Origin of the sequence: Streptomyces sp. NPDC093109 (genome assembly GCF_040701725.1) — a bacterium.
GTDB lineage: Bacteria > Actinomycetota > Actinomycetes > Streptomycetales > Streptomycetaceae > Streptomyces.
Map to the genome: position 1 here is coordinate 57,278 of NZ_JBFBEZ010000003.1, position 55,347 is coordinate 112,624.

The following is a 55,347-nucleotide window of genomic DNA, read 5'->3' on the forward strand; positions in this document are numbered from 1 at the left end:
TCGACGCGGCTGCGGGAGCCGAGGCCGTGGGCGACGATGCGGTCGAGCCACTGCCCGGCGGTGGTGGAGCCGTGGTAGCGGCCGACGAGTACGGGGAGCCTCGCCTCGCCGGTGGGCAGGGCCTGCCCACCGGTGGTCAGGGCCTGCCCACCGGTGGGCAGGGCCTCCCCACCGGTGGTCCGCGGCGCGGTGGGCAGCTCGGGCAGGCCGGACTGGAGGGAGCCGCGCCACTTCCAGCCCTGCCGCATCAGCCAGTACACCAGCGTGATGAAGAGCAGCAGCCCGACGACCCAGCCGAGCCGGGCGGCCCAGTCGGTCACGTCCGCCGATTTCTGCTCGGCGGCCAGGGGCAGGAGGTGCTTCGCGCTGGCCACGCGTGTGATGTCCGTCATGCCTGTCACGTCAGATTCCCGTCGACGACCGTGGCGCGGCCCCGCAGGAAGGTGTGGGTGACACGTCCCGGCAGCTCGCGGCCCTCGTACGGGGTGTTGCGGCTGCGGGAGGCGAAGCCCGTGGGGTCCACGGCACCACGGTATGCCGGATCGACCAGGGTGAGGTTGGCGGGCTCGCCTGCCGAGACGGGGCGGCCGTGGCCGGCCAGCCGGCCGATGCGCGCCGGACGGACCGACATGCGGTCGGCGACGCCGGCCCAGTCGAGCAGTCCGGTCTCGACCATCGTCTGCTGGACCACCGACAGGGCGGTCTCCAGGCCCACCATGCCCATGGCGGCGGCGGCCCACTCGCAGTCCTTGTCCTCGTGCGGGTGCGGGGCGTGGTCGGTGGCGACGCAGTCGATGGTGCCGTCGGCGAGGGCCGTGCGCAGGGCGAGGACGTCGGCCTCGGTGCGCAGCGGCGGGTTCACCTTGTAGACGGGGTTGTACGTCCGGACGAGTTCGTCGGTGAGCAGCAGGTGGTGCGGGGTGACCTCGGCGGTGACGTTCCAGCCCTTGGACTTCGCCCAGCGCACCAGCTCGACCGAGCCTGCGGTGGAGAGGTGGCAGATGTGGACGCGGGAGCCGACGTGGGCGGCGAGCAGGACATCGCGGGCGATGATCGACTCCTCGGCCACGGCGGGCCAGCCGCCGAGCCCCAGCTCGGCGGAGACGACGCCCTCGTTCATCTGCGCGCCCTCGGTGAGCCGGGGCTCCTGGGCGTGCTGGGCGATGACGCCGTCGAACGCCTTCACGTACTCCAGCGCCCTGCGCATGATCACCGCGTCGTCGACGCACTTGCCGTCGTCGGAGAAGACGCGCACGTTGGCGGCGGAGTCGTGCATGGCGCCCAGCTCGGCGAGGTGCTTGCCCTCCAGGCCTACGGTGACGGCGCCGACCGGCTGGACGTCGCAGTAGCCGGACTCGCGGCCGAGCCGCCAGACCTGCTCGACGACGCCGGCGGTGTCGGCCACGGGGAAGGTGTTGGCCATGGCGTGCACGGCGGTGAAGCCGCCCACGGCGGCGGCCTTGGTGCCGGTCAGCACGGTCTCGGAGTCCTCGCGGCCCGGCTCGCGCAGATGCGTGTGGAGGTCGACCAGACCGGGCAGCAGGACCAGGCCGGCCGCGTCGACGACGGTGGCGTCGCCGGCGTCCAGTCCGGTGCCCACGGCCGCGATGGTCTCGCCGTCGATCAGTACGTCCCGCACCTCGCCGCCGAGGATCCGCGCGCCCCTGACAAGAGTCTTGCTCATGATTACTTGGTCTCCTCGGTGCGGGCTTCGGTGCGGATGTCGGTACGGGATTCGGTACGGGACGCGGTGACGGCGGGCTCGTTGCCGCCCAGCAGCAGGTAGAGCACGGCCATCCGGATCGAGACGCCGTTGGCGACCTGCTCGACGGCGGTGCAGCGGTCGGAGTCGGCGACCTCGGCGGTGATCTCCATGCCGCGGTTCATCGGTCCGGGGTGCATGACGACGGAGTGCCCGGGCATCCGGCCCATCCGGTCGCCGTTCAGGCCGTAGCGGCGCGCGTACTCGCGCTCGGTCGGGAAGAACGCCGCGTTCATCCGCTCGCGCTGGACGCGCAGCATCATCACGGCGTCGGACGCGGGCAGCACCCGGTCCAGATCGTACGAGACCTCGCACGGCCAGTGCTCGACGCCGATCGGTACGAGGGTGGGCGGGGCGACCAGCGTGACGTGGGCGCCCAGCGTGTGCAGCAGCAGGACGTTCGAGCGGGCGACCCGGCTGTGCAGTACGTCGCCGACGATCGTGACCCGGCGCCCTTCGAGGTCGCGTCCGATGCCGGTGTCCGCGCCGACCAGCCGGCGGCGCAGGGTGAAGGCGTCCAGCAGCGCCTGGGTGGGGTGCTCGTGGGTGCCGTCGCCCGCGTTGACGACCGCGCCGTCGATCCAGCCGGAGGTGGCGAGCCGGTACGGGGCGCCCGAGGCGGGGTGCCGGATGACGACGGAGTCGGCGCCCATCGCCTCCAGGGTGAGGGCGGTGTCCTTGAGGGATTCGCCCTTCGAGACGGACGAGCCCTTGGCCGAGAAGTTGATCACATCGGCGGAGAGCCGCTTGGCGGCGGCCTCGAAGGAGATCCGGGTGCGGGTCGAGTCCTCGAAGAAGAGATTGACGACGGTACGGCCGCGCAGGGTCGGCAGCTTCTTGATGGGCCGGTCGGCGACCCGGGCCATCTCCTCGGCGGTGTCGAGGATCGATACGGCCTCGTCACGGCTGAGGTCGCCGGCGGAGATGAGATGGCCGGGCGTGCGGGGGCTTGCCCCGGGGAGACGCAGCATCGGGAGAGTGCTCCGGTTGTCTGGGGTGTACGGGCGTACGGGCGCGCTGACGGCGTCCCGTACCGGAGGCGCGCGGAGACGTCCGTACGTAGTACGGACGCGCGCTGGTGACGGTCGGGCGCGCCGCTACTGCTCGCCGGACGCGGCGGGCTGCTGGAGGCCGAGCAGCACGGTGTCCCGGCCGTCCTCCTCGGCGAGCTGGACCTTGACCGTCTCCCGCAGGGACGTGGGGAGGTTCTTGCCGACGTAGTCGGCGCGGATCGGCAGCTCGCGATGGCCCCGGTCGACCAGGACGGCGAGCTGTACGGCCCGGGGGCGTCCGATGTCGCCGAGCGCGTCGAGGGCGGCGCGGATCGTACGGCCGGAGAAGAGCACGTCGTCGACCAGGACGACGAGCCGTCCGTCGACGCCGTCGCCCGGGATGTCGGTACGGGCCAGCGCGCGGGCAGGCCGCAGCCGCAGGTCGTCGCGGTACATGGTGATGTCGAGGGAGCCGACCGGGATCGAGCGGCCGGTGATCTCGGCCAGTTTTTCGGCCAGTCTCCGGGCCAGGAAAACGCCTCGGGTCGGGATGCCGAGCAGCACGACGTCGTCGGCGCCCTTGGCGCGTTCGACGATCTCGTGGGCGATCCGGGTCAGCACCCGAGCGATGTCGGGGGCTTCCAGGACGGCGCGCGCGCCGCTCTCACCGGTGATGTGGGTGTCCATCGGAAACGGACCTCCTTCTCCGCCTCACGGGACGGCTCTTAAAGGACGTCGGAATTACGCCACCCAGGCTAGCAGGACGTCCGCGCGCCATCGGGCCGCACCCCCGCCCCCGAGGCGGGCGGGGAGGGCGGCGCGGACCTGGTGCGGACCTTGTCACGCCTCCTTCGGCTTGACGCATCCAAGTAACGCTGCGTAACCTCACAGTGAGTTACCAACCACGCGGCGGAGCCGCACAATGTTCCAGCGTCCGGGGAGCTACATGTCCAGCGAATACGCAAAGCAGCTCGGGGCCAAGCTCCGCGCCATCCGCACCCAGCAGGGCCTCTCGCTCCATGGCGTGGAGGAGAAGTCCCAGGGCCGCTGGAAGGCAGTGGTGGTCGGTTCGTACGAGCGCGGCGACCGTGCGGTCACGGTGCAGCGCCTCGCCGAGCTGGCGGATTTCTACGGGGTCCCGGTGCAGGAGCTGCTTCCCGGCACCACCCCCGGTGGAGCCGCAGAGCCGCCGCCGAAGCTCGTTCTCGACCTTGAGCGGCTGGCCCACGTGCCGCAGGAGAAGGCGGGCCCGCTCCAGCGCTACGCTGCCACGATCCAGAGCCAGCGCGGGGATTACAACGGCAAGGTCCTGTCGATCCGCCAGGACGACCTGCGCACGCTTGCCGTGATCTACGACCAGTCGCCGTCGGTCCTGACCGAACAGCTCATCAGCTGGGGTGTCCTGGACGCGGACGCGCGTCGCGCGGTCGCCCACGACGAGGGCTGACCGGGCAGAAACGTCACCTCCGGAGGGTGGATCCGTCTCGTACGGATCCACCCTCCGGTGCGTGGAGCGCCGGCCGGGGTGCGTGGACGGCCGGCGGGCCCCCGCGCGGCGGGGGCCCGACAGGCTCTCGGGCGCGGCGTCTCAGGCGCGGCGGAGATTCTGCTTGAGTCCCTTGAAGCGGCCGAGCAGTCCATTGACGAACGCCGGGGAGTCGTCGTTGCTGAACTCCTTGGCGAGCTGGACGGCCTCGTCGATCGCCACCGCGTCCGGGGTCTCGTCCTCCCAGATCAGCTCGTACGCGCCGAGCCGCACGATGTTCCGGTCCGCGACCGGCATCCGGTCGATCTCCCAGTCCACCGCGTAGGTCGAGATCAGTTCGTCGATACGGGCGACATGCTCCGCGTACCCCTCGACGAGCTGCATGGTGTACTCGTTGACCGGCGGCTGGCGGTCGTCGCTCCGGGAGTGCCGTACCCAGTCCGCGAGGACCGTCTGTACGGTTTCCCCGCGCTGGTCCGCCTCGAAGAGAATCTGGAAGGCGCGCTTTCGGGCCTTGCTCCGGGCAGCCACGGTTAGCTGTTCACCCGGCCGAGGTAATCGCCCGAACGGGTGTCGACCTTGATCTTCTCACCGGTGGTGATGAAGAGCGGAACACCGATCTCGTAGCCGGTCTCCAGCGTCGCCGGCTTGGTGCCACCGGTGGAACGGTCGCCCTGGACGCCCGGGTCGGTGTGCTGGATCGTGAGCTCGACGGCGGCGGGCAGCTCGACGTAGAGCACCTCGCCCTCGTGCGTGGCGACGCTGGCCTTGAAGCCCTCGATGAGGAAGTTCGCGGCGTCACCGACCGACTTGCGGTCGATCATCAGCTGGTCGTACGTCTCCATGTCCATGAAGACGAAGTACTCGCCGTCCATGTAGGAGAACTCCATGTCGCGGCGGTCGACGGTGGCCGTCTCGACCTTCACGCCGGCGTTGAAGGTCTTGTCGACGACCTTGCCGGAGAGCACGTTCTTCAGCTTGGTGCGCACGAAGGCCGGGCCCTTGCCGGGCTTGACGTGCTGAAACTCGACGACGGACCAGAGCTGGCCCCCGTCGAGCTTGAGCACCAGGCCGTTCTTGAGGTCGTTCGTGGAAGCCACGGTTGCGGAATCTCCTGGACTGGTGGACGACCGAGGGGCCCGCGCGGACACGTGTCCTAGAGCGCGAGCAGTTCCTTGGTCGTGATGGTGAGTAGCTCGGGTCCGCCGTCCGCCTCGGGGCGGACGACGAGCGTGTCATCGATCCGGACACCGCCCCGGCCCGGGAGGTGGACCCCCGGTCCGACGGTGACCGGCACACAAGCCTCTAGTTTACCCATGGCGCCGACGGCGAGCTGCGGGTCCTCGTCGATTTCCAGTCCGACCCCGTGTCCCATCCGGGGCGCGAGCCCCTCCCCGTACCCGGCCGACGCCAGCGGCTGCCGGGTCGCGCGGTCCACCGCGCGGCAGGCGGCGCCGGGCAAGAGCCCCTCCCGACCTGCGCGTTGGGCCGCGAAGACCAGTTCGTAGAGGTCGATCTGCCAGTCGGCGGGCGAGGTCCCGATCACGAACGTACGGCCGATGAGGCACCGGTATCCGCGGTACTCGGCGCCGAGGCCGACGAAGAGGAAATCGCCCTCCTCGACCCGTCGGTCCGACGGCCGGTGGGCGGTCCGCCCGGAGTGGGGTCCGGTGGCGACGGTGGTCGGGAAGGCCGGGCCGTCGGCGCCGTGGTCGATGAGGCGCCGCTCCAGCTCCAGCGCGAGATGCCGTTCGGTGCGGCCCACGAGGATCGACTCCAGGAGTTCGCCGAGCGCCTGGTCGGCGATCTCGGCCGCGATCCGCAGGGAGGCGATCTCCGTCTCGTCCTTGACGATCCGCTGCTGCTCGACGGCGGCGGCCAGATCCACCAGCCGCAGCCCGGGCGCGACCGAGGCGATCGCCCGGTGCCTGGCCACGGTCAGATGGTGCTCCTCGACGGCGAGCGTCCCGGCGGCCGACGGGACGAGCAGCCCGGCGGCGGCCACCGCCGGATCGCCGGTGTCGGTCGGCAGTACGGAGACGCGCAGCGCCTCGTCGGCCCGCCCCTCGGTGCCGTCGGCGGCGCCCCGGGGGCAGACCAGCGTGTCCGCGTCCGCGTCGGGACCGAGCAGCAGCACGGCCCCCGGCGGCGCCACGCCCGCCAGATAGCGGACGTTGGCGGGGCGCGAGACCAGGGCCGCCGCGCTGCCCCCCGCGGCGTACCGGTCGCGCAGCCGCGCGCGGCGGGCCGCATACACGTCAGACATGACCCGATCGTATGAGCGGAGCCGTCACCCGGCCGGTTCAGCGCGTCCGGACGGGGGGCGCGGGCAGCGGGGGCGTCCGGTCACCAGCTCGGCGGGCTGGCCAGCGCGCGGGCGAGGACATCGTCCAGGGCCCGGGCCGTGGTCTCCACGTCGTAGGTGGAGTTGTCGATGATCGGCAGCCCCGATCCGTACCAGCCCGCCATCCGGCCGTGGATGCCGGCCACCTCCTCGTCGGCGAGCCGGCGGTTGCCGCTGCGCTCGGCGTTGCGCTCCAGCACGATCTCCAGACCGGGGAGCAGGACGACGGGCAGCAGTCCTGGCCCCACATGGCGCTTCCAGCCGCCGAGCCCGACGACCGGCCGGTCGGGAAAGACCGCGTCGTCGAGGATGCAGGAGATGCCGTTGGCGAGGAAGTTGCGCGCGGCGAAGCCGCAGGTGCGGCGGGCCAGCCGGTACTGCGCCTCGGAGTGCTCGTTCCACCCGCTCTGCGGGTCCGCGAAGCCGGCGCAGACCCACTCGCGGACATCGTCGAGGCTGATGTGGGCCGTGGGCACGCGCCGGCTCTTCGCCCAGTGACGCGCCACGGTCGTCTTGCCCGCGCCGGCCGGGCCGATCAGCAGGACGGCGAGGGTCGCCGCCCCGGTGCCGTTCCCGGCCTGCGGCGGCGCCGGTACGGGGATGGGCACGGGTCCGCCGGGCGGCAGCGCGATATGGCCGGTGGCGTCCTGCGCCGGCGCCGTGGGCGGTGGCATGGCGGGCGGCCGGGGCGGCTGCGCCGGCGGCGGCGCGTGCGTGGGAGGCGGCGCCTGTCGCGCCCCGGGTCCCGGGTAGGCGGGCGCCGGCGCCCCCGGTCCCTGCTGGCCGGGCCCGCCGGGGCCCGGAATCTGCCCCGGGAGCTGCCCCGGAGCCCGGCCGGTGGCCTGCCCGGGCGCCGGGTGGGCCCCGGTGGTCCACCCCGGTACGTGCTGCTGATGGCCCGCGCCCGGCGGCGGGGCCCCCGGCACCCACCCGCCGGGTCCTGGACCGCGGGGAGGCGGCAGCGGATCCCCCGCTGAATGCTGCATCCGGTGCCACTCCGTCTCGTGCGACTGACGCTGGTCGGCGGCCGAAGGCCTCTCGTCCGAGGGGCCGGGCCGCGCGCTTCCGGAACGGTACCGCCCCCGGCCGCCACAGTGGCAACGGACCGGAGCCGTCCAAGGTGCCCGGCGGGGGTTGCCCGGCGGACGTTACGACGAGACCTCCCCGTACGCCGCGAGCAGCACCGCCGGGTCGGGCCCCTCCAGCACGGTGGGCTTGCCCAGACCGTCCAGCACGATGAAGCGCAGCAGGTCGCCCCGGGACTTCTTGTCGACCTTCATGGTCTCCAGCAGCTTGGGCCACTGGTCGCCCCGGTAGGTCAGCGGCAGCCCGACGGACTCCAGTACGGAGCGGTGCCGGTCGGCGGTCGCGTCGTCGAGGCGGCCCGCCAGCCGGCCCAGCTCGGCGGCGAAGACCATGCCGACCGAGACGGCCGCGCCGTGCCGCCACTTGTAGCGCTCGTTCTTCTCGATGGCGTGCGCCAGGGTGTGCCCGTAGTTGAGGAACTCGCGCGCCCCCGACTCCTTGAGATCGCTGGAGACGACCTCGGCCTTGACCCGGATCGACCGCTCGATCAGCTCGGCGGTGTGCGGTCCGGCGGGGGTACGGGCGGCCTCGGGGTCCGACTCGACGAGTTCGAGGATGGCCGGGTCGGCGATGAAACCGGCCTTGATGATCTCGGCAAGACCGCTGACGTAGTCGTGGACCCCGAGGGAGTCCAGCGCGGCGAGGTCGCAGAGCACCCCGGCCGGCGGGTGGAAGGCGCCGACGAGGTTCTTGCCCTCGGCGGTGTTGATACCGGTCTTGCCGCCGACCGCCGCGTCGACCATGCCGAGCACGGTCGTCGGTACGGCGATCCAGCGCACGCCGCGCAGCCAGGTCGCCGCGACGAACCCGGCGAGATCGGTGGTGGAGCCGCCGCCGACCCCGACGATGACGTCGCTGCGGGTGAAGCCGGTCTGGCCGAGCGCCTTCCAGCAGTACGCGGCGACCTCGACGGTCTTCGCCTCCTCGGCGTTCGGCACCTGGATGGCGACGGCCTCGTACCCCTGGTCCGCGAGATCCTGCCGCAGCGCCTCGCCCGTCCCGGCGAGCGCCTCCGGGTGGAGGACCGCGACCCGCTTGGCGCGGGGGCCGATCAGGGCGGGCAGCTCCCCCAGCAGCTGCCGGCCGACGAGCACCTCGTACGGATCGTGCCCGGCGCTGCCGCCGACCTGGATCCGGGTGACTGTCTGCTCCGTCATGCCTGCTTCTCCTTGCCGGGACTTCCGGGACTGCCGGGACTGCCGGGTTCGGGCGCGTCCTGCGCCGGTGCGGGTGCTGACCGCTTCAGCCCCAGCGCTTCGAGGACCGCCTCGGTGACTTCTTCGGCGGTGAGGTCGTCGGTCGGGACGACGACCCGGGCCACATCGGTGTAGTGGTGGCGGCGCGCCTCCATCAGCAGCTTCCACTGCTGGCGGGGGTTGACGGCCAGCAGCGGGCGGGCGGTGTTCAGCCCGGACCGCTTGATCGCCTCCCCGACCTCCATCGTCAGATAGACGACGGGCAGGCCGGCCAGGAGTTCGCGGGTGGACGCGTCGAGGACGGCACCGCCGCCGAGCGCCAGCACACCGTCGTGCTCGGCGACGGCGGTCCTTACCGCCTCCCGCTCCAGCTCCCGGAAGCGCGTCTCGCCGTCGTCCACGAAGATGTCGGCGATCGTCCGGCCCTGGGCGGCGACGATGTCGGCGTCGCTGTCGCGGAAGCGCGTGCCGAGCCGCTCGGCGAGCAGTTCGCCGACAGTGGTCTTGCCGACGCCCATCGGCCCGACCAGCACCACAGCGGGAGCGCTCATCGGATCTGGAGGTTGTCGAGGTACGAGCGGACGTTGCGGCGCGTCTCCGGAACGCTGTCGCCGCCGAACTTCTCCGCGACCGCGTCCGCGAGGACCAGTGCCACCATGGCCTCGGCGACGATGCCGGCGGCCGGTACGGCACACACGTCGGAGCGCTGGTGGTGCGCCTTGGTGGCCTCGCCGGTGACCACGTCGATGGTGGCCAGCGCGCGCGGCACGGTCGCGATGGGCTTCATCGCGGCCCGTACGCGCAGGAGTTCACCGGTGGTCAGCCCGCCCTCGGTGCCGCCGGAGCGGCCCGTCGAGCGCCGGATGCCCTCGGGGGTCGAGACGATCTCGTCGTGCGCCTGCGAACCCGGCACCCGCGCGAGGCCGAACCCGTCGCCGACCTCGACGCCCTTGATCGCCTGAATGCCCATCAGCGCGGCGGCCAGCCGCGCGTCCAGCCTGCGGTCCCAGTGGACGTGCGAGCCGAGCCCGACCGGCACGCCGTACGCCAGCACCTCGACGACCCCGCCGAGCGTGTCGCCGTCCTTGTGCGCCTGGTCGATCTCGGCGACCATCGCCTCGCTCGCGTCCGCGTCCAGGCAGCGCACCGGGTCGGCGTCCAGCCGCGCCACGTCACCGGGCTCGGGGTAGACGCCGTACGGGGCCTTGGCCGCCGCCAGCTCGACCACATGGGAGACGATCTCGATCCCGGCGGTCTCCTTCAGGTACGAGCGCGCCACGGCGCCGAGCGCGACCCGCGCGGCGGTCTCCCGCGCGCTGGCCCGCTCCAGCACGGGACGGGCCTCGTCGAAGCCGTACTTCTGCATACCGGCGAGGTCCGCGTGGCCGGGCCTGGGCCGGGTCAGCGGGGCGTTGCGTGCCGAGTCGGCCAGCACCGCGGGGTCGACCGGATCGGCCGACATGACCTGCTCCCACTTGGGCCACTCGGTGTTCCCGACCATGATCGCGACAGGCGACCCCATGGTCAGCCCGTGCCGCACTCCGCCGAGGAAGGTCACCTGGTCCTGCTCGAACTTCATCCGCGCACCGCGCCCGTAACCGAGGCGGCGCCTGGCCAGGTGGCCGGCCACCATCTCCGTGGTGATCGGCACGCCGGCGGGAAGACCCTCCAGCGTCGCCACGAGTGCGGGTCCGTGCGACTCCCCCGCGGTCAGCCAGCGCAACCTGCTCAACGGTGCTCCTCGATATTCGCGCCCGGATGGATCAGCGGCGCGACCGGGTGCGGCCCTGGCCCGCCGTGGCCGATTCTCCCACGACGGCCCGGACGTCCGGGAATCAGTCCGCAGGGTGGAGCGCAGCCGTCCCTGCCGCCCGCATCGCGCGCAGGGGCGCGGGGGACAGCCCCGTCATCCGTTCCACCTGGAGGACCGCCTGGTGTACGAGCAGATCGAGCCCCGAGACGATCGCCCCGCCGCCGCGCGACCACGCGGCGGCCAGCGGGGTCGGCCAGGGCTCGTACAGCACGTCGAAGAGCGTGCCGGGCCGGCCGGGAACGCTCGCGGCGAGGGCGTCGGTAGTGCCCGCCGGGGTGGTCGCGACGACGAGCGGGGCGTCGAAGGCCGCGGGGGCCGCCGACCAGTCGGCGGTACGGAGATCCACGCCGAGCCGCTCGCCCCAGCCGCGCATCTCGGCGGCGCGCTCGGCGCTGCGGACGTACGCGGTGACCGGGCCCGTACAGATACGGGAGAGCGCCGCGAGCGCGGACGACGCGGTCGCGCCCGCGCCGAGGATCGCGGCGGAGTCCACCTTCTCGACGCCGCGCTCGCCCAGCGCGGCGATCATGCCGGGGATATCGGTGTTGTCGCCGGTGCGCCGGCCGTCCGCGCCGATGACGACCGTGTTGACCGCCTCGACCGAGGCCGCCGTGCCGGTGATCCCGTCGAGCAGCGGGATGACGGCGCGCTTGAGCGGCATGGTCAGCGAGAGACCGGCCCACGAGGCGTCGAGCCCGTCGAGAAAGCCGGGGAGCCCGGCCTCGTCCACGTCGAAACGGTCGTACGACCAGTGGGCGAGGCCGAGTTCGCGGTACGCGGCGCGGTGCAGCGCGGGCGAGAGGGAATGGGCGATGGGCGATCCGAGCACGGCCGCCCGGCGCGCCTCAGTTCCCCTTGTTCCTGCCATCGAACTTGTCCTTGAGCAGAAGGAATTCATCGTACGTCTTGGCGAATTCGGTCTTGTCCTGGCCGTCGGTCGCCACGAAGTAGACCCAGCCGTCCTCCGTGGGATTGAGCACGGCGGCCAGCGCGTCTTCGCCCGGGTTTCCGATGGGGCCCGGGGTGAGTCCCTTGTGGGTGTACGAGTTGTACGGATCCTGGTTCTTGTTGATCTCGGCCTCGCTGATGTCGATCTCGCTCTGGCCCTTGAGGTAATTGAAGGTGGAATCGAACTGGAGCAGCTGATTCGTCTCCGTGTTGTCGGGCTTGAGACGGTTGTAGATGACCTCCGCCATCTTGCGGAAGTCGTCGTGCGTCTTGCCCTCCGCCTGGACCAGGCTGGCGGCCGTGAGCAGCTCCCAGGGGCCTTCGAGATCGTGTTTCTTGGCGTTCCCCACCAGGTCGAGCTTGGTGTACTCGGAGTTCGCCCTGGCGACCATCTTCTTGAGGACGGCCTCCGGTTTGGTGCCCTTGGCGACCGGATAGCTGGCGGGGTAGAGGAAACCTTCCAGCGGATCCTTTATCGGGGAGCCGTTCTTGGCCCACTTCGGCAGCCCGAGGTCCGCGAAGTCCTTCTTCGCGACCTTCTCCGTGGATCCCTCGGCCAGCCCGAGCTGTTTGTCGATCATCGCGTAGATCTGGATATTCCGCTTGCCCTCGGGAATGATCAGAGCGTTGCGGCTGCTGGGGCTGAGCATGGCCTTCACGGCATTCGCCGCCGACATTTCCTTGCTGAGCGTGTAGACGCCCGCCTGGATCGTATTGCCCTTGGGGTTGTTCTTCGTGGCGGAGACGAACGCGCGCTGGCTCTTGACGATGCCGCCCTTCACCAGGATGGCGCCGATCTCGTAGCCGCCGGCTCCCTGCGGGATCTCCACCTGCACCGAGCCCGAGCCGGCGCCCGCGTAGTCCGGGGGCGGGCCGAATTTGCTCTCCCAGAACTGGTAGCCGACATAGCCGATGCCGCCCGCGCCGCCGAGGAACACCGCGGCGACCACCAGGCAGGCGACGCCGTTGCGGCCCTTCTTCTGTTTGTTCCTGCGCCCGCCGCGGCCCTCGTCCTCGGTGTCCGCGCTCTTGCCGTCGCCGTCGCCGCCGTCGTCACCGGTGAAGAAGGGGTGGGTCTCCTTCTCCGGCTGGTCGGAGTCCTTCGCGGCCCCGGCCTGCTCCGCCTCGGGCTCGGGCTCCGGGTCGGTGCGACGCCGGCCGGGGGGCTGGGGCGGCGGGTAGGCGTCCGGGGTGGCGTAGGGGTCGGGATTCTCGCCGTAGGTCTCCTGCTGGGCCGCGTACGGGCCTGAGGGGGTGCCGGCGTAGGGCATCTCCGCCTGCTGTCCCGCGTCCCAACCACCGTTGTACTGGGGGTCGTTGTACTGCGGCTCGGGATACTGGCCCTGCTGCGGCTGCTGAGCGGCCTGAGCCTGCTGGTGCTGAGGTGCCTGCTGCTGGTGATGCTGCGGTTGCTGCTGTGCGCCGTCGTACTGGCCGTTGCCGTACTGGGGACCGCCGCCGTACTGCTGCGGGTCGGCGTACTGCTGGGGCGCGTACTGCTGCTGAGCGTACTGCTGCTGGTACGGGTCCTGGCCGCCGCCGTACGAGGGCCCCTGCGGCTGCTGATGCTGCTGGTGCTGGGGGTACTGCTGCTGATGCTGCTGCTCGAACTGCTGCTGCTGTTGCTGCTGTTGCGGCCCGCCGTAGGGAGCGCCGGCGTCGGTGGCCTGCTGTGCCGCCCACCCCTGGTCCCCGAACAAAGGGTCTTCAGGGTGCCACGGTTCGGAACCGGAGCCCCGGCCATAGTCAGTCATCGTTCCCCTTGAGCCGCGAGGTGAACAGCAGCCGAGCCGGTGGCACCGCGTCCGTTTCGCCTCTTTTCTGTGCGGCAGCTGTTCGAACACTGTCGCATCGCGCGGAACGTTACCGTATCGCGATCAGATAACCGCTTCGACGCCCTCGCCCGGAGCTTTACCCGAGGTCCGTTCGGCCTCCAGCGCGCTCTGAAGGATGACGACTGCCGCCACTTGGTCGATCACGGACCGGCCCTTCTTGGCTTTCACACCCGAAGCGCGCAATCCCTGACTCGCCGTCACTGTGCTCATCCGCTCATCGACCAGTCGTACCGGCAGCGGTGCGATGCCCCGCGCGACCTCCTGGGCGAACAGACGTACCTTTGCCGCGGCCGGCCCCTCGCCCCCGTTGAGGGAGCGCGGCAGGCCGATCAGCACCTCGATCGGCTCGTACTCCGCCACGATCTGCCGGAGCCGCCGGTGGGCGGCCGGGACATCGCGTCCCGGCACGGTCTCCACCGGCGTGGCGAGGATCCCGTCGGGGTCGCACGAGGCGACCCCGATCCGGGCGTCCCCGACATCGATCGCGAGCCGTCGTCCCCGCCTCACGCGAGGTCGGCGACGAGGCGTTCCACGGCGGCCACGGCGTCGCCGATGGCCTCCGGGTTCTGGCCGCCGCCCTGGGCGACATCCGGCTTGCCACCGCCACCGCCGCCGAGGGTCTTGGCGGCCGTACGGACCAGCTCGCCGGCCTTGAGGCCGCGTTCGCGGGCGGCCTCGTTGGTGGCGATGACCGTCAGCGGGCGGCCGTTGGCCGTGGTGAACAGGGCGACGACCACCGGCCGGTCACCGCTGATCCGGCCGCGGACGTCGAGGACCAGCTTGCGCAGGTCGTCGGCCGAGGTGCCGTCCGGGACCTGACCGGTGACCAGGGCCGTGCCCCGTACGTCCTGGGCGGAGTCGGCGAGTCCGGCGGCGGCGGCGAGGACCTTCTCCGCGCGGAACTTCTCGATCTCCTTCTCGGCGTCCTTCAGCTTGCCGAGCATGCCGGCGATCTTCTCGGGCAGTTCCTCGGAACGGCCCTTGACCAGCTCCTGGAGCTGGGCGACGACGGTGTGCTCCTTGGCGAGGAAGTGGTACGCGTCCACGCCGACCAGCGCCTCGATACGCCGGACCCCGGAGCCGATCGACGACTCGCCGAGCAGCTTCACCAGCCCCAGCTGGGCGGTGTTGCGGACATGCGTCCCGCCGCACAGCTCCTTGGAGAAGTCGCCGATGGTCACCACGCGGACCCGCTCGCCGTACTTCTCGCCGAACTCGGCGATCGCGCCCTGCTTCTTGGCCTCGTCGATGGACATGACCTCGGCCTGGACGTCCAGCTCCCTGGCGAGCACCTCGTTGATCTTCTGCTCGACGTCCAGCAGGACCGTGCCGGGTACGGCGGCGGGCGAGCCGAAGTCGAAGCGGAAGCGGCCGGGTGAGTTCTCGGAGCCGGCCTGGGCGGCCGTCGGGCCGAGCGCGTCGCGCAGCGCCTGGTGGGTGAGGTGGGTGGCGCTGTGGGCGCGGGCGATGGCCCGACGGCGGGTCAGATCGATGGCGGCGTGCGCGGAGGCGCCCACCGTCACCTCGCCGACCTGCACGGTTCCCTTGTGCACGGAGACGCCGGGGACCGGCTGCTGTACGTCGCGGACGGTGATGACGGCGCCGTTGTCGAGCCGGATCCGGCCCTGGTCGGCGAGCTGGCCGCCGCCCTCGGCGTAGAAGGGGGTCCGGTCGAGTACGACCTCGACCTCGTCGCCCTCGGTGGCCGCGGGCGAGGACACCCCGTCGACGAGGAGTCCGACGACGGTCGACTCGCCCTCGGTGGAGGTGTAGCCGGTGAACTCGGTGGAGCCGCCGGCGTCGGCGACGGCGCGGTAGGCGGAGAGGTCGGCGTGGCCGGACTTCTTGGCCTTGGCGTCGGCCTTGGCGCGGTCCCGCTGCTCCTTCATCAGGCGGCGGAAGCCGTCCTCGTCCACGGAGAGGCCCTGTTCGGCGGCCATCTCCAGGGTGAGGTCGATGGGGAAGCCCCAGGTGTCGTGGAGCAGGAACGCCTTGTCGCCGGCGAGGACCTGGCCGCCGGCGGCCTTGGTCTCGGTGACGGCGGTGTCGAGGATGTTGGTGCCGCCCTTGAGGGCCTTGAGGAAGGCGGCCTCTTCGGCGAGGGCGACGGTCTCGATGCGCTTGCGGTCGGTCTCCAGCTCCGGGTACTGCTCGCCCATGGTCCTGATGACCACGTCGATCAGCTCGGCGACGACCGGCTCGGTGGCGCCCAGCAGGCGCATGTTGCGGATGGCGCGGCGCATGATGCGGCGCAGCACATAGCCGCGGCCCTCGTTGCCGGGGGTGACGCCGTCGCCGATGAGCATGGCCGACGTACGCATGTGGTCGGTGACGACGCGCAGGGAGACGTCCGAGGCCGCGGCGGCGCCGTACCGTACGCCGGTCAGCTCGGTGGCCTTGTCGATGACGGCCATCGAGGTGTCGATCTCGTACAGGTTCCGCACGCCCTGGAGGATCATGGCGAGGCGTTCGAGGCCGAGACCGGTGTCGATGTTCTTCGACGGCAGGTCGCCGAGGATCGGGAAGTCGTCCTTGCCGGAGCCCTCACCGCGCTCGTACTGCATGAAGACCAGGTTCCAGATCTCCACGTAGCGCTCGTCGTTGACGGCGGGGCCGCCCTCGACGCCGAACTCGGGGCCGCGGTCGTAGTTGATCTCGGAGCAGGGGCCGCAGGGTCCGGGGACGCCCATCGACCAGAAATTCGGCCCCATGCCCAGGCGCTGGATGCGCTCGGCGGGGACGCCGATCTTCTCGCGCCAGATCTGCTCGGCCTCGTCGTCGTCCTGGTAGACGGTGATCCAGAGCTTCTCGGGCTCCAGGCCGTAACCGCCGTCCGCCACGGGGGTGGTGAGCAGTTCCCAGGCGTAGGTGATGGCACCTTCCTTGAAGTAGTCACCGAAGGAGAAGTTGCCGCACATCTGGAAGAACGTGCCGTGCCGGGTGGTCTTGCCGACCTCTTCGATGTCCGGCGTACGGACGCACTTCTGGACGCTGGTGGCGCGCGGGGCGGGCGGCTTGACCTCGCCGAGGAAGTACGGCTTGAAGGGCACCATGCCCGCCGGGACCAGCAGCAGAGTCGGGTCGTCCGCGATGAGCGACGCCGAAGGGACGACGGTGTGGCCGCGCTCCTCGAAGAAGCTCAGCCAGCGGCGACGAATTTCGGCCGACTCCATCAGTGGTCCTCATTCCGGTTGTGCGGCTTGTAGGGGTGCGTGGTGCGGGGGTGCTCGATCGCCACGAGACGCCGGGGCGCGGGCAGTGCCGGGTCGTCGGCCGCCGCTTCCAGGCCGAGCGCCTCGCCGAGTTCGGCTTCCCGGCGGACCATGCCCGACCGGACGTCGACGGCGAACTCCCTGACCTTGTGACCGGCGTCGATCGCCTTGTTCGCCGCCTGCGCGGCGAGGCTCTCCGGGGTCAGCTGCTTGAGCTTCTGGTGCGCCTTGGTGGTGACCCAGACGCCGGCCGCGGCGCCCGCGGTGAACCAGAACGTACGGCGGAACATCGCTGTCAGCCCTTCTTCTTCCTGCGCCGGGCGGTCGGCAGGGTGCGCCCGACGACCACCGGTCCCGCACCGGCGGCCGGTGCGCCCCGGCGACTCATGGCCTGGCGTACGCCGTAGCCGAACGCCGCGACCTTCACCAGCGGGCCGCCGAAGGTGGTGGCGACGGTGGAGGAGAGCGCCGAGGCGTTGGAGGTGACTTCCTGGACGTCCGTGGCGATGGCGTCCACCCGGTCGAGCTGGGTCTGCGCCGAGCGTACGGTCGCCGAGGCGTCCGCCAGCAGGGGAACCGCCTGTTCCGTGATGTCCGCCACGAGTCTGGTGGTCGCCCTGAGTGTCTGTGCCAGCCGCACCAGGACCACGGCCAGGAAGGAGACCAGGATGGCCCAGAACACGGCCACCAGGATCCCGGCAACCTCTCCACCGGTCACGCCGCACCGCTCCCTGATCGTCGAAGGTCAGCTGGAAAGCGACTGGAAAGTCGTCCCCCGAGCCTATCGCGCCGGTGGTCGCGCCCCGTACCGGATTAACGCCGGTGAACGGGTACGGGTGAACGGGTGTCCGGCGGAACGGCGAAGCCCGCCGATCCCCCGCCCGCGCGGGGCGGAGGGATCGGCGGGCGCGCTCGCCGGTGTGTCAGCGGGCGTAGTACTCGACGACGAGCTGCTCGTCGCAGATGACCGGGATTTCCTTGCGGTTCGGGTCACGGTCGAGGCGGAACGCGAGGGCCTTCAGGTTGACCTGGAGGTAGCGCGGGGTCTCGCCGTCCGTGTCGTAGCCACCCTCGCGGGCGACCTGGAACGGGACCTTGTCGCGGCTGCGCTCGCGGACCATCACGACGTCGTCGGGGCGGACGCGGAACGACGGCTTGTCGACCTTGCCACCGTTGACCTCGATGTGGCCGTGGACGACCATCTGACGGGCCTGGTAGATGGTGCGGGCGATGCCCGAACGCAGGACCAGGGCGTCGAGGCGGCGCTCCAGCTCGACGACGAGCGCCTCGCCGGTCTTGCCGCCGGCCTTCTTGGCGCGGTCGTAGGCGCGCGCCATCTGGCGCTCGCTGATGTCGTACTGGGCGCGCAGGCGCTGCTTCTCGAGCAGACGGACCTTGTAGTCACTGTTCTGCTTGCGTCCGCGGCCGTGCTCGCCCGGCGGGTAGGGGCGGGCCTCGAAGTACTTGACAGCCTTCGGCGTCAGCGCGATACCGAGCGCGCGTGACTTCTTGACCTTGGGACGCGACTGGTTAGGCACGTTCTCCAGACCTCCGTTGTAGGTTAGGTTAGGTTCACCTTACTTAAGGAGATCGCATGTCTCGCCCTGGGAACACCACGCGCATCACAGACAGCAGCAGCCTCGACGCCCACACAGATAAGGGCGACGATTCGACGGAGGTCCGATCAGCTCATGGTCAGCCGCGTCCCAGCGGGCTTGAAATCGATCGGATGCCGTCAGCAGCCGAACGCACACGAACTCTCGTACAGAGTACATGCTCGGCCGTACTGATCATTCCGGGCCTGGACGGGGCTCTGCCCTACCAGCTGATGCCGGATCTGCGGTCCGTCGGGCCCGACGGCGAGGTGTTCCTCGTCTTCGCCACCGACTCCCCCGCGGTGCGCGCCGCGACCCACGCGCAGGACGACGAGCTCAACGCGGTGCTGGAGATCACCGATGTCGCGCCCGTCTCCGTACCCCACCGGATCCGGGGCCGGGCCTGGCTCTCCGGCTGGCTCACCCGCGACCCCGAACAGGCGGCGATGGAACCCGGCCGCACGCTGCTGCGGCTGGAGGTCGGCGAGGCCTGCGTGGACGACCTCTGGGGCGCGGACCAGGTCGAGCCCGAGGAGTTCGCGTCGGCCGCGGCCGACCCGCTGATCGAGCACGAGGCGGAGCTGCTCCAGCATCTGCACGCCGCCCACGCCGCCGAGGTCCAGTCGCTGCGCGGACTGCTCGGCGAGCGCGGCGAGTCGACCACGGCGGGGACCGCGGCCGTGCCGGTCGCCATCGACCGGTTCGGACTGCGGGTGCGCTTCACCGGTGTGCAGTGCTTCGACGCCCGCTTCGACTTCCCCGAGCCGGTGCGCGATGTGAACGAGCTGCGCTACGCCATGCACACCCTCTTCGACGCGGCGGCCGGCTGAAGACCCGGGGCCGGCCCGGGGCCCGGCAGGCTCTCAGCCGGCGTCCCCGCGCAGCCGCTCGCGCACCTTGTCGGCCACATCCGCGTAGCGCGCCTCCGCGCCGTACCGGGTGGGTTCGTAGTACCGCCGGTCCCGCACCGCGTCCGGGGCGTACTGCTGAGCGGCGATCCCCCCGGGCACATCGTGCGGATAGACATATCCCTGGGCGTGCCCCAGTTTGGCCGCGCCCTTGTAGTGGCCGTCGCGCAGATGCGGCGGGATCTGCCCGGCCAGCCCTTTCCTCACGTCCTCCAGCGCCGCCCCGATCGCGGTCGTCGCCGCGTTCGACTTGGGCGCGAGGGCGAGCGCGATGGTGGCGTGGCTGAGGGTCAGGGCGGCCTCCGGGAAGCCGATCATGGCCACGGCCTGGGCCGCGGCGACCGCGAGGGGCAGGGCCCCGGGGTCGGCGAGGCCGATGTCCTCGCTCGCCGAGATCATCAGCCGCCTGGCGATGAACCGGGGGTCCTCGCCCGCGTCGATCATGCGGGCCAGGTAGTGCAGCGCGGCGTCCACGTCGGAGCCCCGGATCGACTTGATGAGCGCGCTCGCCACGTCGTAGTGCTGGTCGCCGTCGCGGTCGTAGCGCACGGCCGCCCGGTCGACGGTCTCCTCGACGGTGGCCAGGGAGATGTCCGGCTCCCCCTTGTCGATCGCCGCGCCGGCCGCCGCCTCCAGCGCGGTCAGCGCGCGGCGCGCGTCGCCGCCGGCGATCCGCAGCAGATGCGCCTCGGCGTCCGCGGGCAGCGTGACCGCGCCGCCGAGCCCGCGCTCCTCGGTGAGCGCCCGGCGCAGCAAAGCGCTCAGGTCGTCGTCGGTGAGCGGCTCCAGCGTGAGCAGCAGGGAGCGGGAGAGCAGCGGGGAGATGATCGAGAAGTACGGGTTCTCGGTGGTGGCGGCGATGAGCGTCACCCAGCGGTTCTCGACCGCGGGCAGCAGGGAGTCCTGCTGGGCCTTGCTGAAGCGGTGGATCTCGTCGAGGAAGAGGACGGTCTCCTTGCCGAAGCCGCCGGAGGCGCGGCGCGCCCCGTCGATGACGGCGCGGACCTCCTTGACGCCTGCGGTGATCGCGGACAGCTCGACGAAGCGTTTGTTGGTGGCCTTGGAGACGACGTAGGCGAGGGTCGTCTTGCCGGTGCCCGGCGGTCCCCAGAGGATCACCGACGAGGGTCCCGCGGGGCCGCCGCTGCCCTCCCCGACCAGCCGGCGCAGCGGGGATCCCGGCTTGAGCAGATGCCCCTGCCCGACGACCTCGTCCAGGACGCGCGGGCGCATCCGGACGGCCAGGGGGCTGCTGGACGGGTCCTTCTCCTGGCGGTCTTCCGCCGCTGCGGTAAAGAGGTCGGGCTCCACGCGTGAAGCCTATGCCAGACCACTGACAGCGATCACCGGGCCGGAACCGCCGCCCCGGCCGGGATCCGCCGAGCCGGGATCATCCGGTCCAGAAGTCCCACCAGCGGGTCAGGATGAGCATCCCGATGATGCCGATGTGCAGTGCGGGGAGGAGCCAGGTGAACTCGCCGAGGAAGCCGCGCAGCCAGGACGGCGCGGGCAGCACCCCGTTGCGGATGTTGTGGGACGTCACGTACCAGAACATGACGATGGTCCCGACCCAGGCCAGACAGCACCAGAGGCAGAGCGAGTTGATGCGGTACAGCGACTGGTACTGGAGCCAGGTGCAGAACCCGACCCCGAAGAGCGTCCCGGCGTTCAGCCCGAGCCAGAACCAGCCCCGGTAGCGCGCCCCGGCGAGCAGCCCCATGCCGATACCGATCACCACGGAGTACGTGACGAGCCCCAGCATCGGGTTCGGGAAGCCGAAGACCGACGCCTGCTCGCTCTTCATGATGTTGCCGCACGAGACCACCGGATTCAGACTGCACCCCGGTGTGAACCCCGGGTCCTCCAGCAGCTTGAACTTGTCGATGGTGATGACCCACGCCGCCAGCAGCCCGGCCGCGCCCGTGATGATCAGCAGGAGCGCGAACGCTCTGCCGCCGCCCACGGTCCCCGGGGCGCCTCCCTCCCTCCGGGAGGAGGAGACGTCGTCCACCGCTGCACTCTTCATATCGCCGTTCCATCACTGTGGGCCTGTGGGGCAGGCTCATTGTGCCGTACGGGGCCCTCGCTCCACCGTTCGCTGCGCGTAAGGAGAGCGAGGGCCGGGGCGTCTCAGCCGAGCCGTCGGGTCAGTTCCGTCACGAGGGCGTCGAGCGCGACCGGGGTCTGCTCGCCGGTCTCCATGTCCTTGAGCTGCGCCACGCCCTCGGCGAGATCGCGCTCGCCCGCGACGACCGTGTACCGGGCGCCGGACCTGTTGGCGTTCTTCATGGCGCCCTTCAGGCCCTTCCCGCCGTACGAGAAGTCCGCGGCGACGCCGGCCCGGCGCAACTCCGTGACCACGCCGAACAGCGTGCGCCTGGCTTCCTCGCCCAGCGGGACGGCGAAGACGCTCGTCGCGTTCGGCACCTCCAGGGTGATGCCCTCGGCCTCCAGCGCCAGCACCGTACGGTCCACGCCCAGCGCCCAGCCGACCGACGGGAGCGCAGGGCCGCCGATCATCTCGGAGAGCCCGTCGTACCGGCCGCCGCCGCCCACCGCGGACTGCGACCCGAGACCGTCGTGGACGAACTCGAAGGTGGTGCGCGTGTAGTAGTCGAGGCCGCGCACGAGCTTCTCGTCGTCCTCGTACGCCACATCCGCGGCCGTCAGCAGGTCCCTGACCTCCTCGTGGTACGCCTTGCACGCGTCGCACAGGTAGTCGCGCAGCAGCGGCGCGCCCGCGAGCTGCCGGCGCACGTCGGGGCGCTTGTCGTCGAGGACCCGCAGCGGGTTGAGCTCGATCCGGCGGCGGGTCTCCTCGTCCAAGTCGAGACCGCGCAGGAAGCCCTGGAGCGCGTCGCGGTAGACGGGCCGGCACTCCTTGTCGCCCAGCGAGTTGAGGAGGATACGGAACTGCCGCAGCCCGAGCGAGCGGTACGCCTGGTCGGCCAGGATGATCAGCTCGGCGTCGAGCGCGGGGTCCTCCGCGCCGATCGCCTCGGCGCCGACCTGCGAGAAGTGGCGGTAGCGGCCCTTCTGGGGGCGCTCGTAGCGGTAGTACGAGCCGGAGTACCAGAGCTTGACGGGGAGGTTCCCCGCCTTGTGCAGATTGGCCTCCAGCGCGGCGCGCAGCACGGAGGCGGTGCCCTCGGGGCGCAGCGCGAGCCGGTCGCCGCCCTTGGTCTCGAAGGCGTACATCTCCTTGGAGACGATGTCGGTGGACTCGCCGACGCCGCGCGAGAACAGCTCGACGTTCTCGAAGCCGGGCGTCTCGATGTAGCCGTAGCCGGAGTTGCGCAGGGGTGCGGAGATCGCTTCCCGTACCGCGAGGAAGGTCGCGGAGACGGGCGGGAGCAGATCGTAGGTGCCCTTGGGGGCCTGGAAAGTGCTCATGGAGATCGGTGTGTTCACATTCCTCGTCGCGGAGCGGCGCTCCGGCCGCTTCCGTAGCCGGTGGCCACCTCACGCAGATACGGGTTGGTGGCGCGCTCCCGGCCGATGGTGGTCTGGGGGCCGTGGCCGGAGAGCACCACGGTCGAGTCGTCGAGCGGCAGGCACACGCGGCCCAGCGACTCGAGCAGCTCGGCGGGGTCCCCACCCGGCAGATCGGTGCGTCCGACGGAGCCGGCGAACAGCAGGTCGCCCGAGAAGAGCACCGGCGGCACATCGCTGCCGCCGCCGGTGGACTCGGGCATCCCGAAGGTCACCGACCCCTTCGTATGGCCGGGCGCGTGCGCGACGGTCAGCTCCAGCCCCGCCAGCGCCACCGTGGCGCCGTCGGTCAGCTCGTGGACGTCGGACGGCTCCCCCACGGTCAGCTCGCCCATCAGCTGCGTCCCCAACGAGCGGCCGAGCGCCTTCGCGGGGTCGCTCATCATGAAGCGGTCGGCGGGGTGGATCCACGCCGGTACGTCGTGTGCTCCGCAGACGGGGACGACCGAGGCGACATGGTCGATGTGGCCGTGGGTGAGGATGACGGCGACGGGCTTGAGCCGATGCTTCCTGACCGCGTCCTCGACGCCCTGGGCGGCCTGGTGGCCCGGGTCGATGATCACGCACTCCTCGCCCGCGGCGGGGGCGACCAGATAGCAATTGGTGCCCCAGGCCCCGGCGGGAAACCCGGCAATGAGCACGATCGTCCTTATATGTCGTCGGGCGGGGTGGGTGGCCGGTCGGCACGGCGGCTGATCGCAGGGTACCGGCGCTGCTCATTCCACAGCCAATCCATATAGCGTACGGGGCTGGGGCCTTTCGTTTGGATCGGGCCGGATCAGGGCGCGGGCTCTGGTGCCGTGTATCGCAAGGCGCGGTGCCGGGGCACGCGAGCCCGGCATGATCCAAACGAAAGGCCCCGGGTGCCTGTCTGGTCGGGCGGCACGTGATCACACGACAATCGAGGAGAAGACCCGGTGGTCAACAGCGATCAGCGGCGGCGGCAGCTCGCCCGGGAGAAGTTCGAGCGGCAGCAGTTGCGCCGGGCCGAGGCGCGGAAGCAGGCGAAGGTCCGCAATGTCGTCATCGGCGCCGCACTGTCCGTGGTACTGGTCGGCGGCGCGGGGGCGTACGCGACGGTGAAGTCGTCCGGCGACGACACGAAGAGCGACAAGGCCTCGGAGGCCTCGGCCTCGCCGACGCCCTCGGAGTCCGAGAGCGCCGAGCCCGAGCCGAAGATGACGATCGACAAGTCGGCGAAGTACACGTTCACGCTCAAGACGGACCAGGGCACCATCGCGATCGCCATGGACGCCAAGAAGACGCCGCACACGGTGAACTCCTTCAAGGCGCTCGCGGACAAGGGGTACTTCGACAAGACGAAGTGCCACCGGCTGACGACCGAGGGCATCTTCGTCCTCCAGTGCGGTGACCCGCAGGGCGACGGCACCGGCGGCCCCGGCTACACGATCGAGGACGAGAATCTGGCGTCCCTCGGCAAGGCGGGCGCGGACGGCACCGTCACGTATCCCGCGGGCACGGTGGCGATGGCCAATACCGGCCAGCCGCACAGCGGTGGCAGCCAGTTCTTCCTCGTCTACAAGGACACCAAGCTGGCCCCCAGCTACACGCCCTTCGGGACGCTGGACGATGCCGGTCTGAAGGCCGTGAAGGCCGTGGCGAAGGCCGGGGTCGAGGGCGGCGGCGGCGACGGCGCGCCCAAGAAGGCCGTCACCGTGGAGAAGGGCACGGTCGACAAGGCGTGACCGCGTGAATTTCGGCCGCGCTGAGTGCGGACAGCCGGGCGGCCGGTCGCCTAGATTGACCTGGTGCAGGGCGGGCGCGGCCCGCCCCAGGAAACTGTGGACGATGCCCGGGGGCCATTCCCCTCGCGGGTATCAGTTGGAGGAGGCGCTGTGAGCAGCGACCCGTGGGGCCGTGTCGATGAGACGGGCACCGTGTACGTGCGGACGGCCGAGGGCGAGCAGGTCGTCGGATCGTGGCAGGCAGGCTCTCCGGAGGAGGCTCTGGCCTATTTCGAGCGCAAGTACGAGGGCCTGGTTGTCGAGATCGGCCTCCTCGAACGGCGGGTGAAGACCACCGACCTGTCCGCGAAGGACGCGACGGTGGCCATCGACCACCTGCGCGGTCAGGTGGACGAGCACCACGCCGTGGGCGATCTGGAGGCGTTGCGCAAGCGGCTCGACGCGCTGGTCGCCACGGTCGATTCGCGTCGTGAGGAGCGCAAGGCGCAGCGGGCGAAGCAGACCGACGAGGCGCGCGGTGCCAAGGAGGCGCTGGTCGTCGAGGCGGAGGAGCTGGCCGCGAGCGACCAGTGGCGGTCGGCCGGCGAGCGGCTGCGGGCGCTGGTGGACATCTGGAAGGGCCTGCCGAGGCTGGACCGGAAGTCCGACGACGAGCTGTGGCACCGTTTCTCGCACGCGCGCTCCGGGTTCTCCAAGCGCCGCAAGGCCCACTTCGCGGCGCTCGACGCGCAGCGCGAGGAGGCCCGTAAGGCCAAGGAGAAGCTGGTCGCGGAGGCCGAGTCGCTGTCGGGCTCCACCGACTGGGGCGGGACGGCGGCCCGTTACCGCGAGCTGATGACGGACTGGAAGGCGGCGGGCCGCGCCCAGCGCGAGGCCGAGGACGAGCTGTGGAACCGTTTCCGCGGCGCCCAGGACGTCTTCTTCGCGGCGCGCGGTGAGGTGTTCGCCGAGCGGGACGCCGAGCAGACCGAGAACCTCAAGCTCAAGGAGGAGCTCGCGGTCGAGGCCGAGCGGCTGGTGCCGGTCACGGACCTCAAGGCGGCCAGGGCGTCCTTCCGTGCCCTCAACGAGCGCTGGGAGGCCGTCGGTCATGTGCCGCGGGACGCCAGGCCGCGGGTCGAGGGCCGGATGCAGGCGGTGGAGCGGGCGCTTCAGGAGTCCGAGGAGACCGAGTGGCGCCGTACCAACCCGGAGGCGCGGGCGCGTGCCGCCGGGCTGACGGGCCAGCTCCAGGCGGCCGTGGACAAGCTGCGCGGGCAGATCGACACGGCGCGCGCGGCGGGCAACAACTCCCGGGCCGACAAGCTCGCCCGGGAGCTGGAGGGCCGTCAGGCGCTGCTGGACCAGGCGCTGAAGGGCCTTCAGGAGTTCGGCGGCTGATATCCCGGAGCGCCGTTCTCCATGACGCATGACGGAGGGGCTCCCCGTACCGAGGTACGGGGAGCCCCTCCGTCATGTCGGCCCTACGGTCTGCGGGCCGAGGTGACGCGGTAGACGTCGTAGACGCCCTCCACGCCCCGTACCGCCTTCAGGACGTGCCCGAGGTGCTTCGGGTCGCCCATCTCGAAGGTGAAGCGGGAGGTGGCGACGCGGTCGCGGGAGGTCTGGACGGCGGCCGACAGGATGTTCACGTGCTGGTCGGAGAGGACGCGGGTGACGTCCGACAGCAGCCGGGACCGGTCCAGCGCCTCGACCTGGATGGCGACCAGGAAGACCGAGGACTGGGTGGGGGCCCACTCGACCTCCTTGATCCGCTCGGGCTGCTGGGAGAGCGCGTCGACGTTGAGGCAGTCGGCACGGTGCACCGAGATGCCGCTGCCGCGGGTGACGAAGCCGATGATCGGGTCGCCCGGGACCGGGGTGCAGCAGCGGGCGAGCTTCACCCAGACGTCGTCGACGCCCTTGACGACGACACCGGGGTCGGTGCTGGAGCGGCGTTTGGAACGGCCGTGGGAGGGCGGGGAGTTCTCGGCGATGTCCTCGTTGGCCGCGTCCTCGCCGCCGAGCGCCTGCACCAGCTTCTGTACGACGCCCTGGGCGGCGACATGGCCCTCGCCGATCGCCGCGTACAGCGACGAGATGTCGGGGTAGCGCATCTCGTGCGCGAGGGTGACCAGCGAGTCCCCGGTGAGGATGCGCTGGATCGGCAGGTTCTGTTTGCGCATGGCCCGCGCGATGGCGTCCTTGCCCTGCTCGATCGCCTCGTCGCGGCGCTCCTTGGAGAACCACGCGCGGATCTTGTTCCTGGCCCGGGGCGACTTGACGAAGCCCAGCCAGTCGCGGGACGGGCCCGCGCCGGACGCCTTGGAGGTGAAGACCTCCACCAGATCGCCGTTGTCGAGGGTCGATTCGAGCGGTACGAGCCGCCCGTTGACCCGGGCCCCTATGGTCCGGTGGCCGACCTCCGTATGGACGGCGTACGCGAAGTCGACGGGGGTGGCGCCGGCGGGCAGCGCTATGACGTCGCCCTTGGGCGTGAAGACGAAGACCTCGTTGCGCGACAGGTCGAAGCGGAGCGACTCCAGGAACTCGCTGGGGTCCTCGGTCTCCTTCTGCCAGTCCAGCAGCTGGCGCAGCCACGCCATGTCGTTGACGGTGTCCTGGCCCGCGCCCCGGCCGGAGCTCCTGGGCACGTCCGTACGGACCTTGGAGGCGCCGGCGACGGCCTCCTGCTTGTACTTCCAGTGCGCGGCGATGCCGTACTCGGCGCGGCGGTGCATGTCGAAGGTGCGGATCTGGAGTTCGACCGGCTTGCCGTTGGGCCCGATGACCGTCGTGTGCAGCGACTGGTACATGTTGAACTTGGGCATCGCGATGTAGTCCTTGAACCGCCCGGGCACCGGATTCCACCGGGCGTGGACGGTGCCGAGCGCCGCGTAGCAGTCGCGGACGGTGTCGACGAGCACGCGGATGCCGACCAGGTCGTAGATCTCCGCGAAGTCCCGGCCGCGGACGATCATCTTCTGGTAGACGCTGTAGTAGTGCTTCGGCCGGCCGGTGACGGTGGCCTTGATCCGGGCCGCGCGCAGGTCCGACTGGACCTCGTCGGTCACTATGGCCAGGTATTCGTCGCGCTTGGGGGCCCGCTCGGCGACCAGCCGGACGATCTCGTCGTACATCTTGGGGTAGAGGATCGCGAAGGCGAGGTCCTCCAGCTCCCACTTGATGGTGTTCATGCCCAGCCGGTGGGCCAGGGGCGCGTAGATCTCCAGCGTCTCGCGGGCCTTCTTCTCCTGCTTCTCCCGCTTGAGATAGCGCATGGTGCGCATGTTGTGCAGCCGGTCGGCGAGCTTGATGACCAGGACGCGCGGGTCCTTGGCCATGGCGACGACCATCTTGCGGACGGTCTCGGCCTGCGCGGCCTCGCCGAACTTGACCTTGTCGAGCTTGGTGACACCGTCCACCAGCAGCGCGACCTGGTCGCCGAAGTCGCGGCGCAGGGTGTCCAGGCCGTACTCGGTGTCCTCGACGGTGTCGTGCAGCAGGCCGGCCATCAGGGTGGCGGGGTCCATGCCCAGCTCGGCCAGGATCGTCGTCACCGCGAGGGGGTGGGTGATGTACGGGTCGCCGCTCTTGCGCTTCTGCCCGCGGTGCCAGCGCTCGGCGACCTGGTAGGCGTTCTCGATCTGCCGGAGCGTCGCGGTCTCGATCTTGGGGTCGTTGATCCGTACGGTCCGCAGCAGCGGTTCCAGGACGGGGTTGTACGGGGAGGAGCGCTGCACGCCGAGCCGGGCCAGCCTGGCCCGTACGCGGTTGGAGGAGCCACCGGAGCGCGAGGGGGCCGGGGGCTGCCGGGAGGCGCCGGAGGGCACCGGGGGGCGCTCCGCGGCCGGGACGGGCGCGGGGTCCACCGCCGGGTGCGCGGGCTTCTCGTCGGCGGCGACGGCCTTGTCCCGGGCCGCGGCTGACTCCGTCGCGGCGGCCCGGTCGGCGGGGCCATCGGGCGTTGCGGCGGCCAGTGGCTGGACCTCTTCTGGCAAGGGCGCTCCTCGTGCGGATCCAGGTCCCCCGGTCAGGCCCGGAGGTTCCCATGGTATCGACCTCAGGCGTCCCTCTCGTCCCGGGGACGTGGGCCCTGGATAACGCGGGACGGGCACCCGGTTGTTCCCGGGTGCCCGTCCTTCTGTGCCGAAATACGCCAAAGCGCTGCTCAGAGCGTGATCAGGGCCTCCAGCGGAGCGGTACGAACGGCAAGAAGCTCGTTACCGCCACTGAAAGGTCGAGGCCCCCTTGACCTTGATGGCCTTACTCGCGGCAACGTTCCCCCACGGAACCTTCGTGATCTTCCCCTTTGCACCGCAACCCGCGTCGTACCACTTCGCCTTGCCCTTCACGAAGCCCTTGACCTTGATACACGGCTTGCCGCGCTCGGCGGTCCACTCATAGGCAGCCTCGTACTTCGGGTTGCCGAATACGGAGCAAGTACTGTCCGTTATCGTGGTCCATTTGCCCGGGATCCCCACGGCTTTCTTCCATGAGCCGGAGCAGAGGGGCGTAACCGATACCGAGGCGTCCGCGACCGCTGATTCTGCAGCCACACTCACCGGAGCAGCCACAGCCGTGAGAGCCGCCACGGAGACCAGAGTCACTGCCCCCGACGCAGCCTTCCTCAGAAAAGACATTCTAGATTCCTCCCGTTTCGCACACTCGAACATTTGAGCGATGCGTGCTGCTCAATACTAACCAGTGACCCCTTGGGCACCACAAGTGATTTGAGCAGTCCCTGAGCTTGCACTACGTCCGTGCGGCCGGGCCCACGCAGCAGTTCGGGCGGGCACTCGACGATCCGAGTACCCGCCCGAGAGCCGTGAATCCGTCAGAGCGTGATCAGGGCCTCCAGCGGAGCCCCGTCGAGCGCGGGCTCCAGCCGGGCGCGACCGCCCAGGAAACCCAGCTCCATGAGGACGGCCACGCCCACGACCCGGGCTCCGGCGCGCCGGACGAGTTCCAGGGACGCCTCGGCCGTGCCGCCGGTGGCCAGCACGTCGTCGATGACGAGGACCCGGTCGGTGCCGTCCAGGTCCTCGGCGTGGATCTCGATCTCGGCGGAGCCGTACTCCAGGTCGTACGACTGGGCGAGGGTGGCTCCGGGGAGCTTGCCCGCCTTGCGTACGGGGATGAACCCGACGCCGGCCCGGACCGCGACCGGGGCGGCCAGGATGAAGCCGCGCGCCTCCAGGCCGACGATCTTGGTCGCGCCGTACCGGACGCAGAGCTCGACGAGCGCGTCGGTCAGGGCGGTGAACGCCTTCGGGTCGGCGAGCAGCGGGGTGATGTCCTTGAACACCACGCCCGGCTTGGGGTAGTCGGCGACGTCACGGATGCGGCTGAGCAGCAGCTCCCGGGTGCTGGTGTCGGTCATCGACGCCTCCCCGGTCCCGAGGGGCGGCCACGGCCGCTCCGGCCCGCGGCGGCGCCGGCCGGAGCGGGCGCGCCGGGCTCCGTACCGTCCGCGCCGTCCTCGTCACCGCCGTCCGCGTCCTCACCGGAGCCGTCCGCGGGCTCGCCCTTGGCGGCAGCGGCGGCCCGCTTGGCGAGCACCCGCTTCTTCAGGGCCTTGATCTGCGGGTCGCGTTCCTTGAGGTCCGCGACGAGCGGGGTGGCGATGAAGATCGAGGAGTACGCGCCGGCCGCGAGGCCGACGAAGAGCGACAGCGAGATGTCGTTCAGCATGCCGGCGCCGAGGAAGCCGCCGCCGATGAAGAGCAGACCGGCGACCGGGAGCAGCGCGACCACGGTGGTGTTGATGGACCGCACCAGCGTGCTGTTGATCGAGCGGTTCGCGACCTCGCTGTAGGTCCAGCGGGTCTGCTTGGTGATCTTGTCGGACCCCTCCTTGAGACTGTCGAAGACGACGACGGTGTCGTAGAGGGAGTAACCGAGGATGGTGAGCAGACCGATCACCGTACCGGGCGTGACCTCGAAGCCCACCAGGGCGTAGACGCCGACGGTGATGGTGAGGTCGTGGATCAGGGCGATCAGGGCCGCGACCGCCATGCGCCACTCGAAGGCGATCGCCAGATAGATCACCACCAGGACCATGAAGATCGCCAGACCGTTCCACGCCTTGTTGGCGATGGTCTCGCCCCAGCTGGGCCCGACGAGATCGGCCGCGATCTTGTTCTCGTCGACGTTGAGGTCCTTGGCGAGCTGGGTCTTCACCTTGGCGGACTGCGCGGTGTCCAGTTCGGTGACCTGGACGCGCATCGTGCCGTTGCCGAGCTTCTGCACGATGGCGTCGTGTCCCGACGCCCGCTCGGTGTCCTCCTGGACCTGCGAGATGGAGGCGTCCGTCTTCGGGATGGTGAAGACGGCGCCGCCCTTGAACTCGATGCCCATGTTGAGCCCGCGTACCGCCAGGGCGACGATGGCCGTGATGGTGATCAGGATCGAGATCGCGTACCAGAACTTGCGCTTCCCGATGAAGTCGTAACCGACTTCACCGCGGTAGAGCCGGGCGCCGAGATCGCCGAGCTTCGACATCTCACGCCTCCTTCGGGTCGGTGGGGACGCTGACGCGGGCGACGGGCCTGGAGCGGCGCAGGGGCGGCTTGGCGCCGAGCCGCTTCGGGTCGAGCCCGGACCAGGGGTGACCGCTGGAGAAGAACTTCGTACGGGCCAGGAGCGTCATCACCGGCTTGGTGAAGAACATCACGACGACCACGTCGAGGAGCGTGGTCAGGCCGAGGGTGAACGCGAAGCCCTGGACCTTGCCGACGGTGACCACAAAGAGCACCGCGGCGGCCAGGAACGACACGAAGTCGGAGACCAGGATGGTGCGCCGGGCGCGCGGCCAGGCACGCTCGACGGCCGGGCGGAGCGTACGGCCCTCCCGGATCTCGTCACGGACGCGTTCGAAGTACACGATGAACGAGTCCGCGGTGATACCGATGGCGACGATCGCGCCGCAGACGGCGGGCAGGTTCAGCGCGAAGCCGATGCCGGGGCCGAGGAGCGACATGATCGTGTACGTCAGGACACCCGAGGCGCCGAGGCTCACGATCGCGATGGCCGCGAGGCCGCGGTAGTACGCCACCAGGTAGATGATCACCAGGACGAGGCCGATGGCGCCGGCGATCAGACCGGCCTCCAGCTGCTCGCCGCCGAGCGCGGCGGTGACCGTGGTGACGCTCTGCTCCTGGAAGCTGAGGGGCAGCGCGCCGTAGGACAGGATGTTCGCCAGGTCCTGGGCGGACTGCTGGGTGAAGCTGCCGGAGATCTCGGCGTTGGAGCCGAGTTGGGTGCCCACCGAAGGAGCCGAGACGACGTCGCCGTCGAGCACGATGGCGAACTGGTTCATCGGCGACTGCTGCTGGGCGAGCTTGCCGGTGATGGTCGAGAACTTCTTGGTGCCACCACTGGTGAAGTCCATGGTGACGATCCACATGCCACGCCGCTGATCAAACACGCCCTTGGCGTCGTCGACGTCCGTGCCCTCGATCTCGGCCGGGCCGAGTACGTACTTCTCCCACTCGCCGCCCGAGTTCTTGCCGCAGGCCACGATCGTGTCCTTGGGCGCGGCGTCCTGGTTGACCGCGGTGCGCTGGGCCTGCTTGGAGCAGTCCAGGGTGGTGAACGTCTTCTCCAGGGCGGCCGAGGCAGCGTCACCGCCGGCGGTGGCCGACGGGGTGGGGCTGGGCGTCGTGTCCTTCTTCAGGGCGTCCGTGACGGCACGGCCCTGGGTGGTGGCGCTGGACGTCGGGGTGGGCGACGATTCGGCGTCGCCCGCCTTGTCGCTGTTTTCGGCCTTGTCCGCACTGGCACTGGCCGAGGGAGAAGGGCTGCCGCTCGGGGAGGTGGAGGGCTGCGCGGTGATCGGAGCGCCCGCGGCGACGGTCAGCACGGGCCGGAAGTACAGCTGGGCCGTGGTGCCGACCTGCTTCTGGGCCTGCTTCTCGTTCGTCCCCTTGGGGATGTTGACGATGATGTTCTTCTCGCCCTGGGTCTGCACCTCCGCCTCGGAGACACCAAGACCGTTCACACGCCGCTCGATGATGCTGACGGCGGTGTCCATGTTGGTCTTGTTGATCGCGTTCGGCTTGCCCGGGGTGTTCTTCGCCTCGAGCGTGATGCTCGTACCGCCCGCGAGGTCGATCCCCAGCCGTGGTGTGACATGACCGGACCAGAACATTCCGCCCGTGAGGGCGACCATGGCAATCAGGAACAGTGCCAGGGTGCGGCCCGGCCTGCCTGGGGACCCCGCTTGCCTTCGGCCCTTATTAGGTGCTGCCACCTTCTCGTTTCTCCCTGTCCAACCGCCCCACGCCGGGTGTGCGCCGGAGCGGCCACGAAGTGTTGTGGGGACCTGCCCCCGCAGAATTCAGCGCGACCCTGTGCCGTGGAGCGCCGTTGGACGGCCCGTCGGCGAGGACGAGACTACTTCGCGTCGGCCTCGCCGTCGGCCTTGGCGTCCTTGGCCTCGGCCTTGACGCCCTCGGGCCCGGTCTCCGCCGTGACGTCGGCCTTGTCCTCGGCCTTGACGTCGGACTCGGCGTCCGTGGTTCCGGTGGCGGCCTTCGCGTCCTCGGCCTTGTCGGCGTCGGCGCTCCCGGGCTTCTTGCCCAGGTCGATACGGGCCTCGTCGGCCGCGATCCCCTCGGTCAGCGAGGAGGCGTCGTCCGGGACGACCGGAGTGTCCTCGTCGAGGTCGTCCTCGCCGTGCACGATGCGGTTGTACTCGTCGTCGTCCAGCACGGCACCGATGGCGTTCTTCGCGTAGATCGCGTGAACGCCCGGCGCGACCTCCAGCACGACCATGTCCTCGTGCACCTCCTTGACGGTGGCATACATGCCACCGATGGTGCGGACGCCCGAGCCGGGCTGCATTTCGTTGCGCATCTGCACAGCGGCCTGCTGCTTCTTCTTGGCGGACCGGGTCATCAGGAACATGGCCCCGATGAGCAGGACGAAGGGGAACAAGGCGGCGAGACTCACGGGAGGGAACTTCCTTCGCACGACCGCGCTGTCGGGCGGCCTGATATACGGGGGTGGGTATGCCGACCTGTAGGTGCGGCATCGGCGGAGTCTAAGCGAGTCCGCATCATTGGAACAACGCCCGGCACCACCCCGGGGTTCCTGGCACCTCGGGCGCCTTCGCCGTCACCCCCCGAAGAGACCGGCCTGCCCGCCCGTGCCCCCGGCCGGCGCCGGGGGTACGAGCCCGAGGTGCGTCCAGGCGGCGGGCGTCGCCACCCGGCCGCGCGGGGTACGGGCCAGCAGCCCCTCCCGTACGAGGAAGGGCTCCGCGACCTCCTCGACGGTCTCGCGCTCCTCCCCCACGGCCACCGCCAGGGTGGACAGCCCCACGGGCCCGCCGCCGAAGAGTTTGAGCAGGGCCAGGAGCACGGCCCGGTCGAGCCGGTCGAGGCCCCGGGCGTCGACCTCGTACACCCCCAGCGCCACGGCGGCCACCTCACGGGTGATGTGGCCGTCGGCCTTGACCTGCGCGTAGTCGCGGACGCGGCGCAGCAGCCGGTTGGCGATCCGGGGCGTGCCGCGGGAGCGTCCGGCGATCTCGGCCCCGGCGTCGGCGTCGATTTCCAGGTCGAGGAGCTGGGCCGAACGGTGGATGACGCGCTCCAGCTCGGTGCTCGTGTAGAACTCCATGTGGCCGGTGAAGCCGAAGCGGTCACGGAGCGGGGGCGGCAGCAGCCCGGCCCTGGTGGTCGCGCCGACCAGGGTGAAGGGCGGCAGCTCCAGCGGGATGGCGGTGGCTCCCGGACCCTTGCCGACGATGACGTCGACCCGGAAGTCCTCCATCGCCATGTAGAGCATTTCCTCGGCGGGCCGGGACATCCGGTGGATCTCGTCGAGGAAGAGGACCTCTCCCTCCTGGAGGGAGGAGAGGATCGCGGCGAGATCGCCGGCGTGCTGGATGGCGGGCCCCGAGGTGATCCGGATCGGCGCGTTCATCTCGGCCGCGATGATCATGGAGAGGGTGGTCTTGCCGAGCCCGGGGGCGCCGGAGAGCAGGACGTGGTCGGCGGTGGCGCCGCGCGCCAGGGCCGCCTTGAGCACCAGGTCGAGCTGCTCGCGCACCCGCTCCTGGCCCACGAACTCGCCCAGCGACTTGGGGCGCAGCGCCGCCTCGACGGCCTGGTCCTCACCGTCGGCGGACGCGCCGACGAGCCGCTCGGCCGCGTCGTCCGGCGCCTCGGTCTCGCTGGTGTCGTCCCAGTTCACTCTGATTCACCTCGGGGCGTAAAAACACGGGGAAGCACGGGAAGGCGGGCGCCGGCGGCGGGCCGGGTCACCGCGTCCGGTTCAGGCTCTGGAGCGCGGCGCGCAGCAGCCGCGGTACGGGCGGCTCGGCGCCTTCCGCCAGCGCGGCCTCGGCCTGGGGGGTGACCAGGGCGACCGCCTCGTCGGCCTCCCGGGCCGCATAGCCAAGGCCGATCAGCGCCGCGTGCAGCTGGTCGTGCCAGGCGGCGGGGGCGTGCGCACCGGTGCTCTGCCGGCCGACCACGGCACCGACCGGGGCGCCGAGCCGGTCCTTGAGTTCGAGCAGGAGTTTCTGCGCGCCCTTCTTGCCGATGCCGGGGACCGCGGTGAGCGCCTTCTCGTCACCGGTGGAGACCGCCAGGCGCAGCGCGTCCGGGCTGTGTACGGCGAGCATCGCCTGCGCCAGCCGGGGCCCGACCCCGCTGGCGCTCTGGAGCAGCTCGAAGACCTGGCGCTCGTCGTCGTCCGCGAAGCCGTACAGGGTGAGCGAGTCCTCCCGTACGACCAGCGAGGTGGCGAGCCGCGTCGGCGCGCCGACGCGCAGCCCGGCGAGCGTCCCCGGCGTGCACTGGACGGCCATGCCGATGCCGCCGACCTCGACCACGGCGGTGGTGGGGGCGAGCGCGGCGACCGGGCCGCTGACGAAGGCGATCATCGGGTGACCTTCCGTACGGATGCGGTGCTGGGGATACGGGACGGGCGCGCCGCGGCCTGCGCCTGCTGGAGGCGGTTCATCGCGGGGGCGCGCCAGATGTGGCAGATGGCGAGCGCCAGGGCGTCCGCCGCGTCCGCCGGTTTGGGCGGCTCGGCGAGCCGCAGCAGCCGGGTCACCATCGCGCCGACCTGCGCCTTGTCCGCGCGCCCGCTGCCGGTGATGGCGGCCTTGACCTCGCTGGGGGTGTGGAGCGTGACGGGGATGCCGCGCCGGGAGGCGCAGAGCATGGCGACCGCGCTGGCCTGGGCGGTGCCCATCACCGTACGGACGTTGTGCTGGGCGAACACGCGCTCCACCGCGACGAGTTCGGGCCGGTGCTCGTCCAGCCAGGCCTCGATGCCGCGCTCGATGGCGACCAGCCGCGGGCCGATCTCACCGTCGGAGGGGGTACGGACGACGCCGACGCCGAGCATCGTGAGCGGCCGGCCCGCGACGCCCTCGACCACCCCGATCCCGCACCGGGTCAGCCCGGGGTCAACTCCCAGCACCCGCATCGCGCCCCTCCCTCGCTCCTGTGTTCCCGCTGATCGGCACAGTATCGGTCACCACTGACAACGCGCCGTGCGGACAGGCCGACGGGCCGACGGCTGGAGCTCCCGTCGGCCCGTCGGATGAGGCGGTGTCAGGCGTCGACCTTCTCCATGACGTCGTCGGAGACGTCGAAGTTGGCGAAGACGTTCTGCACGTCGTCGCTGTCCTCCAGGGCGTCGATCAGCTTGAAGATCTTGCGCGCGCCCTCCTCGTCCAGCTCGACCTGCATGGTCGGGACGAAGTTGGCGTCGGCCGAGTCGTAGTCGATGCCGGCCTCCTGGAGGGAGGTACGGACCGCGACCAGGTCCGTGGCCTCGCTGAGCACCTCGAACTGCTCGCCGAGGTCGTTGACCTCCTCCGCGCCGGCGTCCAGGACGGCGCCCAGGACGTCGTCCTCGGACAGCTCGCCCTTGGGGACGATCACGACGCCCTTGCGGTTGAACAGGTACGAGACGGAACCCGGGTCGGCCATCGAGCCACCGTTGCGGGTCATGGCGACACGCACGTCGGAGGCGGCGCGGTTGCGGTTGTCGGTGAGGCACTCGATGAGCACCGCGACGCCGTTCGGGCCGTAACCCTCGTACATGATCGTCTCGTAGTCCGCGCCACCGGCCTCAAGACCGGCGCCGCGCTTGACGGCCGAGTCGATGTTCTTGTTCGGCACCGAACTCTTCTTCGCCTTCTGGATGGCGTCGAAAAGGGTCGGGTTGCCGTCGACATCGGCCCCGCCGGTGCGGGCCGCGACCTCGATGTTCTTGATCAGCTTCGCGAAGAGCTTGCCGCGCTTGGCGTCGATCACGGCCTTCTTGTGCTTCGTCGTAGCCCATTTAGAGTGGCCGGACATCTGCCTGTCTCCTTCGCGTAACCAATCCTGCTCCGTTCGGCAGCGATCCTACCGGGACCGGGTCACCGTGCGGAGCGCACCATGTCGGTGAAGAAACGGTGCAGGCGATGGTCCCCCGTGAGTTCGGGGTGGAACGACGTCGCGAGCGCGGCGCCCTGCCGTACGGCGACCACATGCCCGCCGTACTCCGCGAGCACCTCCACGCCCGCGCCCACCGACTCCACCCACGGCGCCCGGATGAAGACCCCCTCGACGGGACCGCCCGCCACCCCCGCGACCTCCACGGCCGCCTCGAAGGACTCGTTCTGCCGGCCGAAGGCGTTGCGGCGCACGATCATGTCGATCCCGCCGACCGTCTCCTGGCCCGACCGCGGGTCGAGGATCTTCTCCGCGAGCATGATCAGACCGGCACAGGTGCCGTACACCGGCATGCCGGTCCTCACCCGCGTACGCAGCGGCTCCAGCATCCCGAAGAGCACGGCGAGCTTGGACATCGTCGTGGACTCGCCGCCGGGGATCACCAGCCCCTCGACGGCGTCGAGTTCCGCCGGGCGCCGTACGGACCTGGCGTCGGCGCCCGCCGCCGTCAGCGCGTCCAGATGCTCCCGGACGTCGCCCTGGAGCGCCAGCACTCCGATCACAGGTGCGCTCATAGGTGCTTACCAGCCACGGTTCGCATAGCGCTCGGTCTCGGGGAGGGTGTCGCAGTTGATGCCGACCATCGCCTCGCCGAGGTTCCTGGACGCCTCCGCGATGATCTTCGGGTCGTCGTAGAACGTGGTGGCCTTCACGATCGCGGCGGCGCGCTTGGCCGGGTCGCCGGACTTGAAGATGCCCGAGCCCACGAAGACGCCCTCGGCGCCGAGCTGCCGCATCAGCGCGGCGTCCGCCGGGGTGGCGACCCCGCCCGCGGAGAAGAGCACCACCGGCAGCTTGCCGAGCGCGGCGACCTCCTTGACGATCTCGTACGGGGCGCGCAGCTCCTTGGCCGCCGCGTACAGCTCGTTGTTGTCGTACCCGCGCAGCCTGGCGATCTCGTTCTTGATCTGCCGCAGATGCCGTACGGCCTCCACGACATTGCCCGTACCGGCCTCGCCCTTCGACCGGATCATCGCCGCGCCCTCGGCGATCCGGCGCAGCGCCTCACCGAGGTTGGTGGCGCCACAGACGAACGGCGTGGTGAACGCCCACTTGTCCGAGTGGTTCACCTCGTCCGCCGGGGTCAGCACCTCCGACTCGTCGATGTAGTCCACGCCGAGCGACTGAAGGACCTGCGCCTCCACGAAGTGGCCGATGCGCGACTTGGCCATCACCGGGATCGAGACCGCGCCGATGATCCCCTCGATCATGTCCGGGTCCGACATCCGCGCCACGCCGCCGTCCTTGCGGATGTCCGCCGGCACCCGCTCCAGCGCCATCACGGCCACCGCGCCCGCGTCCTCGGCGATCTTCGCCTGCTCCGGGGTGACGACGTCCATGATCACGCCGCCCTTCAGCTGCTCGGCCATCCCGCGCTTGACGCGCGCGGTGCCGGTCGAGGAGGTGTCGGCGGACTGGGCGGGAAGCGTAGTGGACACGGAGCTACCTCACTGGCTGAAAACAACAGGGCTTACGGCCCCTCCAGAGAACGCCCCGCACCCGGTCCACCACAAGGGCCAATGGGTACGCGGTGGCTCGTTCTCCCCGCTCAGCCGCCCGGCCGGGCGGCCAGCGCCACCGGTGGCACATCGTCCATCTCGAACGCGAGCGGGAACGGCGCGTGACCGGCGAGCCGGAACCAGCGCACCTTGCGGTGCCGACGCAGTGCGCGGGCGGCCCGTACGGCGTCGTTGTGGAACCGCCGCGCCATCGGCACACGCCGGACCGCCGCGGCGAGCTCCTCGGCGGCCTCCACGCCCCCCGGCGCCTCCCGCACCGCCTCCACCTGAGCCGCCTCCCCGAACACGGCCCGCAGCGCCTGGCTCAACTCGCTCTCCGCCACCTCCCGCTGTTCCTCCTCGGCCTGCCGCGCGGCGTGCGCGGCCTGGTACAGCACGATCGACGCGGCCGGATCGAGCACCCCCGACGACGCCAGCTCCTGCGTCACGGAGGCCCGCCTCAGCAACTGCGCGTCGAGCGCGGCGCGGGCGGCGTCGATCCGCGTATGCAAGCGGTCGAGCCGCCCGGCGGTCCAACTGAGATAGAGCCCCACGGCGACAACGAAAACAACGATCCAAACAAGAGAAGTCACGCCCGGCAGGCTAGTCGCCTCTCGCCTCCCGGCGGGGGGCCGTGGGTTTGTCTTGGGCGGGGCCCGGTGGGTACCTGCGGGTGGCGGGGTCCGTCACGGGCTCAGCCCGGTGGGTACCTGCGGGTGGCGGCCGGGGGCCGGGGTCCGTCTCAGGCTCGGCCCGGCGCACACCTGCGGGTTGTTGCCGGGTGCCCCTCCGGGGGCACGTGCCCGGACTGCACGATTTACGCCGCGTGCGGGCCGGACCGTACCCGCGGGTCTCGTTCAGCGGCACAAATCGCGCTTTACGTCCGGACACATACCCCCTGCGGTGCCCCCTTCACCGGCCCGTCACAGAACCACCCGCCCCGGCCGGGCACGGCCGTTTGCGCGCGAGCCGACCACCGACCGGAGGGGGCCGGGGTCGCAGGAGGTGACGTCCCCGGATGTAGAGCGTGATTTGTGCCGCTGTACGCGCCCGCAGTCAAAGAACGCCGCCGCACGCGGCGTAAATCATGCATCCGGGGATGCGCCTCCGGAGTGCCCCGGCCCCCGGCACCGGAACAGCCCGGCCCAGCCCAAACTGACGCACAGACCACGACCCCCCGCCGGGAGGCGTTAGGCGCTAGCGGCCGAACCTCGCCCGCAGCCCCGTTCGTTCGTCCGTCGCCACCGACGCCGCCCCGTCCGTCACCGTCTCGTACACCGCCAGAATATCCGCGCCGACCGTCGACCAGTCGAAGCGCCGTACATGCGCGCTCCCGCGCCCCCGCAGCGCCGCGCGGCGGTCCGGGTCGGCGAGGAGGCGGACGGCCGCGCGGGCCAGCGCGGAGGCGTCCTCGTTGGTGAAGAGTTCGCCCGCGGCGCCGTGGTCGAGGACCTGGGCGAACGCGTCCAGGTCGCTGGCCAGGACCGCCGCGCCGGCGGACAGCGCCTCGACGAGGATGATGCCGAAGCTCTCGCCGCCGGTGTTGGGCGCGACGTAAAGGTCGACGCTGCGCAGCAGCCTCGCTTTGTCGGTGTCGCTGATCATGCCGAGGAACTCGACGCGTTCGCGCATGTCCCTGGGGAGCCGCGCCACCGCTTCCCGTTCGTCGCCGCGGCCCGCCACCAGCAGCCGGGTCCCGGGGCGGGCGGCGAGGATCTCCGGGAGGGCTTCCATCAGGACGGGCAGGCCCTTGCGGGGCTCGTCGATGCGGCCGATGAAGCCGATGGTGTCGCCCTGCCACGCCTGGTTGACGTCGGCCCGGGCGAAGAAGTCGACGTCGACGCCGTTGGGGATGACGACGGCGTCGCCGCCCAGGTGTTCGACGAGGGTGCGCCGCGCGTACTCGCTGACGGCGATGCGGGCGCTGATCTTCTCCAGCGCGGGCTGGAGGATCGGGTAGGCCGCGATCATGGCGCGGGAGCGCGGGTTGGAGGTGTGGAAGGTGGCGACGATGGGGCCCTGCGCGGCCCAGCAGCTGAGCAGGCCGAGCGACGGCGAGGCCGGTTCGTGGATGTGGATGACGTCGAAGGTGCCGTCGTGCAGCCAGCGGCGGACCCGCGCGGCCGACAGGAAGCCGAAGTTGAGGCGGGCGACGGAGCCGTTGTACGGGACGGGGACGGCGCGGCCGGCCGAGACGACGTACGGGGGCAGGGGGGTCTCGTCGTCCGCGGGGGCGAGGACGGAGACTTCGTGGCCGAGCCGGATGAGGTGTTCGGCCAGGTCTCTGATGTGGAACTGGACGCCGCCCGGTACGTCCCAGGAGTATGGGCAGACGATTCCGATCCTCACCGGGAGCCCCCGCCCGGGTCGAGGTCCGCGAGCCAAAGACGTTGCAGCATGTGCCAGTCCTCCGGGTGCTCGGCGATTCCGGTGGCGAAGACGTCGGCCACCGCCTGTGTCATCACAGACGTTTTTTCGGCGCGGGTACCTGTTCCGGGGACCTCGACGGCGGGGAAGACCTGGCCGCGCAGGACGGGTGAGCCGTCGAACCACAGGACGGTCGGCAGCAGCAGCGCTCCCGTCCGCTGGGCCAGGAGCGCGGGGCCGGCCGGCATCCTCGCCCGGTCGCCGAAGAAGTCGACCTCGACGCCTGACGCCGACAGGTCGCGGTCGGCGACGAGGCAGACGAGACCGCCGGCGCGCAGCCGGCGGGCAAGGGTTCCGAAGGCGGTGCCGCCGGTGTGCGGTACGACCTCCATGCCCAGGCTCTCGCGGTAGGCGACGAACCGGTCGAAGAGCTTCTCCGGTTTGAGCCGCTCGACGACGGTGGTGAAGGGCACGTCGTGGGCGCGGGTGAGCCACGCGCCGGCCAGGTCCCAGTTCGCCATGTGCGGCAGGACCAGGATGACGCCCCGGCCGGTGGTGAGGCCGTCGAAGACGAGGTCGATGTCCTTGATCTCGACGCCGTCGCGCACGCGCTCCTTGCTCCAGCCGGGCAGCCGGAACGACTCCATCCAGTAGCGCGTGTACGAGCGCATGCCGGCCCGGGAGAGCGCGGCCAGGCGTTCGGGACTCGCGTCGGGGACCACGCGGGCGAGGTTGGACTCCAGCCGCAGCACGCTGCCGCCGCGCCGTTTCCACGCGGTGTCCGCGACGGTCCGGCCCAGGGCGTTCGCGAGGGGCTCGGGGAGCCGCTTGACGGCGCTCCAGCCGATCCCGTACAGCGCGTCGGTCACCCGGTCGCTCGCGGCGCTCATGAGGTGGCCCCACTCTCCCGGGTGGGGCTCTCGGCCGCCGCGGCGTCGGCCTCGGCGGACTCGCGCCGTACGGTGACGACGCGCTGGCCGAGGGTCACGAGGCTGCCGGCGGCGACGATCCACAGCGCGATCGGCAGCAGGATGTCGATGCCGGGCACGCCGAAGGCGTGCAGGCCCGCCAGGCCGGCGGCGACGAGGGAGATGACGAGCCGTTCGGCACGCTCGATGAGCCCGTTGACGGCCACGGGCAGCCCGATGGACTCGCCCCGCGCCTTCGTGTACGAGACGACCTGGCCGCTGGCGAGACAGAAGATCGCGACGGCGCAGAGGGTGATGCTGTCCCCGTCGCCCGCGTACCAGAGCGCGAAGCCGGCGAAGATCGCGCCGTCCGCGACCCGGTCGAGCGTCGAATCCAGGAAGGCGCCCCAGCGGCTGGTGATCCCCGCCTGCCGCGCCATGTTGCCGTCGACGAGGTCGGAGAAGACGAAGACGGTGATGACGATGGTGCCCCAGAAGAACTCCCCGCGGGGGAAGAAGGCCAGCGCACCCGCCATCACCCCGGCGGTGCCGATGAGGGTGACCGCGTCCGGGCTGACTCCGCGTCGGAGCAGAAATGCGGCGAACGGCGTGAGGACACGCGTGAAGAATGCACGCGCGTACTTGTTCAGCATGGCCTTCCCGAGGTTCGGTTGGCCGCGCGGCCCCGACGGCCACCGGCTGGCCCATCGTAGTCACGACCGCCGCGCGACACCGCCGGGTCCCCGCACGGGCCGTCCTGTGCCCCGTATGGACGCGCCCACGCGGCCGGGCGCCGATCCGGCTGCTGGAGCCGGTCGCGGAGGTCACGGTGCTGGTTCCGGACGAGTATGCGGGGCCGGTGATGAGCGGTCTGCCGGGGCGGCGCGGCCGGGTCGTCGGCACCGGACAGGCCGGCCTCTGGCGGACCGTGGTCGGGGCCGAGGTGCCGGAGCTGGAGATCGGGCGGTACGCGGTGGAGCTGCGGTCCGTCTCGCACGGCACCGGTCTCTCCGGCCGGTCGTACCCGCGCCACGAGCCGGTGCCGCCGACGGTCGCGGACCGGCTGTGCGAGGAGGAGCGCCGGGCGGGCGGCGGAGGGAACGGCGGCAGTGGCGGCAACGGACAGCGGGAAGCGCCTGGTTGGCGGGGCGGCCCGGTTCATGCGCGAGTGGCGAAGACACGCCAGTGTCCTGACGCGGACGGCATGACGCGGTTACGCTGGGGTGACCAGGCCCTGGGTGTACGGGGCACGCGGGCCGGGCAGTAGTCGCGGCAGCGGAACCGTGCGGCGAGGGGCGGCAAGTGGCAAACGACGTATTCGACTTCAGCCCTGGGGCGCAGATCCCGCTCCAGGGCTCGGCGGGGCAGACGGCGGCCACCCAAGCCCTCGCCTCGGCCGCCTATCGGGACAGCCCGATGGAGGACATCCTCAAAGCCGACAACGACTGGCACAAGTCGAAGGTCACCAAGGGCAAGTTCTCGCTCTTCGAGCCCAATCTCGGCGAGGCGTTCGCCCGCGCCGTGCAGTCGCGGACGCTGGGCAGCGGCCGGGGCGCGCTGATCCAGTCGTTCGGCATGGCGCCCCAGACGGTCGTCGAGCACTGCCTGGACGCGAGCCATATCCGCAGGGAGCGCGACAAGAAGCTCACGGTGGTGACGGCGGTGGCCGGGGTGGTCTTCCTGCCCGGTGTGCTGATCTGGCTGGGCGTTTTCCAGCTGCGCCGCACCCTGGCGGGGGCGAAGGACCGCCGGGCGGGCGCGGTGGGCACCGCGGCGCTGGCGGCGGTCGCGGTGCTGGCGGTGCTGCTCCTGGTCAAGCTGCCGTTCGACGGGGTGCTCGGCTGGTATCTGCGCGGAGTGATCGTCGCACCGGTCATCGGCTGGTACCTGGCGAAGCGCATCTGCGAGCAGGCGGCACAGGATCTGCGCGACCACTGGAACGGTCTGCTGTCCGGCGGCGGCACCAGCGTCAAGATCCCCGAGGCGGTCCCCGGCACCCCGGGCGACGCTACCCGGGAGGAGATGCGTCTGGGGCTGGAGAAGCTCAGCGCCGAGCAGCAGTCCAACATGGTCTTCTACGCGGGCCCGAAGGGCATACTCGGGATGGGGACGCGCTGGGGCAGCTGGCAGCTCGCCGAGGAGCTGGTCCCGAAGGACCCCGACAAGGAGATCCACCAGTTCCGCAGTTACGACGTGATACGCGCGATCCACGACCAGATGAAGCTGCTGGAGCGCGGCCCGCTCAACTCCGGTGGCTTCCCGACCCCTTCGGTCAAGCACTGGGTCGTGGCGCCGATCGGTGAGGGCGCGTCCTCGGTCTCCTGGCCGGACGGCGCGGACGTCGAGGCGTATCAGATCAAGAGCCACGAGATACAGCGGATCTGCAACCACCAGCAGTTCGGCAGTGGCAACCGGCACTATCTCGGGGTGCAGTTCACGCTCTGGGACAGCCAGTTGGTCATCACGATGATGATCTCGGTGACCGTCCTGCACGAGACGCTCCGTATCGAGGTCTCGGGCTATGCGCTGGGTCCGGTGCACTCCTTCTTCTTCGCGAAGCCGGCGGCGAAGACCGTGTCCCGTGCCAAGGCGGTCCGGTTCTGGGAGACGACCTCGCGGAATCTGCCGCTGGTGGAGCCCCGGGAGGCGGTCCGGCTCGCGGTGCGGGCGCCGTTCACCTGGTATCCGCACATCCTCGACTTCCTCGGCGGCAAGCTGTCGCTGCCGGAGCCGTTCGGTATGCGGCATGTCTGGGCCGAGCAGCCGTGGCGCCACCGCTTCATGGCGGACGACGCGATGCGCGCCGCCACCCCGGTGCTGCGGGTCGCGCACAACGCGGCGATGCGGGTGCTGGACGAGCACGGCGTGAGCACGGCGGGCTTCAGCAGCCGCTCGTCCTCGCTGATAGGAGCCGTGCAGGACCCGTCCCCGAAGAAGATCGACGCGTACGACGCGTAACGCCGCCGCCGCTGTGTCCAGGGCCGGGCCCCGGACACAGCGGCGGCGGTAGCGTCGCTCAGGAGCCGTCCGGCCAGGCGTCCGCGAGCAGCTGGCGGGTGTCGGCGAGGAGTTGGGGCAGCACCTTGGTGTGGCCGACGACCGGCATGAAGTTGGTGTCGCCGCCCCAGCGCGGCACCACATGCTGGTGCAGATGCGCGGCGATTCCCGCGCCGGCGACCGCGCCCTGGTTCATGCCGATGTTGAAGCCGTGCGCCCCGGACGCCTGGCGGAGTGCCGTCATGGCGTGCTTGGTGAACAGCCCCAGTTCGGCGGTCTCCGCCTCGTCCAGTTCCGTGTAGTCGGCGACGTGCCGGAACGGCACCACCATCAGATGCCCGCCGTTGTACGGGTAGAGGTTGAGCACCGCGTACACCCGCTCGCCGCGGGCGATGATCAGCCCGTCCACATCGGATTTGGCGGGGATGGAGCAGAAGGGACAGCCGTCGCCGGCGCCCGGCCCGGTGGGCTTGTTCTCGCCCTGGATATAGGCCATCCGGTGAGGTGTCCACAGACGCTGGAACGCGTCCTGGGTCCCCACGCCGATCTGCTGCTCCGGCTCACTCGTCATGCTGTGCAGCATATGACTTCGGCCCGGAAGCGTGTCGCCGGGCCCGTACGGGGACGGCGAACGGCCCCCGGGCGGGCCGATGCCGCGCGGGGGCCGTTCCTCCGTCCTGTCGGACTGTCGGACCTGTCGGACCCGTCAGACCTGGACGCGGTCCTCGACGGCCTTCGCGATCTTCGCGATGGCCTCGTCGACCGGGATGCCGTTCTCCTGCGAGCCGTCGCGGTAGCGGAAGGACACCGCGCCGTTGGCCATGTCCTCGTCGCCCGCGATGATCATGAACGGAACCTTCTGCTTCTGCTGGTTCCTGATCTTCTTCTGCATACGGTCCGACGACGCGTCGACGTCGACCCGCAGGCCCTGCTTCCTGGCCTTCGCCGCGAACTCCTGGAGGTACGGGATGTGCGTGTCACCGATCGGGATGCCGACGGCCTGCACCGGCGCCAGCCACACCGGGAACGCGCCCGCGTAGTGCTCCAGCAGGACCGCGAAGAACCGCTCGATGGAGCCGAACAGCGCACGGTGGATCATGACGGGCCGCTGCTTGGAGCCGTCCGGCGAGGTGTATTCGAGGTCGAAGCGCTCCGGCAGGTTGAAGTCGAGCTGCACGGTGGACATCTGCCAGGTACGGCCGATGGCGTCCCGCGCCTGCACGGAGATCTTCGGCCCGTAGAACGCGGCGCCGCCCGGGTCGGGGACCAGCGGCAGGCCCTGCTTCTCGGCGACCTTGCGCAGCGTCTCGGTGGCCTCCTCCCACGCCTCGTCGGTGCCGACGAACTTCTCGGGGTCCTTGGTGGACAGCTCCAGATAGAAGTCGGTCAGCCCGTAGTCGCGGAGCAGGTTCAGCACGAAGGTCAGCGTCGAGTCCAGCTCGTCCGCCATCTGCTCCTTGGTGCAGTAGATGTGCGCGTCGTCCTGGGTGAAGCCGCGGGCCCGGGTCAGCCCGTGCACGACGCCGGACTTCTCGTAGCGGTAGACGGTCCCGAACTCGAAGAGCCGCAGGGGCAGTTCACGGTACGACCGGCCCCGGGCGTCGAAGATCAGGTTGTGCATCGGGCAGTTCATGGGCTTGAGGTAGTAGTCGACGCCCTCGTCGAGCTGCATGGGCGGGTACATGCCGTCGGCGTACCAGTCCAGGTGCCCGGACTTCTCGAAGAGCTTCCCCTTGGTGGCGTGGGGGGTGTAGACGAACTCGTACCCCTCCTCCTCGTGCCGGCGGCGCGAGTAGTCCTCCATGGCGCGGCGGATGACGCCGCCCTTGGGGTGGAAGACGGCGAGGCCTGAACCGACCTCGTCGGGGAAGGAGAAGAGGTCCAGCTCGTTGCCGAGCTTGCGGTGATCGCGCTTCTCGGCCTCGGCGAGGAACTCCAGGTGCGCCTTCAGCTCGTCCTTCGAGGGCCACGCGGTGCCGTAGATGCGCTGGAGCATCGGGTTCTTCTCGCTGCCGCGCCAGTACGCGGCGGCGTTGCGCATCAGCTTGAACGCCGGGATGTTCCGGGTGGTGGGCAGGTGCGGGCCGCGGCAGAGGTCCTTCCAGCAGAGCTCGCCGGTCTTGGCGTCGAGGTTGTCGTAGATGGTCAGCTCGCCGCCGCCCACCTCGACATCCGCGCCGTCGTCGGTGGAGGCCGAGCCCTTGATGCCGATCAGTTCCAGCTTGTACGGCTCGCCGGCCAGCTCCTCGCGCGCCGCCTCGTCCGTGACGACGCGGCGTGCGAAGCGCTGTCCGCGCTTCTGGATCTCCTGCATCTTCTTCTCGATGGCCTTGAGGTCATCGGGGGTGAAGGGGGTCGCGACGTCGAAGTCGTAGTAGAAGCCGTCCTTGACGGGTGGGCCGATGCCCAGCTTGGCCTCGGGGTGCAGCTCCTGCACGGCCTGGGCCATGACGTGCGCGGTGGAGTGGCGCAGGATGTTCAGGCCGTCCTCGGAGGAGATCTCGACGGGCTCGACGACCTCGCCCTCACCGACGCCGTACGCGAGGTCCTTCAGCTCGCCGTCAACGCGCGCGGCGACGACGGTGCGCTCGCCGGGGAAGAGCTCGGCCGCCGTCGTCCCCGTCGTCACCACGCGCTCTTCCCGCTCGGAATCGCGTTGGATGATCACACGGACATCTGACACCGGTCTCTCCTGACCTACGGGGTACGACAGCGGACACTGCGCGTGTCGAATCGTACCGAGCCCGGCGGGCCCGCCGCGAAACGGTTTCCCGCCGCCGCATACGAGGCATACCGCACGACCTGTCCGGGTAGCACCGATTCGGGCAGTGCGTGAGCACCATCTGCCGCCTAGGCGCGAGGAGTTCGGGGATGACGTGGTTCGAGGGGCCGCTGGCCGCGTTCGGTACGGCGACCACGGGGGCGGACGCGGAGGAGGACCGGATCGTGGTTGCCGCACTGGTCGTCCAGGATCTGGCGGGGGTGCGGCCCCGGGTGACCCGCTGGCTGGTGGACCCGGGGGTGCCGGTGCCGGCGGAGGTCGCCGGGGGGCTCGGGCTCACCGACGACTGCCTGCACCGCACCGGGCGGTGGCCGGCGCCGGTGGTGGCGGAGGTGGCCGGGGCGCTCGGCGGGCAGTGCACGGCGGGCCGGCCGCTGGTGGTGATGGACGCGCCGTTCGGTCTGACGGTCCTCGACCGTGAGCTGCGGCGGCACCGGGCGACGTCGCTCGCCCGGTTACTGACGGGGGCGCCGTTCCACGTACTGGACCCGTGCGTCCTCGACGGGCACCTCGACCGGTACCGCAAGGGGCCGCGCGCCCTCGCGGACCTCTCCGAGCACTACAAGGCCGAGCGCGCGGAGCCGGCGGACGGGGCGCGGGGCGAGCCGACCACGCTGGCCGCGCTGACGGCGCTGGAGGTGGTGCGGGCCATCGGCCGCAGGTTCGCCACGCGACTGGAGCGGCTCGGGGCGGCGGAGCTGCACGGGCTCCAGGCGGGGTGGCACGCGGAGCTGGCGCGGGGGCAGCAGTCCTGGTTCTCGCGGGCCGGTGAGGAGGCAGCCGGGGCCGGCTGGCCGCTGCGGCCCGAGCGGCCGGCCGAGGCGGCCTGACCAGGGCCCGACCGCGGGGGGGCCGTAAACGCGCGAAGGCCGGTCCGTCGATGACGGACCGGCCTTTCCCGGGTGGGCGATACTGGGTTCGAACCAGTGACCTCTTCGGTGTGAACGAAGCGCTCTCCCACTGAGCTAATCGCCCGGGAACGCCTGAACCATACAGGCCCCGGCGCCGTTCCTTCAAACCCGATCCCGCAGCGGATACGGGCGCGCTCACGGAGCACGGACGGGGCCCCGAAAACCTGTCGGTAGGTCTTCGGGGCCCCGATCCGGGTGGGCGATACTGGGTTCGAACCAGTGACCTCTTCGGTGTGAACGAAGCGCTCTCCCACTGAGCTAATCGCCCGGACGCACCGCAAACATTACCCGATGCCGGAGGGTGGTCGATCACCTCCCGGTCACCGGCCGGTCACCTGCGGACGTCGCACGCGCCACTGGTTGCCCCTTGGACCAATCCGTCCGCGTCACTGCAATGGCGGTATGACCCGAAGTAGTACACCGCCATACGAGCTACCCGAAGGATCACAAAACAGACAGAGGGGTTTACAACGGCACCGTAGGTGGCATGTCGATTTCGCCGACGTGCGAATCCCCGAGCGCACACTGAGCGAAAGGCCCTGGCGCTTATGAACACCACGGTCAGCTGCGAGCTGCACCTGCGCCTCGTTGTATCGAGCGAGTCCTCACTGCCTGTACCCGCGGGCCTGCGGTATGACACGGCCGATCCTTACGCCGTGCACGCCACCTTCCACACCGGAGCCGAGGAGACGGTCGAGTGGGTCTTCGCCCGCGACCTTCTCGCCGAGGGGCTGCACCGGCCCACCGGCACCGGCGACGTCCGAGTCTGGCCGTCCCGCAGCCACGGTCAGGGCGTCGTCTGCATCGCGCTCAGCTCCCCGGAGGGCGAAGCCCTTCTGGAGGCCCCGGCGCGGGCCCTGGAGTCGTTCCTCAAGCGGACCGACGCCGCGGTGCCACCCGGCACCGAGCATCGTCACTTCGATCTCGACACGGAGCTGTCGCACATCCTGGCCGAGAGCTGAGCCAGGCAGCAGACTGCTCGGCGCCGTCCGACTCGGGGAGACGGCGCCGCGCGGACAATCGCATACGGCAGGACACCGGCGCCGGCGCCGCGGAACCCACCGCGACGGCGGCGCCGATGCGTCCTGAGCGGGTCCAACGGCTAACGTGGGCGGAATTCCGGCGGGCACAGGCCCGCCGGGCCTGCCAGGGAGCCGACCGTGCTGATTCCACACGACACCCGGATCGCCCTCGACACCGTCGTGGATCTGGTGAACACCGCGCCCGAATCCGGCACGAGCGACAGTGCGGGCGACCGGCTCGCGAGCGTCGAGGCGCTGTACGGCTTCGTACGGGACCACAACATCAGCGGCGTGAATGCTCTCGGTGACCCGGATCTCCGGGCCGTCCTGCGGGTACGCGGCCACTTCGCGGACGTGTTCGCGGCGCCGGACGCGCGGGCCGCGGCCGATCTGATCAACCGGCTGGTGGCCGCCGCGGGCACGACCCCGCAGCTGACCGACCATGACGGCTACGACTGGCATGTCCACTACTTCGCACCGGGCGCCTCGGTCGCCGACCACCTCGCGGCGGACTGCGGCATGGCACTCGCCTTCATGGTCGTGGCCGGTGAGCAGGAACGGCTGCGCCGCTGCGAGGCCCCGGACTGCGGGCACGCGTTCGTCGACCTGTCGCGCAACCGCTCACGGCGCTACTGCGACAGCCGCACCTGCGGCAACCGGCTGCATGTGGCCGCGTACCGGGCGCGCCGCAAGGAAGCGGCGGCCGGCTGACCGGCAGGGGACCTCCGGACATACCGCCGGTCACAGCAGGAACAGATCGTGCAGCGCCGCCATCAGCAGCAGAGCGCCGATCACCGTCAGGAAGATCATCAACGGTGGCTGGGAGAGCGCGAAAAGGCAGCCGCGCGGCTCCTCGGTGGGTGCGGGGGCTTCCCCCCGGGTGGTATCCAACATCTCGTGGCGATCATGACGCACCCCGGCGCCCGACCCCGCCCCAACCAGGGTGATCAGCCTGGGAGTTCATCATTTCCCGTGGTTTGATCCCGGGAAAGCCAGCCGAATCACGGCCGGCCTGGCATGCTGCCGGGCTTCCGACGGCCGGCAGCTTCGAAGAGCGGCGTCAGATGCCGTGCTTCTTCAGAATGGCCTCGATGTCGCTGAAGTCCTCCCCCGCGCGCTCCTGGCGCGCCCCCGACCTCGGCTGCGCGGCGGGCCTGGTGCCGGGGCCCAGCGAGGGCGCGGAGGCGGCCGGCTCCACCGGGCCACCACCCTGCTCCGCCGCCCGCGCCGCGGCTCTGCGCTCCTTGCGCGTGCCACCGGTGCGGCGCTCGATCGTGCGGGTCGTCATGAAGAGCAGCCACGCCACCGCGAGCACCCCGAAGCCGGCCCACGCGGTGAGGCTGAAGGCCATGTGGGAGATCCACTTCACCGCGCCGATCATCACCAGCCCGCCCGGGACCAGCGCGTACGCGGCGATCCTCGTCGCGGCCAGGAAACGCTTGCGGTACGCCGTGATCGCGGCGATGCCCAGGCCCGCCGCCGACACCGCCGCGCAGATGGTCTCGGCAATCATCAGGTCCTCCAGGCAGTCACTCGTCGTCGGCCGAACACATCGTCCCCTCCATCCTGCACCTGACCAGGGGGTCGAGGCCATGGTCCAGGGCCCCGCGAGGCGGATCTGGGGGAGATCTCGGGGGTGCGCTCCTCCCCAGGTGCCGGTCGGGGCCCCGCTCACCGGGCCGGCGGGAGCAGCCGACGGGCGTACTCGGGGTTCTCCCGTACTGGGAGACTGGCCCCATGAGCGACTCCACCACCACGAGCCCCGTCGTCCTCGACGTCTGGTGCGAACTCCAGTGCCCCGACTGCCGCACCGCCCTGGACGACATCCGCGCGCTGCGCGCCCGCTACGGGGACCGGCTGGAGATCCGGCTGCGGCACTTCCCCCTCGAAAAGCACCGGCACGCCTACGCCGCCGCCCAGGCCGCGGAGGAGGCCGCCGAGCAGGGCGCGCTCTGGCCGTACGTGGAGGCCGTGCTGGCCGGGACCGAGGAGCTGGCGGCCCGGGGTGAGCCCTTCCTGATCGAGGTGGCACGCGAACTCGGCCTCGACGCCGAGGAGTTCGACACCGCACTCATCGACGGCCGGCACTTCCTGACCGTCGACGCCGACCAGGCCGAGGGGAAGGCGATCGGGGTGACGGGCACCCCCACGTACGAGATCGCCGGGCGGCGTCTCGACGGCGGCAAGAGCCAGGACGGGCTGCGCGCGCGGATCGAGGAGATCGTGGACGCCCTCCCGGCGGCGGACGCGTAGCGGCCCGCGTTCCCGGAGCAGCGGTACTCAGAGCAGCCGTTTGGCGAGGTTGCGGTACGTCGTGCGATATCCGAGGGACTCGTAGAGCCGGACCGCCGGGGTGTTGTCCGCGAAGACGTGCAGGCCGAGCAGGACCGACCCCGACTCCACGGCGACCCGCTCCGCGAGCAGCATGAGGGCGCGGCCGAACCCCCGGCCGCGCCGGCTCTCGTTCACCTCCACGTCGTACACGTACGTCCCCCACGCGCCCGGCCGGATCTCGCGGCGCGCCGTCCAGATGTGGCCCACGACGGATCCGTCGTGGAGCAGGACATGGAAGGCGATGTCGGGGGTGGCGAGGCCCTCGGGCAGGTTCTGCCGGTGGCTCAGCTCCGACTTGGCCCGGGCCGCCGCCGGCTCGGTGCCACGGTCGATCCACTCCTGCGCGAAGGTGCCGACGGACGCCGCCAGCCACACGTCGTACTCCGCGCCGGTCATCGGGCGGGCCTCGACACCGGCCGGGAGCGCCGGGGGTTCGGGCGGCAGCTCCTTGTCCATGTTGCGGCTGCGCTCGGTGTAGCCGAGCGAGTCCAGCAGGGAGAGCGCGGCGGTGGCGTCCGGTGGCGCGGAGGCCATCACCTGCTCGCAGCCCCAGCCGCGCAGCACCTCCTCGGCGGCCAGCACGGCGACGGTGGCCCGGCCCCTGCGGCGGTCGGGCGGGTCGACGCGGAGCCCGTCGAGGACGCCCGCGGTGTGGTCGAAGCCGGCGTCGGTGGAGAGATCGATCGCGCCGACGGACCGGCTGTTCACGCAGACCTCGTAGGAGCGTGACTTCCCGCCGTCGCGGGTCTGCTGGAGCGGTCCGGTGGGCCGCAGGGTGGTGGTCATCGGGAGAGTTCTACCCGCCGGGGGGCCGGCAGTCATCCGGTTTACGGATCGCCGTCACGCGGTCCTTCCGGCCGGCTCGCGGACGTCCGGGCCCACGGCCTCCGTGCCGGGCCGCGCCGCTCCGTTCCCGTCCGCTCCCTGCCCGTACGCTCCCGACGCGATCGCCAGCAGCCGGGACGCCTTCAGCTCGGTCTCGCGCCACTCCCCCTCCGGGTCGGAGCCCCAGGTGATCCCGGCGCCCGCGCCGAAGCGCAGGACGGGGCCGACGTCCGTGGCGCGGTCGATCCAGAACGTACGGATCCCGACGGCCAGCTCGGCGGTGCCCCGGTCGGCGTCGACCCAGCCGATACCGCCGCAGTAGGGGCCGCGCGGGGCGGTCTCCAGCTCGTCGATGATCCTGAGGGCACTGGACTTGGGGGCGCCGGTGACCGATCCCGGCGGGAAGGTCGCCGCCAGCAGCTCCGGCCAGCCCGCGGGGGCGGCGAGTTCGCCCCGTACCGTCGAGACGAGATGGACGAGGCCGGGGTGCGGCTCCAGCGCGCAGAGCGCCGGGACGGTGACGGTGCCGGGGGCGCAGACCCGGCCGAGGTCGTTGCGGACGAGGTCCACGATCATCACGTTCTCGGTGCGGTCCTTCTCCAGCAGCTCCCCGGCGGTGCGGGCGGTGCCCTTGATCGGGCCCGACTCGACGGTGCGGCCGGTGCGGCGCAGATACAGCTCGGGAGAGGCGGTGGCGATCTCCACGCCGTGCGCGGGCAGCCGGATCGTCCCCGCGTACGGCGCCGGGTTGTCGCGTGCGAGCAGCGCCGTCAGCGCGTCGATGTCGGCGGCGGGATCGGGCAGCGGCGCGGAGAGCACCCGGCAGAGGTTGGCCTGATAGACGTCCCCCGCCGCGATGTACTCCCGGATCCGGCGGACCCCCGCCGTGTACGCGGCGTGGTCGAGCGACGACGTCCAGTCCCCGGCGCGGGGTCCGCGCCACCGTCCCGGCACCGGTACGGGGACCGGCTCGTGCCGTACGTCGGTGAACCTGGCGCAGGTGAGACGGCCTTCGAAGTCCGCGGCGACGGCCCAGAACCCGGCGGAGTCGAGGGCTTCCGGATCATGGGTGACATCCCGCAGACCGGAGGCGACGAGGCCGCCGAAGCGGGCCAGAGGAGCGCGATCGTGCACAGTTGCGAGTCTAGAACAGAGGTCATCGAGCCGCTCCGGACCGAACGCGTACTGAACGCACGCCAGCACGCTGCGGAAACGCGTTTTTGTGCTGGCCCGGGAATCCGCTAGAGTTCAACACGTCGCAAGGCCGCACAGACGGCCGGAAACGACACGCGGACGTAGCTCAGTTGGTAGAGCGCAACCTTGCCAAGGTTGAGGTCGCCAGTTCGAACCTGGTCGTCCGCTCGATTGTCGGGGATTCTTGCGGATCCCCGCACTCCTGGTGGAGTGGCCGAGAGGCGAGGCAACGGCCTGCAAAGCCGTCTACACGGGTTCAAATCCCGTCTCCACCTCTGCGGACGATTAGCTCAGCGGGAGAGCGCTTCCCTGACACGGAAGAGGTCACTGGTTCAATCCCAGTATCGTCCACTGGACCCGATGAGGGTTCCCCGCGCGATTAGCTCAGCGGGAGAGCGCTTCCCTGACACGGAAGAGGTCACTGGTTCAATCCCAGTATCGCGCACGCGGTAACGTACGGAACGCAGGTCCCACCTGCGCGATTAGCTCAGCGGGAGAGCGCTTCCCTGACACGGAAGAGGTCACTGGTTCAATCCCAGTATCGCGCACCATCGTCGAACCCCCGGTCGCTTCTGCGGCCGGGGGTTCTTCGTATGCCACGGATCGGTTCCCACGGACCGGTTTCCACGGACCGGTTTCACGGACGGGGAAAGCACGATGGCCGGTCAGCTCCCCAGCTGACCGGCCAACCGCTGCCGTCCGCCGCACCCCCGTCCCCACGGGGTTGTTGGCCGGATGTCCCGACCCGGGCCGCTCTCCCGGGTCCGGAGCGCTCTTTCAGCGCCCCAGCATCACGCCCACGGACGACGCTTGTGTGAGCACCGCTTCCCAGCCGCCGAAGGCGACCGTCAGCAGTACCGCGAGGGGAAGGACCATGGCCGTCGCCACCAGTGGATGGCGCGTGCCCGACCGGCGTCCACCGAACGCGGCGTATGCCCTGCGCCCCTGCGTACGGATCGCTGTCCGCGCTGCCGTCCCGGCCATGGTCCCTCTCCTGTCACGTCTGGCAGCGGCGAGTGTCCAACCTCGGGGGACGAGTTCCGCACTCGCCGCTTGACCTCAACATTAGGGACGCGCGGACGCCGGGTCGTCATGCCGGCGTACCGATTGCCGGGCCTCCCCGAGGATGAGCGCGGGCCTGCCGTGTACACCCCTGGGTGGAGAGGCGGGGCGGGGAAGTCTGAGGGTCGTCCCGGAGAGCACGCGATACGCGCGCGGCGGCGGTCCCGTACGCCGGTACGGGACCGGCCCGCGAGGCCGTCGGCGAGACGCCCGGAAGCCGGCCCGGTCACCGGTACCGCGCGGTGACTTCTCTCACTTCCGCCCCTTTTCCGGGGAGTCGCGCGGGCCCCGGACGGACCGCCGGGACCGCCGTCGGACCGGGGCCGCGCCAGGTACCCCCGCCGGTCCCCGACATCGTCTCGGGGTCACCCCTGAGGATCCAACCCCCTTTCTGTGCGGGACCTTTGAGATCTTGAGGAGAGCCGGGCGCGGACCGGCGCCGGCCTCCTGACCGCTCCTCAAGTTTCGTACCCCGCACTGACAATCGGTCGCTGCGCGAGGGCGCGGCCTATGAGCGCGCCGGGGCCCGGGTACGTAAGCTGTGCCACGTCATACGGACGACCGGGCAGCGGGGATGGACATGGCGATGATGCGGCTCCGGCGCGAGGACCCGCGTGTCGTC

Annotated in this window: 55 protein-coding genes, 7 tRNA genes and 1 pseudogene (2 of these 63 only partly in view); 16 read left to right on the forward strand and 47 right to left on the reverse strand. The window is 70.8% G+C overall.

Annotated features, from left to right (window positions below; genetic code table 11):
* From AB0389_RS04555 to pyrR, 4 genes are all read right to left on the reverse strand, one after another.
* Positions 1 to 392, reverse strand: partial view of a hypothetical protein gene (locus AB0389_RS04555; RefSeq protein WP_366393833.1) — the 5' portion only. Its footprint begins 271 nt before the window's first position; only the first 392 of its 663 coding nucleotides appear in the window; it begins with the start codon at positions 390 to 392; the stop codon falls past the left edge of the window.
* Positions 393 to 397: 5 nt separating this feature from the next.
* The gene (locus AB0389_RS04560) at positions 398 to 1,684 is read right to left on the reverse strand and encodes a dihydroorotase (protein WP_366393834.1); all 1,287 of its coding nucleotides are present in this window, start codon (positions 1,682 to 1,684) and stop codon (positions 398 to 400) included.
* Between the two features lie 2 nt (positions 1,685 to 1,686).
* The gene (locus tag AB0389_RS04565) at positions 1,687 to 2,733 is read right to left on the reverse strand and encodes an aspartate carbamoyltransferase catalytic subunit (protein ID WP_366393835.1); all 1,047 of its coding nucleotides are present in this window, start codon (positions 2,731 to 2,733) and stop codon (positions 1,687 to 1,689) included.
* 126 nt (positions 2,734 to 2,859) lie between these two features.
* Positions 2,860 to 3,441, reverse strand: coding sequence for a bifunctional pyr operon transcriptional regulator/uracil phosphoribosyltransferase PyrR (gene pyrR, locus AB0389_RS04570; protein ID WP_366393836.1), 582 nt, complete (start codon positions 3,439 to 3,441; stop codon positions 2,860 to 2,862).
* Between the two features lie 259 nt (positions 3,442 to 3,700).
* On the opposite strand from pyrR, the gene bldD reads away from it, so the two are divergent.
* Positions 3,701 to 4,201, forward strand: coding sequence for a transcriptional regulator BldD (gene bldD / locus AB0389_RS04575; RefSeq protein WP_023542978.1), 501 nt, complete (start codon positions 3,701 to 3,703; stop codon positions 4,199 to 4,201).
* 141 nt (positions 4,202 to 4,342) lie between these two features.
* On the opposite strand, the gene nusB is transcribed toward bldD, so the two are convergent.
* The 14 genes from nusB to rpsD all read right to left on the reverse strand — a co-directional run bounded on the left by nusB (position 4,343) and on the right by rpsD (position 18,212).
* Complete coding sequence (nusB, locus tag AB0389_RS04580; protein ID WP_366393837.1) at positions 4,343 to 4,771, reverse strand: transcription antitermination factor NusB; 429 nt, start codon at positions 4,769 to 4,771, stop codon at positions 4,343 to 4,345.
* Between the two features lie 2 nt (positions 4,772 to 4,773).
* Positions 4,774 to 5,340, reverse strand: coding sequence for an elongation factor P (gene efp, locus AB0389_RS04585; RefSeq protein ID WP_366393838.1), 567 nt, complete (start codon positions 5,338 to 5,340; stop codon positions 4,774 to 4,776).
* Between the two features lie 56 nt (positions 5,341 to 5,396).
* The gene (locus AB0389_RS04590; RefSeq protein WP_366393839.1) at positions 5,397 to 6,506 is read right to left on the reverse strand and encodes an aminopeptidase P family protein; all 1,110 of its coding nucleotides are present in this window, start codon (positions 6,504 to 6,506) and stop codon (positions 5,397 to 5,399) included.
* 80 nt (positions 6,507 to 6,586) lie between these two features.
* Complete coding sequence (locus AB0389_RS04595) at positions 6,587 to 7,570, reverse strand: AAA family ATPase (RefSeq protein WP_366393840.1); 984 nt, start codon at positions 7,568 to 7,570, stop codon at positions 6,587 to 6,589.
* A gap of 162 nt (positions 7,571 to 7,732) precedes the next feature.
* Positions 7,733 to 8,827 carry a 3-dehydroquinate synthase gene (gene aroB / locus AB0389_RS04600; RefSeq protein ID WP_366393841.1) on the reverse strand — a complete coding sequence of 365 codons (1,095 nt, stop codon included), beginning with the start codon at positions 8,825 to 8,827 and terminating at the stop codon, positions 7,733 to 7,735.
* The gene (locus tag AB0389_RS04605; RefSeq protein ID WP_366393842.1) at positions 8,824 to 9,417 is read right to left on the reverse strand and encodes a shikimate kinase; all 594 of its coding nucleotides are present in this window, start codon (positions 9,415 to 9,417) and stop codon (positions 8,824 to 8,826) included. Before AB0389_RS04605 ends, aroB begins: the two co-directional genes overlap by 4 nt.
* Positions 9,414 to 10,598, reverse strand: a complete 1,185-nt coding sequence (gene aroC, locus AB0389_RS04610; protein ID WP_366393843.1) for a chorismate synthase — start codon at positions 10,596 to 10,598, stop codon at positions 9,414 to 9,416. The genes AB0389_RS04605 and aroC overlap by 4 nt, the downstream gene beginning before the upstream one ends.
* Before the next feature lie 103 nt (positions 10,599 to 10,701).
* Complete coding sequence (locus AB0389_RS04615) at positions 10,702 to 11,547, reverse strand: shikimate dehydrogenase (protein ID WP_366393844.1); 846 nt, start codon at positions 11,545 to 11,547, stop codon at positions 10,702 to 10,704.
* Positions 11,525 to 13,381 carry an endolytic transglycosylase MltG gene (gene mltG, locus AB0389_RS04620; protein WP_366393845.1) on the reverse strand — a complete coding sequence of 619 codons (1,857 nt, stop codon included), beginning with the start codon at positions 13,379 to 13,381 and terminating at the stop codon, positions 11,525 to 11,527. The genes AB0389_RS04615 and mltG overlap by 23 nt, the downstream gene beginning before the upstream one ends.
* A 123-nt stretch (positions 13,382 to 13,504) precedes the next feature.
* On the reverse strand, positions 13,505 to 13,969 hold the full coding sequence (ruvX, locus tag AB0389_RS04625; protein WP_366393846.1) for a Holliday junction resolvase RuvX: 465 nt from the start codon (positions 13,967 to 13,969) through the stop codon (positions 13,505 to 13,507).
* Positions 13,966 to 16,635, reverse strand: coding sequence for an alanine--tRNA ligase (gene alaS, locus AB0389_RS04630; protein ID WP_366393847.1), 2,670 nt, complete (start codon positions 16,633 to 16,635; stop codon positions 13,966 to 13,968). The genes ruvX and alaS overlap by 4 nt, the downstream gene beginning before the upstream one ends.
* Positions 16,635 to 16,964 carry a DUF6167 family protein gene (locus tag AB0389_RS04635; RefSeq protein WP_366393848.1) on the reverse strand — a complete coding sequence of 110 codons (330 nt, stop codon included), beginning with the start codon at positions 16,962 to 16,964 and terminating at the stop codon, positions 16,635 to 16,637. Before AB0389_RS04635 ends, alaS begins: the two co-directional genes overlap by 1 nt.
* 5 nt (positions 16,965 to 16,969) lie before the next feature.
* A complete protein-coding gene (locus tag AB0389_RS04640; protein ID WP_366393849.1) occupies positions 16,970 to 17,392 on the reverse strand; it encodes a DUF948 domain-containing protein in 423 nt (140 codons plus the stop codon).
* Between the two features lie 205 nt (positions 17,393 to 17,597).
* Entirely contained in the window at positions 17,598 to 18,212 is a 615-nt protein-coding gene (gene rpsD, locus AB0389_RS04645; protein WP_114622954.1) for a 30S ribosomal protein S4, read from the reverse strand.
* A gap of 191 nt (positions 18,213 to 18,403) precedes the next feature.
* On the opposite strand from rpsD, the gene AB0389_RS04650 reads away from it, so the two are divergent.
* Entirely contained in the window at positions 18,404 to 19,099 is a 696-nt protein-coding gene (locus AB0389_RS04650) for a DUF2470 domain-containing protein (RefSeq protein WP_366393850.1), read from the forward strand.
* 33 nt (positions 19,100 to 19,132) lie between these two features.
* Here AB0389_RS04650 and AB0389_RS04655 read toward each other — a convergent pair whose 3' ends face one another.
* The 4 genes from AB0389_RS04655 to AB0389_RS04670 form a co-directional block, all read right to left on the reverse strand.
* Positions 19,133 to 20,488: a replication-associated recombination protein A gene (locus AB0389_RS04655; protein ID WP_366393851.1), complete on the reverse strand. Its 1,356-nt coding sequence runs from the start codon at positions 20,486 to 20,488 to the stop codon at positions 19,133 to 19,135.
* Between the two features lie 79 nt (positions 20,489 to 20,567).
* Positions 20,568 to 21,203: a vitamin K epoxide reductase family protein gene (locus AB0389_RS04660; protein WP_366393852.1), complete on the reverse strand. Its 636-nt coding sequence runs from the start codon at positions 21,201 to 21,203 to the stop codon at positions 20,568 to 20,570.
* A 104-nt stretch (positions 21,204 to 21,307) separates the two neighbouring features.
* Positions 21,308 to 22,570 (reverse strand): histidine--tRNA ligase, encoded by a 1,263-nt coding sequence (gene hisS, locus AB0389_RS04665; RefSeq protein WP_366393853.1) that lies wholly within the window; start codon positions 22,568 to 22,570, stop codon positions 21,308 to 21,310.
* Positions 22,571 to 22,584: 14 nt separating this feature from the next.
* Positions 22,585 to 23,310 (reverse strand): MBL fold metallo-hydrolase, encoded by a 726-nt coding sequence (locus AB0389_RS04670; RefSeq protein WP_366393854.1) that lies wholly within the window; start codon positions 23,308 to 23,310, stop codon positions 22,585 to 22,587.
* Positions 23,311 to 23,586: 276 nt separating this feature from the next.
* On the opposite strand from AB0389_RS04670, the gene AB0389_RS04675 reads away from it, so the two are divergent.
* Both AB0389_RS04675 and AB0389_RS04680 read left to right on the forward strand, forming a co-directional pair.
* On the forward strand, positions 23,587 to 24,375 hold the full coding sequence (locus AB0389_RS04675; protein WP_366393855.1) for a peptidylprolyl isomerase: 789 nt from the start codon (positions 23,587 to 23,589) through the stop codon (positions 24,373 to 24,375).
* Positions 24,376 to 24,525: 150 nt separating this feature from the next.
* Positions 24,526 to 25,755, forward strand: coding sequence for a DUF349 domain-containing protein (locus AB0389_RS04680; protein ID WP_366393856.1), 1,230 nt, complete (start codon positions 24,526 to 24,528; stop codon positions 25,753 to 25,755).
* Between the two features lie 83 nt (positions 25,756 to 25,838).
* Here the strand turns inward: AB0389_RS04680 and AB0389_RS04685 are convergent, their stop codons facing one another.
* The 16 genes from AB0389_RS04685 to pgsA all read right to left on the reverse strand — a co-directional run bounded on the left by AB0389_RS04685 (position 25,839) and on the right by pgsA (position 42,251).
* Positions 25,839 to 28,355, reverse strand: coding sequence for a bifunctional (p)ppGpp synthetase/guanosine-3',5'-bis(diphosphate) 3'-pyrophosphohydrolase (locus tag AB0389_RS04685; protein WP_366393857.1), 2,517 nt, complete (start codon positions 28,353 to 28,355; stop codon positions 25,839 to 25,841).
* 222 nt (positions 28,356 to 28,577) lie between these two features.
* Complete coding sequence (locus AB0389_RS04690) at positions 28,578 to 28,997, reverse strand: hypothetical protein (protein ID WP_366393858.1); 420 nt, start codon at positions 28,995 to 28,997, stop codon at positions 28,578 to 28,580.
* Between the two features lie 194 nt (positions 28,998 to 29,191).
* On the reverse strand, positions 29,192 to 29,737 hold the full coding sequence (locus AB0389_RS04695; RefSeq protein WP_366393859.1) for an adenine phosphoribosyltransferase: 546 nt from the start codon (positions 29,735 to 29,737) through the stop codon (positions 29,192 to 29,194).
* Complete coding sequence (gene secF, locus AB0389_RS04700) at positions 29,734 to 30,858, reverse strand: protein translocase subunit SecF (RefSeq protein WP_366393860.1); 1,125 nt, start codon at positions 30,856 to 30,858, stop codon at positions 29,734 to 29,736. The genes AB0389_RS04695 and secF overlap by 4 nt, the downstream gene beginning before the upstream one ends.
* Position 30,859: 1 nt before the next feature.
* Positions 30,860 to 32,608, reverse strand: a complete 1,749-nt coding sequence (gene secD, locus AB0389_RS04705) for a protein translocase subunit SecD (RefSeq protein ID WP_366393861.1) — start codon at positions 32,606 to 32,608, stop codon at positions 30,860 to 30,862.
* A gap of 143 nt (positions 32,609 to 32,751) precedes the next feature.
* Positions 32,752 to 33,309, reverse strand: coding sequence for a preprotein translocase subunit YajC (yajC, locus tag AB0389_RS04710; RefSeq protein WP_366393862.1), 558 nt, complete (start codon positions 33,307 to 33,309; stop codon positions 32,752 to 32,754).
* A gap of 165 nt (positions 33,310 to 33,474) precedes the next feature.
* On the reverse strand, positions 33,475 to 34,557 hold the full coding sequence (gene ruvB / locus AB0389_RS04715; protein WP_366393863.1) for a Holliday junction branch migration DNA helicase RuvB: 1,083 nt from the start codon (positions 34,555 to 34,557) through the stop codon (positions 33,475 to 33,477).
* A 67-nt stretch (positions 34,558 to 34,624) separates the two neighbouring features.
* The gene (ruvA, locus tag AB0389_RS04720; protein ID WP_366393864.1) at positions 34,625 to 35,251 is read right to left on the reverse strand and encodes a Holliday junction branch migration protein RuvA; all 627 of its coding nucleotides are present in this window, start codon (positions 35,249 to 35,251) and stop codon (positions 34,625 to 34,627) included.
* Positions 35,248 to 35,805: a crossover junction endodeoxyribonuclease RuvC gene (gene ruvC / locus AB0389_RS04725; protein ID WP_366393865.1), complete on the reverse strand. Its 558-nt coding sequence runs from the start codon at positions 35,803 to 35,805 to the stop codon at positions 35,248 to 35,250. Before ruvC ends, ruvA begins: the two co-directional genes overlap by 4 nt.
* Before the next feature lie 128 nt (positions 35,806 to 35,933).
* The gene (locus AB0389_RS04730) at positions 35,934 to 36,686 is read right to left on the reverse strand and encodes a YebC/PmpR family DNA-binding transcriptional regulator (RefSeq protein ID WP_366393866.1); all 753 of its coding nucleotides are present in this window, start codon (positions 36,684 to 36,686) and stop codon (positions 35,934 to 35,936) included.
* A gap of 62 nt (positions 36,687 to 36,748) precedes the next feature.
* Positions 36,749 to 37,339: a pyridoxal 5'-phosphate synthase glutaminase subunit PdxT gene (gene pdxT, locus AB0389_RS04735; RefSeq protein ID WP_366393867.1), complete on the reverse strand. Its 591-nt coding sequence runs from the start codon at positions 37,337 to 37,339 to the stop codon at positions 36,749 to 36,751.
* A 6-nt stretch (positions 37,340 to 37,345) separates the two neighbouring features.
* Positions 37,346 to 38,263 (reverse strand): pyridoxal 5'-phosphate synthase lyase subunit PdxS, encoded by a 918-nt coding sequence (gene pdxS / locus AB0389_RS04740; protein WP_366393868.1) that lies wholly within the window; start codon positions 38,261 to 38,263, stop codon positions 37,346 to 37,348.
* Between the two features lie 110 nt (positions 38,264 to 38,373).
* A complete protein-coding gene (locus AB0389_RS04745; RefSeq protein WP_366394079.1) occupies positions 38,374 to 38,925 on the reverse strand; it encodes a hypothetical protein in 552 nt (183 codons plus the stop codon).
* Between the two features lie 595 nt (positions 38,926 to 39,520).
* The gene (locus tag AB0389_RS04750) at positions 39,521 to 40,672 is read right to left on the reverse strand and encodes a glycosyltransferase family 4 protein (protein ID WP_366393869.1); all 1,152 of its coding nucleotides are present in this window, start codon (positions 40,670 to 40,672) and stop codon (positions 39,521 to 39,523) included.
* Positions 40,669 to 41,580 carry a phosphatidylinositol mannoside acyltransferase gene (locus AB0389_RS04755; protein WP_366393870.1) on the reverse strand — a complete coding sequence of 304 codons (912 nt, stop codon included), beginning with the start codon at positions 41,578 to 41,580 and terminating at the stop codon, positions 40,669 to 40,671. Before AB0389_RS04755 ends, AB0389_RS04750 begins: the two co-directional genes overlap by 4 nt.
* A complete protein-coding gene (gene pgsA, locus AB0389_RS04760; protein WP_366393871.1) occupies positions 41,577 to 42,251 on the reverse strand; it encodes a phosphatidylinositol phosphate synthase in 675 nt (224 codons plus the stop codon). Before pgsA ends, AB0389_RS04755 begins: the two co-directional genes overlap by 4 nt.
* A 140-nt stretch (positions 42,252 to 42,391) precedes the next feature.
* Between pgsA and AB0389_RS04765 the strand changes: the two are divergent.
* Together AB0389_RS04765 and AB0389_RS04770 are read left to right on the forward strand one after the other, a co-directional pair.
* Positions 42,392 to 42,673, forward strand: a pseudogene (locus tag AB0389_RS04765) (elongation factor G-like protein EF-G2); the annotation flags it as partial.
* A 227-nt stretch (positions 42,674 to 42,900) separates the two neighbouring features.
* Positions 42,901 to 44,556, forward strand: a complete 1,656-nt coding sequence (locus AB0389_RS04770) for a hypothetical protein (protein ID WP_366393872.1) — start codon at positions 42,901 to 42,903, stop codon at positions 44,554 to 44,556.
* Between the two features lie 58 nt (positions 44,557 to 44,614).
* Here the strand turns inward: AB0389_RS04770 and AB0389_RS04775 are convergent, their stop codons facing one another.
* Complete coding sequence (locus AB0389_RS04775; RefSeq protein ID WP_366393873.1) at positions 44,615 to 45,178, reverse strand: HIT domain-containing protein; 564 nt, start codon at positions 45,176 to 45,178, stop codon at positions 44,615 to 44,617.
* 123 nt (positions 45,179 to 45,301) lie between these two features.
* Complete coding sequence (gene thrS, locus AB0389_RS04780; RefSeq protein WP_366393874.1) at positions 45,302 to 47,278, reverse strand: threonine--tRNA ligase; 1,977 nt, start codon at positions 47,276 to 47,278, stop codon at positions 45,302 to 45,304.
* Between the two features lie 188 nt (positions 47,279 to 47,466).
* Here thrS and AB0389_RS04785 point away from each other — a divergent pair, with 188 nt between their 5' ends.
* Complete coding sequence (locus tag AB0389_RS04785; protein WP_366393875.1) at positions 47,467 to 48,207, forward strand: 3'-5' exonuclease; 741 nt, start codon at positions 47,467 to 47,469, stop codon at positions 48,205 to 48,207.
* Positions 48,208 to 48,280: 73 nt separating this feature from the next.
* Here the strand turns inward: AB0389_RS04785 and AB0389_RS04790 are convergent.
* A tRNA-Val gene (locus AB0389_RS04790) sits at positions 48,281 to 48,352 on the reverse strand.
* Positions 48,353 to 48,484: 132 nt separating this feature from the next.
* Positions 48,485 to 48,556: transfer RNA gene (locus AB0389_RS04795), tRNA-Val, on the reverse strand.
* Between the two features lie 280 nt (positions 48,557 to 48,836).
* Here AB0389_RS04795 and AB0389_RS04800 point away from each other — a divergent pair.
* Both AB0389_RS04800 and AB0389_RS04805 read left to right on the forward strand, forming a co-directional pair.
* Positions 48,837 to 49,250, forward strand: coding sequence for an SsgA family sporulation/cell division regulator (locus tag AB0389_RS04800; protein ID WP_003959770.1), 414 nt, complete (start codon positions 48,837 to 48,839; stop codon positions 49,248 to 49,250).
* Between the two features lie 198 nt (positions 49,251 to 49,448).
* Complete coding sequence (locus tag AB0389_RS04805; protein ID WP_366393876.1) at positions 49,449 to 50,021, forward strand: CGNR zinc finger domain-containing protein; 573 nt, start codon at positions 49,449 to 49,451, stop codon at positions 50,019 to 50,021.
* 30 nt (positions 50,022 to 50,051) lie between these two features.
* Here the strand turns inward: AB0389_RS04805 and AB0389_RS04810 are convergent, their stop codons facing one another.
* On the reverse strand, positions 50,052 to 50,204 hold the full coding sequence (locus AB0389_RS04810) for a hypothetical protein (RefSeq protein WP_181957394.1): 153 nt from the start codon (positions 50,202 to 50,204) through the stop codon (positions 50,052 to 50,054).
* Positions 50,205 to 50,370: 166 nt separating this feature from the next.
* The gene (locus tag AB0389_RS04815) at positions 50,371 to 50,823 is read right to left on the reverse strand and encodes a hypothetical protein (protein ID WP_366393877.1); all 453 of its coding nucleotides are present in this window, start codon (positions 50,821 to 50,823) and stop codon (positions 50,371 to 50,373) included.
* Between the two features lie 224 nt (positions 50,824 to 51,047).
* Between AB0389_RS04815 and AB0389_RS04820 the strand changes: the two genes are divergently transcribed.
* Positions 51,048 to 51,563 (forward strand): DsbA family protein, encoded by a 516-nt coding sequence (locus tag AB0389_RS04820; RefSeq protein ID WP_366393878.1) that lies wholly within the window; start codon positions 51,048 to 51,050, stop codon positions 51,561 to 51,563.
* A gap of 27 nt (positions 51,564 to 51,590) precedes the next feature.
* On the opposite strand, the gene AB0389_RS04825 is transcribed toward AB0389_RS04820, so the two are convergent.
* Positions 51,591 to 52,430, reverse strand: a complete 840-nt coding sequence (locus AB0389_RS04825; protein WP_366393879.1) for a GNAT family N-acetyltransferase — start codon at positions 52,428 to 52,430, stop codon at positions 51,591 to 51,593.
* A gap of 54 nt (positions 52,431 to 52,484) precedes the next feature.
* Positions 52,485 to 53,603: a chorismate-binding protein gene (locus tag AB0389_RS04830; protein WP_366393880.1), complete on the reverse strand. Its 1,119-nt coding sequence runs from the start codon at positions 53,601 to 53,603 to the stop codon at positions 52,485 to 52,487.
* 155 nt (positions 53,604 to 53,758) lie between these two features.
* On the opposite strand from AB0389_RS04830, the gene AB0389_RS04835 reads away from it, so the two are divergent.
* The 5 genes from AB0389_RS04835 (at position 53,759) to AB0389_RS04855 (ending at position 54,214) form a co-directional block, all read left to right on the forward strand.
* A tRNA-Gly gene (locus tag AB0389_RS04835) sits at positions 53,759 to 53,831 on the forward strand.
* A gap of 36 nt (positions 53,832 to 53,867) precedes the next feature.
* Positions 53,868 to 53,938, forward strand: a tRNA-Cys gene (locus AB0389_RS04840).
* Positions 53,939 to 53,942: 4 nt separating this feature from the next.
* Positions 53,943 to 54,014 (forward strand) — tRNA-Val (locus AB0389_RS04845).
* 22 nt (positions 54,015 to 54,036) lie between these two features.
* A tRNA-Val gene (locus AB0389_RS04850) sits at positions 54,037 to 54,108 on the forward strand.
* A 31-nt stretch (positions 54,109 to 54,139) separates the two neighbouring features.
* Positions 54,140 to 54,214: transfer RNA gene (locus AB0389_RS04855), tRNA-Val, on the forward strand.
* A 226-nt stretch (positions 54,215 to 54,440) separates the two neighbouring features.
* On the opposite strand, the gene AB0389_RS04860 is transcribed toward AB0389_RS04855, so the two are convergent.
* Positions 54,441 to 54,647, reverse strand: coding sequence for a hypothetical protein (locus tag AB0389_RS04860; protein ID WP_366393881.1), 207 nt, complete (start codon positions 54,645 to 54,647; stop codon positions 54,441 to 54,443).
* A gap of 652 nt (positions 54,648 to 55,299) precedes the next feature.
* Between AB0389_RS04860 and AB0389_RS04865 the strand changes: the two genes are divergently transcribed.
* Positions 55,300 to 55,347: the 5' portion of a serine/threonine-protein kinase gene (locus AB0389_RS04865; protein ID WP_366394080.1), read on the forward strand. It continues 1,233 nt past the right edge of the window; 48 of the gene's 1,281 nt are visible here — the first part of the coding sequence; its start codon is at positions 55,300 to 55,302; the stop codon falls past the right edge of the window.

Bases quoted from the DNA above. Each gene is read 5' to 3' on its own strand.
- AB0389_RS04560 (WP_366393834.1), bottom strand. From the start codon at position 1,684: ATGAGCAAGACTCTTGTCAGGGGCGCGCGGATCCTCGGCGGCGAGGTG.
- AB0389_RS04565 (WP_366393835.1), bottom strand. From the start codon at position 2,733: ATGCTGCGTCTCCCCGGGGCAAGCCCCCGCACGCCCGGCCATCTCATC.
- pyrR (WP_366393836.1), bottom strand. From the start codon at position 3,441: ATGGACACCCACATCACCGGTGAGAGCGGCGCGCGCGCCGTCCTGGAA.
- bldD (WP_023542978.1), top strand. From the start codon at position 3,701: ATGTCCAGCGAATACGCAAAGCAGCTCGGGGCCAAGCTCCGCGCCATC.
- AB0389_RS04590 (WP_366393839.1), bottom strand. From the start codon at position 6,506: ATGTCTGACGTGTATGCGGCCCGCCGCGCGCGGCTGCGCGACCGGTAC.
- AB0389_RS04595 (WP_366393840.1), bottom strand. From the start codon at position 7,570: ATGCAGCATTCAGCGGGGGATCCGCTGCCGCCTCCCCGCGGTCCAGGA.
- aroB (WP_366393841.1), bottom strand. From the start codon at position 8,827: ATGACGGAGCAGACAGTCACCCGGATCCAGGTCGGCGGCAGCGCCGGG.
- AB0389_RS04605 (WP_366393842.1), bottom strand. From the start codon at position 9,417: ATGAGCGCTCCCGCTGTGGTGCTGGTCGGGCCGATGGGCGTCGGCAAG.
- AB0389_RS04615 (WP_366393844.1), bottom strand. From the start codon at position 11,547: ATGGCAGGAACAAGGGGAACTGAGGCGCGCCGGGCGGCCGTGCTCGGA.
- mltG (WP_366393845.1), bottom strand. From the start codon at position 13,381: ATGACTGACTATGGCCGGGGCTCCGGTTCCGAACCGTGGCACCCTGAA.
- alaS (WP_366393847.1), bottom strand. From the start codon at position 16,635: ATGGAGTCGGCCGAAATTCGTCGCCGCTGGCTGAGCTTCTTCGAGGAG.
- AB0389_RS04635 (WP_366393848.1), bottom strand. From the start codon at position 16,964: ATGTTCCGCCGTACGTTCTGGTTCACCGCGGGCGCCGCGGCCGGCGTC.
- AB0389_RS04650 (WP_366393850.1), top strand. From the start codon at position 18,404: ATGCCGTCAGCAGCCGAACGCACACGAACTCTCGTACAGAGTACATGC.
- AB0389_RS04660 (WP_366393852.1), bottom strand. From the start codon at position 21,203: ATGAAGAGTGCAGCGGTGGACGACGTCTCCTCCTCCCGGAGGGAGGGA.
- hisS (WP_366393853.1), bottom strand. From the start codon at position 22,570: ATGAGCACTTTCCAGGCCCCCAAGGGCACCTACGATCTGCTCCCGCCC.
- AB0389_RS04690 (WP_366393858.1), bottom strand. From the start codon at position 28,997: ATGTCTTTTCTGAGGAAGGCTGCGTCGGGGGCAGTGACTCTGGTCTCC.
- AB0389_RS04695 (WP_366393859.1), bottom strand. From the start codon at position 29,737: ATGACCGACACCAGCACCCGGGAGCTGCTGCTCAGCCGCATCCGTGAC.
- secF (WP_366393860.1), bottom strand. From the start codon at position 30,858: ATGTCGAAGCTCGGCGATCTCGGCGCCCGGCTCTACCGCGGTGAAGTC.
- ruvA (WP_366393864.1), bottom strand. From the start codon at position 35,251: ATGATCGCCTTCGTCAGCGGCCCGGTCGCCGCGCTCGCCCCCACCACC.
- ruvC (WP_366393865.1), bottom strand. From the start codon at position 35,805: ATGCGGGTGCTGGGAGTTGACCCCGGGCTGACCCGGTGCGGGATCGGG.
- AB0389_RS04730 (WP_366393866.1), bottom strand. From the start codon at position 36,686: ATGTCCGGCCACTCTAAATGGGCTACGACGAAGCACAAGAAGGCCGTG.
- pdxT (WP_366393867.1), bottom strand. From the start codon at position 37,339: ATGAGCGCACCTGTGATCGGAGTGCTGGCGCTCCAGGGCGACGTCCGG.
- AB0389_RS04755 (WP_366393870.1), bottom strand. From the start codon at position 41,580: ATGAGCGCCGCGAGCGACCGGGTGACCGACGCGCTGTACGGGATCGGC.
- pgsA (WP_366393871.1), bottom strand. From the start codon at position 42,251: ATGCTGAACAAGTACGCGCGTGCATTCTTCACGCGTGTCCTCACGCCG.
- AB0389_RS04775 (WP_366393873.1), bottom strand. From the start codon at position 45,178: ATGCTGCACAGCATGACGAGTGAGCCGGAGCAGCAGATCGGCGTGGGG.
- AB0389_RS04785 (WP_366393875.1), top strand. From the start codon at position 47,467: ATGACGTGGTTCGAGGGGCCGCTGGCCGCGTTCGGTACGGCGACCACG.
- AB0389_RS04800 (WP_003959770.1), top strand. From the start codon at position 48,837: ATGAACACCACGGTCAGCTGCGAGCTGCACCTGCGCCTCGTTGTATCG.
- AB0389_RS04810 (WP_181957394.1), bottom strand. From the start codon at position 50,204: ATGTTGGATACCACCCGGGGGGAAGCCCCCGCACCCACCGAGGAGCCG.
- AB0389_RS04815 (WP_366393877.1), bottom strand. From the start codon at position 50,823: ATGATTGCCGAGACCATCTGCGCGGCGGTGTCGGCGGCGGGCCTGGGC.
- AB0389_RS04820 (WP_366393878.1), top strand. From the start codon at position 51,048: ATGAGCGACTCCACCACCACGAGCCCCGTCGTCCTCGACGTCTGGTGC.
- AB0389_RS04825 (WP_366393879.1), bottom strand. From the start codon at position 52,430: ATGACCACCACCCTGCGGCCCACCGGACCGCTCCAGCAGACCCGCGAC.
- AB0389_RS04860 (WP_366393881.1), bottom strand. From the start codon at position 54,647: ATGGCCGGGACGGCAGCGCGGACAGCGATCCGTACGCAGGGGCGCAGG.